This window comes from Corynebacterium sp. ACRQP, assembly GCF_022345915.1.
Classification (GTDB): domain Bacteria; phylum Actinomycetota; class Actinomycetes; order Mycobacteriales; family Mycobacteriaceae; genus Corynebacterium; species Corynebacterium lehmanniae.
The window spans coordinates 1-41901 of the sequence record NZ_JAKRMZ010000025.1; the positions used below are offsets into that span (position 1 = coordinate 1).

The 41901-nt window shown below is 67.0% G+C and carries 40 protein-coding genes and 1 pseudogene; 12 read left to right on the plus strand and 29 right to left on the minus strand.

Going from position 1 to position 41901, the window contains the following annotated elements; translation table 11 throughout:
- Nucleotides 1-290: 290 nt before the first annotated feature.
- A complete protein-coding gene (locus MHY23_RS09835) occupies nucleotides 291-1064 on the minus strand; it encodes a DedA family protein (RefSeq protein ID WP_239307398.1) in 774 nt (257 codons plus the stop codon).
- A gap of 98 nt (nucleotides 1065-1162) precedes the next feature.
- On the opposite strand from MHY23_RS09835, the gene MHY23_RS09840 reads away from it, so the two are divergent.
- Entirely contained in the window at nucleotides 1163-1309 is a 147-nt protein-coding gene (locus tag MHY23_RS09840; RefSeq protein ID WP_181889714.1) for a hypothetical protein, read from the plus strand.
- Here the strand turns inward: MHY23_RS09840 and MHY23_RS09845 are convergent.
- The 10 genes from MHY23_RS09845 to MHY23_RS09890 form a co-directional block, all read right to left on the minus strand.
- Nucleotides 1306-2730: a protoporphyrinogen oxidase gene (locus MHY23_RS09845; RefSeq protein WP_239307399.1), complete on the minus strand. Its 1425-nt coding sequence runs from the start codon at nucleotides 2728-2730 to the stop codon at nucleotides 1306-1308. The genes MHY23_RS09840 and MHY23_RS09845 overlap by 4 nt on opposite strands.
- Nucleotides 2730-3779, minus strand: coding sequence for a uroporphyrinogen decarboxylase (hemE, locus tag MHY23_RS09850; protein WP_239307400.1), 1050 nt, complete (start codon nucleotides 3777-3779; stop codon nucleotides 2730-2732). The genes MHY23_RS09845 and hemE overlap by 1 nt, the downstream gene beginning before the upstream one ends.
- Nucleotides 3780-3790: 11 nt before the next feature.
- Nucleotides 3791-6397: a cation-translocating P-type ATPase gene (locus MHY23_RS09855; RefSeq protein ID WP_239307401.1), complete on the minus strand. Its 2607-nt coding sequence runs from the start codon at nucleotides 6395-6397 to the stop codon at nucleotides 3791-3793.
- On the minus strand, nucleotides 6394-6915 hold the full coding sequence (locus MHY23_RS09860) for a hypothetical protein (protein WP_239307402.1): 522 nt from the start codon (nucleotides 6913-6915) through the stop codon (nucleotides 6394-6396). Before MHY23_RS09860 ends, MHY23_RS09855 begins: the two co-directional genes overlap by 4 nt.
- A gap of 3 nt (nucleotides 6916-6918) precedes the next feature.
- Nucleotides 6919-7524, minus strand: coding sequence for a hypothetical protein (locus MHY23_RS09865; protein WP_239307403.1), 606 nt, complete (start codon nucleotides 7522-7524; stop codon nucleotides 6919-6921).
- A gap of 10 nt (nucleotides 7525-7534) precedes the next feature.
- Nucleotides 7535-8536: a porphobilinogen synthase gene (gene hemB, locus MHY23_RS09870; RefSeq protein ID WP_370645846.1), complete on the minus strand. Its 1002-nt coding sequence runs from the start codon at nucleotides 8534-8536 to the stop codon at nucleotides 7535-7537.
- 48 nt (nucleotides 8537-8584) lie between these two features.
- Nucleotides 8585-10312 (minus strand): uroporphyrinogen-III synthase, encoded by a 1728-nt coding sequence (locus MHY23_RS09875; RefSeq protein WP_239307405.1) that lies wholly within the window; start codon nucleotides 10310-10312, stop codon nucleotides 8585-8587.
- A 352-nt stretch (nucleotides 10313-10664) separates the two neighbouring features.
- Nucleotides 10665-11546, minus strand: coding sequence for a hydroxymethylbilane synthase (hemC, locus tag MHY23_RS09880; protein WP_239307406.1), 882 nt, complete (start codon nucleotides 11544-11546; stop codon nucleotides 10665-10667).
- Complete coding sequence (locus MHY23_RS09885) at nucleotides 11547-12872, minus strand: glutamyl-tRNA reductase (protein ID WP_269952141.1); 1326 nt, start codon at nucleotides 12870-12872, stop codon at nucleotides 11547-11549.
- A 45-nt stretch (nucleotides 12873-12917) separates the two neighbouring features.
- Nucleotides 12918-13154 (minus strand): glutaredoxin family protein, encoded by a 237-nt coding sequence (locus MHY23_RS09890; RefSeq protein ID WP_239307429.1) that lies wholly within the window; start codon nucleotides 13152-13154, stop codon nucleotides 12918-12920.
- Nucleotides 13155-13238: 84 nt separating this feature from the next.
- On the opposite strand from MHY23_RS09890, the gene MHY23_RS09895 reads away from it, so the two are divergent.
- Complete coding sequence (locus tag MHY23_RS09895) at nucleotides 13239-14246, plus strand: HAD family phosphatase (protein ID WP_239307407.1); 1008 nt, start codon at nucleotides 13239-13241, stop codon at nucleotides 14244-14246.
- Nucleotides 14247-14489: 243 nt separating this feature from the next.
- Here MHY23_RS09895 and MHY23_RS09900 read toward each other — a convergent pair whose 3' ends face one another.
- The 5 genes and pseudogenes from MHY23_RS09900 to MHY23_RS09920 form a co-directional block, all read right to left on the minus strand.
- Nucleotides 14490-14591 carry a 30S ribosomal protein bS22 gene (locus MHY23_RS09900; RefSeq protein ID WP_003855542.1) on the minus strand — a complete coding sequence of 34 codons (102 nt, stop codon included), beginning with the start codon at nucleotides 14589-14591 and terminating at the stop codon, nucleotides 14490-14492.
- Between the two features lie 210 nt (nucleotides 14592-14801).
- Complete coding sequence (locus tag MHY23_RS09905; RefSeq protein ID WP_034997092.1) at nucleotides 14802-14993, minus strand: helix-turn-helix domain-containing protein; 192 nt, start codon at nucleotides 14991-14993, stop codon at nucleotides 14802-14804.
- 177 nt (nucleotides 14994-15170) lie between these two features.
- A pseudogene (proC, locus tag MHY23_RS09910) lies at nucleotides 15171-15992 on the minus strand (pyrroline-5-carboxylate reductase); the annotation flags it as partial.
- A 17-nt stretch (nucleotides 15993-16009) separates the two neighbouring features.
- The gene (locus tag MHY23_RS09915; RefSeq protein ID WP_239307409.1) at nucleotides 16010-17002 is read right to left on the minus strand and encodes a hypothetical protein; all 993 of its coding nucleotides are present in this window, start codon (nucleotides 17000-17002) and stop codon (nucleotides 16010-16012) included.
- A complete protein-coding gene (locus MHY23_RS09920) occupies nucleotides 17002-17967 on the minus strand; it encodes a Ppx/GppA phosphatase family protein (protein WP_239307410.1) in 966 nt (321 codons plus the stop codon). Before MHY23_RS09920 ends, MHY23_RS09915 begins: the two co-directional genes overlap by 1 nt.
- Nucleotides 17968-18000: 33 nt before the next feature.
- Between MHY23_RS09920 and MHY23_RS09925 the strand changes: the two genes are divergently transcribed.
- Nucleotides 18001-18915, plus strand: coding sequence for a hypothetical protein (locus MHY23_RS09925; protein ID WP_239307411.1), 915 nt, complete (start codon nucleotides 18001-18003; stop codon nucleotides 18913-18915).
- 6 nt (nucleotides 18916-18921) lie between these two features.
- Here the strand turns inward: MHY23_RS09925 and MHY23_RS09930 are convergent, their stop codons facing one another.
- The 3 genes from MHY23_RS09930 to MHY23_RS09940 are packed head-to-tail and all read right to left on the minus strand — an operon-like array spanning nucleotide 18922 to nucleotide 21544.
- Nucleotides 18922-19611: a response regulator transcription factor gene (locus MHY23_RS09930; protein ID WP_181889699.1), complete on the minus strand. Its 690-nt coding sequence runs from the start codon at nucleotides 19609-19611 to the stop codon at nucleotides 18922-18924.
- Between the two features lies 1 nt (nucleotide 19612).
- A complete protein-coding gene (locus MHY23_RS09935) occupies nucleotides 19613-20782 on the minus strand; it encodes an ATP-binding protein (RefSeq protein ID WP_239307412.1) in 1170 nt (389 codons plus the stop codon).
- A gap of 15 nt (nucleotides 20783-20797) precedes the next feature.
- Nucleotides 20798-21544 carry a phosphoglyceromutase gene (locus tag MHY23_RS09940; RefSeq protein WP_239307413.1) on the minus strand — a complete coding sequence of 249 codons (747 nt, stop codon included), beginning with the start codon at nucleotides 21542-21544 and terminating at the stop codon, nucleotides 20798-20800.
- A gap of 66 nt (nucleotides 21545-21610) precedes the next feature.
- On the opposite strand from MHY23_RS09940, the gene MHY23_RS09945 reads away from it, so the two are divergent.
- Genes MHY23_RS09945 through MHY23_RS09955 form a run of 3 tightly spaced genes read left to right on the plus strand, consistent with a single transcriptional unit; the run spans nucleotide 21611 to nucleotide 25056 of the window.
- A complete protein-coding gene (locus MHY23_RS09945; protein ID WP_239307414.1) occupies nucleotides 21611-22735 on the plus strand; it encodes a S1 family peptidase in 1125 nt (374 codons plus the stop codon).
- A 52-nt stretch (nucleotides 22736-22787) separates the two neighbouring features.
- Nucleotides 22788-23900, plus strand: a complete 1113-nt coding sequence (locus MHY23_RS09950; protein WP_239307415.1) for a S1 family peptidase — start codon at nucleotides 22788-22790, stop codon at nucleotides 23898-23900.
- A gap of 58 nt (nucleotides 23901-23958) precedes the next feature.
- A complete protein-coding gene (locus MHY23_RS09955) occupies nucleotides 23959-25056 on the plus strand; it encodes a S1 family peptidase (protein ID WP_239307416.1) in 1098 nt (365 codons plus the stop codon).
- Here the strand turns inward: MHY23_RS09955 and mshA are convergent, their stop codons facing one another.
- Both mshA and MHY23_RS09965 read right to left on the minus strand, forming a co-directional pair.
- A complete protein-coding gene (mshA, locus tag MHY23_RS09960; protein WP_239307417.1) occupies nucleotides 25057-26319 on the minus strand; it encodes a D-inositol-3-phosphate glycosyltransferase in 1263 nt (420 codons plus the stop codon). It lies immediately after the preceding gene.
- Between the two features lie 145 nt (nucleotides 26320-26464).
- Nucleotides 26465-27451: a MinD/ParA family protein gene (locus MHY23_RS09965; protein WP_239307418.1), complete on the minus strand. Its 987-nt coding sequence runs from the start codon at nucleotides 27449-27451 to the stop codon at nucleotides 26465-26467.
- 143 nt (nucleotides 27452-27594) lie between these two features.
- Between MHY23_RS09965 and MHY23_RS09970 the strand changes: the two genes are divergently transcribed.
- A complete protein-coding gene (locus tag MHY23_RS09970) occupies nucleotides 27595-29289 on the plus strand; it encodes a long-chain-fatty-acid--CoA ligase (RefSeq protein ID WP_239307419.1) in 1695 nt (564 codons plus the stop codon).
- Nucleotides 29290-29322: 33 nt separating this feature from the next.
- The gene (locus MHY23_RS09975) at nucleotides 29323-31059 is read left to right on the plus strand and encodes a long-chain-fatty-acid--CoA ligase (RefSeq protein ID WP_239307420.1); all 1737 of its coding nucleotides are present in this window, start codon (nucleotides 29323-29325) and stop codon (nucleotides 31057-31059) included.
- Nucleotides 31060-31122: 63 nt separating this feature from the next.
- Here the strand turns inward: MHY23_RS09975 and MHY23_RS09980 are convergent, their stop codons facing one another.
- The gene (locus MHY23_RS09980) at nucleotides 31123-32124 is read right to left on the minus strand and encodes a UDP-N-acetylmuramate dehydrogenase (RefSeq protein ID WP_370645847.1); all 1002 of its coding nucleotides are present in this window, start codon (nucleotides 32122-32124) and stop codon (nucleotides 31123-31125) included.
- A 24-nt stretch (nucleotides 32125-32148) separates the two neighbouring features.
- Between MHY23_RS09980 and MHY23_RS09985 the strand changes: the two genes are divergently transcribed.
- The 3 genes from MHY23_RS09985 to MHY23_RS09995 are packed head-to-tail and all read left to right on the plus strand — an operon-like array spanning nucleotide 32149 to nucleotide 34251.
- Nucleotides 32149-32640: a DUF2505 domain-containing protein gene (locus MHY23_RS09985; protein ID WP_239307422.1), complete on the plus strand. Its 492-nt coding sequence runs from the start codon at nucleotides 32149-32151 to the stop codon at nucleotides 32638-32640.
- Nucleotides 32640-33449 carry a class I SAM-dependent methyltransferase gene (locus tag MHY23_RS09990; RefSeq protein WP_239307430.1) on the plus strand — a complete coding sequence of 270 codons (810 nt, stop codon included), beginning with the start codon at nucleotides 32640-32642 and terminating at the stop codon, nucleotides 33447-33449. Before MHY23_RS09985 ends, MHY23_RS09990 begins: the two co-directional genes overlap by 1 nt.
- Before the next feature lie 10 nt (nucleotides 33450-33459).
- Nucleotides 33460-34251, plus strand: a complete 792-nt coding sequence (locus MHY23_RS09995) for a DUF2993 domain-containing protein (protein ID WP_239307423.1) — start codon at nucleotides 33460-33462, stop codon at nucleotides 34249-34251.
- An 18-nt stretch (nucleotides 34252-34269) separates the two neighbouring features.
- Here MHY23_RS09995 and MHY23_RS10000 read toward each other — a convergent pair whose 3' ends face one another.
- The 7 genes from MHY23_RS10000 to MHY23_RS10030 all read right to left on the minus strand — a co-directional run bounded on the left by MHY23_RS10000 (nucleotide 34270) and on the right by MHY23_RS10030 (nucleotide 40598).
- Nucleotides 34270-34545 (minus strand): DUF2516 family protein, encoded by a 276-nt coding sequence (locus MHY23_RS10000; RefSeq protein ID WP_181890039.1) that lies wholly within the window; start codon nucleotides 34543-34545, stop codon nucleotides 34270-34272.
- Nucleotides 34546-34589: 44 nt separating this feature from the next.
- Nucleotides 34590-35132: a CGLAU_01105 family protein gene (locus MHY23_RS10005; protein ID WP_239307424.1), complete on the minus strand. Its 543-nt coding sequence runs from the start codon at nucleotides 35130-35132 to the stop codon at nucleotides 34590-34592.
- Nucleotides 35133-35146: 14 nt separating this feature from the next.
- Nucleotides 35147-36430 (minus strand): DUF445 domain-containing protein, encoded by a 1284-nt coding sequence (locus MHY23_RS10010; protein ID WP_239307425.1) that lies wholly within the window; start codon nucleotides 36428-36430, stop codon nucleotides 35147-35149.
- Nucleotides 36431-36519: 89 nt separating this feature from the next.
- Nucleotides 36520-36888 (minus strand): hypothetical protein, encoded by a 369-nt coding sequence (locus tag MHY23_RS10015; RefSeq protein WP_181889686.1) that lies wholly within the window; start codon nucleotides 36886-36888, stop codon nucleotides 36520-36522.
- 87 nt (nucleotides 36889-36975) lie between these two features.
- Entirely contained in the window at nucleotides 36976-37725 is a 750-nt protein-coding gene (locus MHY23_RS10020) for a succinate dehydrogenase/fumarate reductase iron-sulfur subunit (protein WP_181889685.1), read from the minus strand.
- Complete coding sequence (locus tag MHY23_RS10025; RefSeq protein WP_239307426.1) at nucleotides 37725-39803, minus strand: fumarate reductase/succinate dehydrogenase flavoprotein subunit; 2079 nt, start codon at nucleotides 39801-39803, stop codon at nucleotides 37725-37727. Before MHY23_RS10025 ends, MHY23_RS10020 begins: the two co-directional genes overlap by 1 nt.
- Nucleotides 39804-39824: 21 nt before the next feature.
- Nucleotides 39825-40598 (minus strand): succinate dehydrogenase cytochrome b subunit, encoded by a 774-nt coding sequence (locus MHY23_RS10030; protein WP_181889683.1) that lies wholly within the window; start codon nucleotides 40596-40598, stop codon nucleotides 39825-39827.
- A gap of 265 nt (nucleotides 40599-40863) precedes the next feature.
- On the opposite strand from MHY23_RS10030, the gene MHY23_RS10035 reads away from it, so the two are divergent.
- The gene (locus MHY23_RS10035; RefSeq protein WP_239307427.1) at nucleotides 40864-41328 is read left to right on the plus strand and encodes an SRPBCC family protein; all 465 of its coding nucleotides are present in this window, start codon (nucleotides 40864-40866) and stop codon (nucleotides 41326-41328) included.
- Nucleotides 41329-41901: the final 573 nt, after the last annotated feature.

Consider the following 41901-nt stretch of genomic DNA (forward strand, 5'->3'; position numbering starts at 1 on the left):
AGCTGGCACAGGCCTCCCGGCAGAAGTCAGCATCATCCGCACCACCACCCAAACCGCCCCAACCCCACAACCCATCACGATCTAACACCTAAACCCGTTCACAACCACTTGACACAAAGCGGGAATCTGTCAGGCCCCCTAAACCCCCAGGTCGCCGCAGACGCCCGGCGGAATCTGTCAGGCCCCCTTCGGTCCAGCGACGCGAAAGTCGAGTCCGGGAGGTCGAGTCCGGGCCTAAAACAGGGCGAACTCGACCTCCGCCGCTCGACTTTCGGCGCCGCCCGGCCGCCCTACCGACCGGCCTCGATCTCGTTGCCCACGACCTCGGCGGCCGGCTTCTTCTTCCCCTGGTTGCGGAAGATGCCGTAGAACACCACCACCAGCAGCGCGATGGCGATCCAGTTGGCCACCTTGGCGTACTGTTCCAGCACCATCACGACCGGCTCACCGATCCACCAGCCCAGACCGAGGTAGAGGAAGGACCACAGCGTCTTGGAGATGAAGTCCAGGACCATGAACTTCCACAACGGCATCCCGGTCATACCCATGAGTACGAACACCACGAACGCGATCGGCAGCGGGATGGGCACGTAGGCGAGGAAGATGCCCAGCCAGCCCAGCTTGATGGCCCACTTCTCCACGCGCTCGATGTTTTTCGCGGCGCGCGGCGAGTTCGCGGCCTGCACGTCGAGGATCCCGCGGCCCCAGAGTTTGCCGGCCCACCAGTAGATCCAGTCGAACTTGATGTTCACGATCGAGCCGATGAGCAGGAACAGCAGCCAGTGCGGCGCCTCCCCCACCGCGGCGAGCGCACCTGTGGACGCGGCGCCGACGCGCGAGCCGGTCAGCGCCAGCATGATCGGCGGGTCCAGGCCTAAAAGCCACGCCCGCAGCGGGATCATGGCCAGGCCGAAGATGCCGACGAAGCCGAACCAGCCCAGGCACCAATAGTCGGCTTTGGTGGGTTTGCCGTTCCATGGCAGGCCGTCTTCTTCCCACCATTCCTTCTCGGCAGGCTCAGCAGGCTCGGCAGCCCTCTCGCGTGGATGCGCGTGTTCTTCCATAGGTGATCAACCTAGTGCACATCCGCCCGCACCCCCTACCCAAGCGGAGAATGAGGTGCTAGGTTCTGCGTGCACGCGACTCAGAGAGGAGGCGCAACATGGAAACACCACAAAACGAATCCGACCGAGGCACACGCCCTGTCGATGCCGGCCGGCTCATCTACGAGCTTTCACGGGAATACGGCGGCTTCGACAACTTCGAGCTTCCAGAGCGCACTGGCAGCCGGGACCTCCCGCTGGTTTAGGGCTTTTGCTTATCGACGGCAGCTGCCGCCGCAGCCCTCGCATCAGCGATGACTGCCGGCACGCCCACCCCACCAACCCACGCGCCGGTGAGGGAGATGTGGGAGGACTTTGGTTCGTCGAGAAGCAAACTGCGCACCTTGGTCACTGTGGCGAGGTGGCCTTCGTCGAAGCGGGGCAGGCCGCCGAGCCAGCGTTGGACGTAGATCTCCTCGAGGCCGGCGGCGCGGCCGTCGAAGCCGGTGATGGTTTCGAGGTCGTCGAGGGCCCAGTCCACGAGGTCGTCCTCGGAGGCGGTGATGGCGACGTTGTCGCCGAAGCGGCCGAAGCTGGCGCGCACCAGTGCCCCGCCGCGCGCGGCGAGGTGCGGCCACTTGCGCGAGGAGAACGTGAACGCCTTCGCGTGGACGTCCTCGGCGCCGGTGGACACGAGGACGCCGGAGTTCTGCGGCAGGCCTTCGTCGGTGGCAAAGCGCATGCCCACCACGGCGGAGTTGGCGAGCTTCACGGTTTTGAGCGCCTCGGAAGCCTCGGGGGCGATCTCCTTGAGCAGCAGCGCCGCGGTGGGTGCGGGCACGGCGAGGATGACGTGGTCGTAGGCCTTGTCCTCGCCGCCCTTGAGGCGGTACTTCGAGCCCTCGAGGCTGATCGCGGAGATGAACGCGTCGATGTAGATGTCCGCGCCGGATTTCTCGGCGAGGGTCTCGTAGACCTCCTGGTAGCCGTCGCGGAACGTCTTGAACACCGCGCCCTGGCCGGTGGGCATCTCGCGGCGGAAGCGCTCCAGGTTGGCCACGGCGGTGGACAGGTGGACCGGCCCGTCGGCGGCAAGGCGGTCGAATTCCTCCGCCAGCTGCGGGATGGTCGCGCGCACGCCGAGGTCGTCGGCGGTGCAGGAGTACACCCCGCCGAGCAGGGAGGAGACGATGTTGTCCACCACCTCGTCGCCGTAGCGCTCGCGCACAAGCTTGCCGACGTTGACGTCGCCGCCGACTTCCCAGTCGAAGCCCTCGCGGTCAGCCTCGGTGTCGATGCGCTGCGCGGTGTCCTCGCTGACCAGGTGCTTGACAGTCTCGGAGGTGGACGGGATGCCCATCACCCCACCGGTGGGCAGCGCGCGCGCCTCGCCGTCGACCCACACCAACGAGCGCAGGCCAGACGGCTCTACCAGGGAGTCGGCCAGGCCGAGCTCGGCAAAGAAATCCACGGCGTCCTGGCGGCGCGCCATGAACGCCTCGGCGCCCATGTCGGTGGGGCCGGCCTCGAAGGCGACGGTGTGGAGCTTGCCGCCGAGGCGGTCGGTGGCCTCGTAGACGTCGACCTTGAGGTCGTCTTCTTCCCCTGCGCGGGCGGAGCCCGTGCTGCGAAGCTCGTATGCGGCGGTCAGCCCCGCAAGACCTGCGCCGATGATGGCAATGTTCATTAGCTCTCCTCGTGGATGATCGCTACGGCTTCGGTGATCGCGTCCGCGTCGGTGGTGGGCAATACGCCGTGGCCGAGGTTGAAGATGTGCCCGGTGGCGTCGCCAGCTGCAATGGCACGCGCGGCCTCGGCCTTGATGCGCGCGACCTCGCCGCGCACCACGTTGGTGCCGGCGAACAGCATGGCCGGGTCCAGGTTGCCTTGCAGCACGCGCGGGGAGGCGAACCGCGTCGCGGCCGTGTCCAGCGGCACGCGCCAGTCCACACCCATGACTTCGCTACCGGCCTCGGACATCGCGCCGAGCAGTTCGCCGGTGGTCACGCCGAAGTGGATGCGCGGGATCTCGCCTGCCGCGGATTCGAGGATTTCCACCGAGTACGGCAGCACGAATTCGCGGTAGTCGGCTTCGGTGAGGAAACCCGCCCAGGAGTCGAACAGCTGCATCGCGTCGATGCCAGCCTCGACCTGCGTGCGCAGAAAGGCGACGATGGTGGGCACCAAGCGGCGCATCAGCGCGTGCCAGGTCTCCGGCTCGGCGTGCATCATCGCCTTGGTCTTCTCATGGTTCTTGCTCGGACCGCCCTCGACGAGGTAGCTGGCCAGGGTAAACGGCGCGCCGACAAACCCGATCAGGGCTTGGGTGTCGCTCAGTTCGTCGAGGATGATGCGGATGCCATCGGCCACGGCGGCGACTTCGTCGTCAAGCACAGGCAGCTTCTCGACGTCACTCCGCCCCCTCACCGCCTCCCCCATCACCGGCCCGCGGCCGGGCACGATCTCCACGTCCACGCCTGCCGCTTTGAGCGGGACCACGATGTCGGAGAACAGGATCGCGGCGTCGACGTCGTGGCGGCGCACCGGCTGCAGCGTGATCTCCGCGAGCAGCTCCGGCATGAAGCACGAGTCCAGCATGGGGATGCCTTCGCGCACTTCGCGATACTCGGGCAGGGAGCGGCCGGCCTGGCGCATGAACCACACCGGGGTGCGCGAGGGGGTGCGGCCGTGGGCCGCCTCGAGCAGTGGTGCGTTGGGGAGGTCGCGTCTGGTCATGGCACTCAAGCCTACCGGCGCAGGCCGTGAACCCGGAACCGGCTGGCGCGGCGGGAGCTGTACTCCACAAGCAGGGAACTTCCCAGCATGAGCAGGGTCGCGCCCACTGGCGGCAGCACGCCCGCGGCCGCGAGGATAATGGCGACGGCGTTGTAGATTCCGGCGAACCACAGATTCCTGTCAGCGATGCGGTTGACGCGGCGGGCGTGCTCGATGGCCTGGGGCACGGCCATGACGTCGTTGCGCACGAGCACGACGTCGCTGACGTTGTTCCAATTCGGCACCTTGGTGCCGTAGAGGTCCTCGCCGGCGTAGAGGATGCCGGAGTCCGCCACGCGCAGCACCGGCAGCACGCTGGAATCGCACACCATGGCCACGATGCCGCCCTGGGTGTGCAGGGCGCGCACCGCGGCGGGTTTCTCATTGGAGCGGATCCCGGCGAGCACCTGCGAGATGCCCAAAAAGTCCGCAAAGCGGCGCGCCACCGGGTAGGTGTCGCGCGAGAGCATCACGGTTTCCACGCCCATGGATTCCAGGGTGTCCACCGCCTCAATGGCGTCTTCCTTGGCGGGGTCGAACAGGGTGATCACGCCGCGGTCCTTGCCGTCCCAGCGCACCACCACCGGGGTGCCGCCGGTGGTGGCGGCCACCGACAGCTTGCCCTTGAGCTGGGAGAGGTTGGTCGGGCGCCACAGGGAGGCGTCGTACGTTTGCGTGCGGGCGTTATCGCCGCTGCCCCAGGTGGCGGTGACGCGGCCGCCGAACTCGCCGTCCGGGGTGATCGTGTCGTCGCTGACTTCGATCCAGTCCGGCAGGCGCGGGTCCCCGGTGCGGGCGTCGCGCACTTCGCGGGCCGCCTTCACAATGGCGCGGGAGGCCGGGTGGTCCGAGTCCGCGGACAGCACGCCGGCGATGCGCAGCACCAGCTCGCTGCTTTCGCCGGCCGCGGCGGTGACGGTTTCCACGTGCATCTCCGGCAGCACGAGCGTGCCCACGCGGTTGAACACCACCGTGTCCACCTTGGACAGCACCCGCAGCGCGTTGCCGTCGCGCATGAGCACGCCGTTGCGCACGGCAGCCTCGATGCCCTGGCGGATGGCCAGCGCCGGCGAAATGGCCAAACTGAACGGGGCGACCACGATCAGGATCGCCAAGGCTGTCGACGCCGCGGTGTTGACGTTGCCCGTAAACAGCAGCCACAGGCCGAAGTCCAGCACGGCAATCGCGTACGCGGCCGGGATGAGCATGCTGGCAGACCGGGTGGAGACCATCGTCGCGGCGTTTTGGTGGCGCGACGCCTCCTCCAGCCAACGTTGCACAGCGGTCAACAGCGTGGTGTGGCCGACGCGGACGGCGCGGACCTTGATGTCGCCTTCGCGCACCACGGACCCGGCGACCACGCGCTTGCCTACCTTTATCTGCGGACTGTCGTGGGTGTTCACCAGCTCCCAGCCGATTTCGCCGGAGCCACCGACGACCTCTCCGTCGACGGGGATGACCTGCCCGGCGCGCACACGGACGTCGTCGCCACGCATGATCTCTGTGGCCGGGAGCCGCTCGCAGCCGCCGCCCTTCTTGCGGTGGGTGACCTCGTAAAGGGACTCCGCGCCGGGGCGGCGCGCCTCCAGCTCGTCCAGCAGGTTTGTGCGCACGCGCATCGAGAAGAAGCGGCCGAGCAGCAGCAACGTGGTCACGGTGCAGGCGACCTCGAGGTAGAGCTCCGGGCCGCGGCCGATCTCCAGCGGCGCCCAGGCGCCGCTGGACTCGTAGCCGATGTGGCCCGCCTCAGTGAACAGCAGCACGGCGAATGACCACAGGTAGGCCGCCAAGATAGCGATGGAACTCGCGCCGTCCAGTGCCGAAAGGCCGCGGCGCACGCCGCCGGCCATCGCGCGGTGGAACGGGGAGGCGCACCACAGCGCCACCGGGGTGGTCAGGGCGAACGCTACCCACTGCCAGCCGGGGAACCCGAGGGCGGGCACGTAGGTGAGCAGCAGCACCGGGATGGTCAGCACCACCGCCAGCCACAGCCTTCCCGGGGTAACCAAGTCGCGGGCGGTAAACAGCACGTCGCCGCTGCGGCGCCCCGTACGGGGCTTGTTCTGCACGAATCCTTGGGCGCGGGCGAGCAGGTGTGCCGCTTCTTCCTTGCGGTGGTGCTTGGCGCGGCGCGGCATCGGGTGCTCCGACCAGTACCGGCCGTGCGCGCGGCGTTGCAGCGTGGAGTCCGTGATCACTGCGGTAACGCCGAATTGTTCGATGATCTTGATCAGGTGGTGCGGCGGCATGGTCGCCGGTGCGGTCACCCACGCCATGCGGGTGGGGTACACCAGGCGGGCGGAGACGCCTTCCATAGATTCCAGGGCGTCCTCGATCTCCGTCAGCTGCGGGCCGTCTTCCACTCCCCGCAGTTCGAAGGCGTAGGAGGCGTTGGGGCGCACGAGCTCGCCGTCCAGGTCGCGCCGTGCCGTGGCTGGGTCGATGCCAGCTTGGCGGGCGGCGTCGCGGGCCGCCTCGATGTAGTTGTCGAGCTCCCCGCCGCTCAGCTGCTCCAACTTGGCGCCTTCGCGCCCGGTGGTGCTGAGCTTTTCCAGGTCCCCGCCCTCGTATTTGCTCATTCCACGCCTTCCCAGACGTCGCCGCTGCGCTTATCTACAAACGCGTTGGCGGCCGGGCGGAACATGAAGAACAGGGCGAAGACCAGCACGCCGACCACCACGAACGCGGCCCAGCCGGCCACGCCGACGAAGAAGCTGGCCAGCTGCAAAAACACCGCCAGGCCGATGAACCCGGCCAACCAACGCCGCGCCACCTTCGAGCCTTTTGGCAGGTAGGCGCAGCACGAGGTAATGAGTGCGCCGAGGATGATGCTGCCCCAGGTGTAGACCCGCAGGTTGCGCGCGAATCTATCAATGAGCTCCTCGTCGGCCCCCTCAATCATCCACGTATCCGGCAGCCGGTCCGGCACCCCGTTGGCCAAGGTCAAAAACGCGATGACGAACATCAGCACCGCCGCGATCAGGCACAGGTAGTAGCCGATTTTCAGCGGCTTCGGCCACGCCGGGCCGACCTCACCGGTGAAGCGCCGGTTCCTGTCATTCGGGTCCGACACCATGGTCGGGAACATCCCTGCCACCGCTTAGCTCTCCTTCTTCTCCGGTGCTCTCGCCGCAACAGCACTACCACCGGACTTGTCCTTAGGCGGCTTGGTCCACGCCACGGAATCCTTGTCAACTGAATAGATGATGCCCAGGATGCCCGCAACACCAAGAATGATCTGGATGACGCCGTCTATGCCGAACATCGCGGTCGGCACCGCGGTGGAGGCCGGCACCATCATGAACAGCGTGACCATGCGCAGGGCGAAGAAGACGGAGAAGATCTGCAGCAGCCTGCGGGCGTTTTCCGCCCATTTCGCCTGTTTTTGTACCGCGCGCAGCGCGAAGACGAACAGCAGGATCACGCCGAGCTGCAGCAGCGCCATGATGAAGATCGAGCCGTACACGCTGGCGTTCATCAGCGCCTCGGAGACCTCGCCGTCGCCGTTTTTGGCGCGCTCCTTGGCCACCTCGCGCAGCGCGGACGGGTCGATCACGCTCGCCGCGACGGCGAAGATCTGGTGCAGCAGTTCCCCGCCGATCATCACGGTCCAGGCCGCGAGCATGTAGCGCACAGCTTCAGGCATGGAGCCCTTGTGCTTCTCGACGGCCTCCGGTCCCACCCTGCTCGGTGATCCCGGATTCATTGGGGGCAAGCTAACCATTGAGCCTCTTTGCTGCCTCGATGGCGTAGTAGGTGAAAATTTGGTCTGCCCCGGCGCGCTTGATGGACATCAGTGCTTCCATCATCGTCTCCTCGTAGTCGATCCAGCCGTTCTGACCGGCCGCGTTGAGCATGGCGTACTCGCCGGAGACTTGGTAGGCGGCCACCGGCACCGGGGACATCTCCGCGATCTTGGCCAGCACGTCCAGGTACGGCAGCGCGGGCTTGACCATGACAAAGTCTGCGCCTTCGGCGATGTCCAGCTCCGTTTCCAAAAGCGACTCGCGCACGTTCGCCGGGTCTTGCTGGTAGGTGCGGCGGTCGCCCTTCAGCGAGGAGCCGACCGCGTCGCGGAACGGCCCGAAGAATTTGGAGGCGTACTTCGCGGAGTAGGCCATGATGGCAACGTCGGCAAAGCCTTCGTCGTCAAGCGCCCTGCGAATCTTCTCAATCTGGCCGTCCATCATGCCGGACGGGCTGACAATGTGCGCGCCCGCGCGCGCCTGGGCCACCGCCATGTCGCAGTAGATCTCCACGGTGGGGTCGTTGTCCACCACTTCCCTGCCGTGCGCGTCGGTGGTGAGCACGCCGCAGTGGCCGTGGTCCGTGAACTCGTCCAGGCAGGTGTCCGCCATGATGATCAGCTCGTCGCCGAACTCCTTGCGCAGCAGCGCAATCGCGCGGTTGAGCACGCCGTCTTCAGCGACGGCGACGGAACCGGTGGCGTCCTTGTCCTCCTCGCGCGGCACGCCGAACAGGTCCACGCACTTCACACCGACCGCGAGCGCCTCGCGGCAGATTTCCACCAGCGACTCCGGGGTGTGCTGGTACACGCCCGGCATGGACGGAATCTCCCGCGGGGCGTCGATGCCGTCCGCGATGAACAGCGGGAGGATGAAGTCGGCCGGGTGCAGGCGCGTCTCCGTGACAAACTCACGGATAGCGGGGGTTTGCCGCAAGCGGCGGGGGCGTCGAATCAAGTCGTAATCAGCCATGCGCCACATCTTAGAACGCGCACCCGACACGACCCAGCTGGCGCGTTGCTAGCCAGCCGCGGCCGCGGTGTCCTCGCCGGCGCTCTTCGCAGCTTTCCGACGCTTCTTGCGCGGCGGCGGCAACTGCCCCGACGCGCGCAGCCCTGCCACGTGGTCGGCCAAGGCGTCGACGAGGTTGGGGATGTCGGCGACCTCCGGGACGACGTCGACACGCAAGCCTTGCTCCCGCGCTTCCGCCGCGGTGACCGGGCCGATGCAGGCGATGATCGTGCGCGAGTGCGGCTTGCCCGCAATACCCACGAGGTTCTTCACCGTCGACGGGGACGTGAAGCACACGGCGTCGAAGCCGCCGGTCTTGATCATGTCGCGCGTTTCCGGCGGCGGCGGGGCGGCTCGCACGGTGCGGTAGGCGACCACGTCGTCGACCTCCCACCCCTTCTCCTGCAGGCCGTCCACCAGCACGTCGGAGCCGAGGTCCGCGCGGGGCAGCAGCACGCGCGAAACCGGGTCGATGTCCTCGACGTACTCCGGGAACGCCTCCGCCAGACCGGCCGCGTTCTGCTTCGTGCGGTGCGGCACAAGCTCCGGCTGCATGCCGCGGGCGATCAGCGCGTTGGCGGTCTTCTGCCCCACCGCGCCCAGGTGCACGCCGGCGAACGAGCGGGCGTCCAGGCCCAGCTCCTCAAACTTCGACCACACGGCATCGACGGCATTGACCGAGGTGAACAGGATCCACTGGTAGCGGCCCTCCACGATGCCCTTGATCGCGCGGTCCATCTGCGCCGGGTTGCGCGGCGGCTCCAGCGAGATCGTGGGCACGGACTGCGGGATCGCGCCGTGCTGCGACAGGCGGGCGTTCATCACCCCTGCCTGCGACTTCGCGCGCGGCACAAGCACGCGCCAGCCGTACAGCGGCCGGTTTTCCCACCACGAGTACTTCGAGCGGTCGTCCGCCGCGGTGCCGAGGGTGACCACCAGCGGGCCCTCCAGCTCTGCGTCGAGCTTGCCCACGGTACCCAGCGTCGCGTCGAACGTGCGCTGCAGGCGGGTGGTGCCGCGCGTGGTCACCGTCACCGGGGTGGACGCCTGGAAGCCTCGCTGCGTGAGCTGCTCCACCATCTCCGCGAGGTGCTCCTGGTTCGCCTGGAACACCAGCGGCTGCGGAGCGGATGCGAGCTGGTCCCAGTCCACGCCGCCGTTGTTGAGGTCGGCTTCCGTGTACGTCGATCCCAGCGCGATTCCGGCGAACGACGGCACCGTCGACGGCAGCGACATCCCCGGCACCACCTGGAACTCCATGCCCTCGGCGGCCACCGCGGAGATCTCCTCCATCACTGAGTCGCGCGTCAGCGGGTTGCCGCATACCAGGCGGATGACGTCGCCGTCGCCGGCTTCGCCGCGCTCCACCGCTTCCGCGGCGTCGTTAAGCGCGAGCTTCAGCTTCTCGACGATCACTCCGCCGTCCAGCCCAACCTCCTGCAACTCCGCAGCAGTCGGGTCCTCTGGGCGGGGCGGCTTGCGCCGCGCGCCAGCCTCTTTCGCCTCCGCGCACATTTTCTCGTAGCGCTCGTTGGCCGCGTCCATCTTGGCTTTCGGCACTGGCAGCGCCGCCGCGACGACACTTCGGACCCCCGCTGACACCTCAGGGTCCACGAGGGCGATAGAATTGGATTCCATTACTTCGCGAGCGCGAACCGTGAGCAATTCAGGGTTACCCGGTCCAGCACCAACGAAGATCACCTTCCCCGGCTGGGGGGTGTGAGTGGGCTCTGTCATGGAGAAATCTCTTCTAGGCACAAATAAACCGCCCCCGCGCGGCTGGGTTCGCGGTGTTGATCGGCCTCACAACGGCCCACCGACCCGATTGCGCGGAGGGTATTGAACGTATGGTATCTCCACCATAAAATGCTTCAGCCCGAGAACAAAACCAGCGCTGTATTCCGCTCCGTCCGCACCGCCCGGAGCCTCAACCCCCGGATCGTCTAGCAGCGCAGTAACTCTGCTAGACGATCTCGCCGCTGCCGAGAAGCATTTCCAATATCACCTGGGGAAATGCCTCGCGCGCAGGCGGATCGTCTAGCAGCACGAGCGAGACTGCTAGACGATCCGCAAAGCTGCCGCTCCAGCGCTACTCCATCAGGTCGGCGGCGCCGCGCTCCAGCAGCACCTCGGCGACCTTGCGGCCCAGCTCGGCCGGGTCTGCCCCCTGGGCTTCCTCCACCAGCTGGCGGGAGCCGTCCAGGGCGAACACGCCGGCACGCAGGGTCACGCCCGAGCCGTCGAACACCGCCGAGGCGGCGACCGGCGCGGTGCAACCCGCCTCCAAACGGGCCAGCACGGCGCGCTCGGCGGTGGATTCGGCGGTGGCGGAGGCGTCGATAAGTGTGTCGATCGCCTCGCGCGCCACGGCGTCATCGGAGCGGCACTCCACGGCCAGCGCACCCTGGGCGGGAGCCGGCATGAGCACCTCGGGTGCGAAGACCTCGGTGGCGCGGTCGCCGTAGCCGCCGCGCACGAGGCCTGCGTAGGCCAGGATGATCGCGTCCAACTCGCCGTTTTCGACGTAGCTCATGCGGCGCTCGATGTTGCCGCGCAGCGGGCGGATGTCCAGGTCGGGGCGCACGGCCTTGAGCTGGGAGACGCGGCGTGGCGCGGAGGTGCCCACGCGCGCGCCTTCGGGCAGCTCGGCCAGGGTCAGGCCGTCGCGGGCGATGAGTGCTTCGCGGCTGTCCTCGCGCACGGGGATGATCATGTGGGCGCGCGGCTCGTCGGCAGTGGGCAGGTCCTTGAACGAGTGGACGGCGATGTCGACCTCGCCGTGAAACAGCGCGTCGCGCAGCGCGGAGGTGAACACGCCCACGCCGATGCGCTCCACAGGCGCCTGGGACAGGTCGCCCTGGGTGGTCACGATCTGCAGTTCGGCGGGGTGGCCGTGCTCGCCCAGCGCGTCGCGGACGTGCCCGGTCTGGGTGGTGGCCAGGTGGGATCCGCGTGTACCAATCTTGAACATCTACTTCTCCTTGCCGTGCAGTTCCTCGGGCAGCGGCAGCTTCTGCGCGTCCACCGCCACGGAGGGGCTTTCCAGCCCGAACAATTCGGTGACCGCCTCTTCCACGCTCACCGTTTCCGCCGTCGCCGCCAGCTCCTTGATCTTCACTGTCGGCTGGTGCAAAAGCTTATCGACGACACGCTTGACCATGCGGCTGACCTGATCAAAGTCGTCCTCGGACATCTCCGGCAGACGGGTGCGCAGGCGCTGCAGCTCCTGGCCGGAAATCTCCGCGGCGTTGCGGCGCAACCGCGTCACCGCCGGGGCGACCTCGCGCACGCGCTGCTCCGAGCCGAACGTGTCCACCTCTTCGGCCACGATCTCCTCGGCGCGGCGCAGCGCCCGGGAGTCCTCGTTGTCGCTGCAGCGCATCTTCTCGTGCAGGGACTCTATGTTGACCAGGTGCACGCCGTCGATGTCTGCCACGGCGTCGTCGATGTCGCGCGGCAGCGACAGGTCCGCCAGCACCAGCGGGCCGGGGACGTCGGCCGGGGTGATGGTGAACTCGTCGGAGGCGGTGGCGGAGACCACCAGGTCCACGCGGTCCAACACCGAGGCGCGGTCGGCGAAGTCCACCACCTCGGCGGGCACGCCGGCCTCGCGGGAGTGCTCGGCGAGGCGCTCCGCGCGGTCGCGGGTGCGGTTCGCCAGCACCAGCTTGTCAATGCCCTGCTTGCCCAGATGCGTTGCGGCCAGCGAGCTCATCGCGCCGGCACCTAAGACGAGGGCGGTTTTGCCCCGGAGGTCGTCGACAAGCATCAGCTCCATCGCCTCCTCGAGCGCGACGGTGACCATGGACGCGCCCGAATCGTCGATGCCGGTTTCGGTGTGCACGCGCTTGCCGGTGTGCAGCGCCGCCTGGGCCAGCGAGTGCAGGTTCGGGCCGACGGTGCCGCGCTCCACGGCGTCGACGTAAGCCGAACGCACCTGGCCGATGATCTGCTGCTCGCCCACCACCATCGAGTCCAGGCCGGACGCGACGGTGAAGATGTGCTCGGCGGCCGCGTCCGAGTAGCGCACGTACAGGTAGCGGCGCAGTTCAGCCGCGTCGACCCCGGAGACGTCCACAAGCACCCGCAGCACGTCCTCCACGCCGGCGTGGAACGCGTTGGTGACGGTGTAGACCTCCAGGCGGTTGCACGTGGAGATAATCATCGCCTCAGACAGCGACGGCTGCGCGATGAGGGCGCCCGCCGTGCCGTTTTGGACCTCCGCGTCCATGCTGAGCCGCTCCAGCAGGGCCACAGGCGCCGACCTGTGCGACATCCCCACAAGCAGAACACTCACGCAAAACCCTCCAGTCAGTTGAAAATCACACTAGAGAATAGTCCTTTAGTTGGACAGCTCCGCGTCGAGGTCGTCGTTGTCCACTTCCCAGCAGGCGAACTCCTCGCCGTCGATGACCACAACGGGCACGCGGTCGCCGTACTCCGCAGCGAGTTCCGGGTCCCGGTCGACGTCCACAAGCGCGAGCTGAACGCCGTGCTTCGCAACCACAGGGGCGATCTGGCCCGCCACCCGCTCGCACGAACCGCACGTGGACCGGACCATCAGCTCCACCTTTTTCATCGCCGCTCCTCCTGTGAGTGCCATTGCCAGGGCGTTGTACGATTGCACACGCTAACACCCCCACCCGAAAGGGCCCGTAGTTCCATGTCTGATCAGCGCGAAATCCTCGCGCAGTGGTCCCAGTCCCAGGGCAACCTGCGCCGCTTCCTTGAGGATCGCGTCATACCCCCGCTCGACGACGACGCGCAGCGCACCGCCGGCCGCGCCGCCGCAGCCGCCGCGGTGGAAGAGACCTTCGGCATCAACATCGACGACTTCGCGCTCGGCGTGGACTCCGTCGGCGGCGCCTTCGAAACCGCCGGCCGCCAGAAGATCACCCCGCCCGACCCGGAGATCCCCCAGGACACCGAAGCCGCCGCGTTTTTCGACGTGGACAACACGCTGATCCAGGGCTCCTCGCTGATCCTTTTGGCCCAGGGGCTGTTTAAGAAGCGGTTCATCACCCTTTCCGAGCTCGCCCCTGCACTACGCAAGCAGATCCGCTACCGCGTCTCCGGCTCCGAAAACGCCGACGACATCGCCGAGGGCCGCGAGCAGGCCCTGGCCGTTGTGAAGGGCAAGAGCGTGGCGGAGCTCAAGCAGGCGTGCCGGGAGATCGTGGACAACCGGATGCTGGAGAAGTCCTACGCCGACACCATCGAGCTGGCCGCCATGCACCTCGCCGCCGGGCAGCAGGTGTGGCTGGTATCCGCCACCCCGGTGCAGATCGGCCAAGCACTCGCCGAAACGCTCGGCTTCACCGGCGCGCTGGGCACCGTGGCGGAGGAAAAAGACGGCAAGTTCACCGGCCGCCTCGTCGGCGACATCCTCCACGGCCCCGGCAAGAAGCACGCCGTGGCGGCGCTGGCCGCGCTGCAGCAGCTGGACCTGTCCAAGTGCACCGCCTACTCCGACAGCATCAACGACCTGCCCATGCTGGAAATGGTCGGCTCGCCGGTGGCGATCAACCCGGACCGGGCACTGCGCAAGCACGCCAAGGCCCAGGGCTGGGCGGTGCGCGACTACCGCTCCGTGCGCCGGGTGGTGCGCGCCGGCGTGGTCCCGGCCGTGTTGGCGGGCGCGGGCCTGTGGTGGTGGCGCCGGCGGCGGTAGGCGCGGCCGTGGCGCCGGGCCAGGGCGCTGGGTGCTAGATGCTTACCCGAGGATGCTTACCGGCGCTAGATGCTTACCCGAGGATGCTTACTTCTCGAGTGACGCGGCGGTCGCGGCCGGAGGTTCGTCGAGAAGTAAGCGTTTAGAAGTAAGCATCCTCGGACGGTAAGCATTTAGAAGTAAGCATCCTGGCCCGCAGACACGAAAAACCCGCCCTCGAAAGGGCGGGTGAACGCTCGCGGCTTACTTGCCGAGCTTACGACGCTGCACGCGGGTGCGGCGGAGCATCTTGCGGTGCTTCTTCTTGGACATGCGCTTGCGGCGCTTCTTAATCACTGAACCCATTGGGCTACCTCTTTCCTATTCAAAGTGCGTACGTACGCGGCCGGAGCAACCGCTTCCGCGGCTCGTGGGAGGTGCACACTCCCACAGGAAGTGGCCGACCTGATCGTTCAAAGCATACCGGCAGGCCTTTTCAGGGCCAAAAACACCCGCCGCACCGGAAAACCGGTGCGGCGGGTGTGTTCTCGAGGTCCTGTAAATGAGACCCTTGGACTATCCCACGTCGTAGACGGAGGACTCCAGGTACTCGCTCACTGCCGTCTCGTTCACGCGGAAGGAGCGGCCCACGCGGACGGCGGGCAGCTCGCCGGAGTGAACGAGGCGGTAGACGGTCATCTTGGATACGCGCATGATCTCCGCGACCTCGGCAACCGTCAGGAACTTTCCTTTATCTTCGTTAACCACTAATTCATACCTCTCGGCACGCAAACGCGCTGCAGGCTTCCCCTCCCGCAGGACGAACACGCACGTGCTTGAACCACCCTAACGTGAAACCAGCGTCGAGTGCGACTTAAGTGGAAGAAAATTTTCAAAGTGCAGGCAGTGAACCCACAGAAACGGTTGTGAAAGTTGGGATTTGGGCTACTTGCCCAGCTCGTCCGAGCGCTCCGCGCAGATCTCGGTGGCGCGGTAGAACGCGCCGCGCAGGCCGGACTCCTCCAGCTCGCGGATTGCGCGCACCGTGGTGCCGGCCGGCGAGGAGACGTTCGCCCGCAGCTGCACGGGGCTGTCTTCGCCCTCGAGCATCGCGCCGGCGCCCGCGGCGGTCGCGCACGCCAGCTGCTCCGCCAGGTCGCGCGGCAGGCCGAGCGACACGCCCGCGTCCACGAGCGCCTCGGTCACCAGGAAGAAGTACGCCGGCCCGGACCCGGAGATCGCGGTCACGGCGTCCATCTGAGATTCGGCAACCTCCACGACCTGCCCCGCGGCGGACAGCAGCTCCACCACGGCGTCGCGCTGCTCGTCGTTGACAAACCGTCCGCACGCAGTGGCGAGCACGCCCTTGCCCACCAGCATCGGCGTATTCGGCATGACACGCACGATCGGGGTGCCGGCGGCGGAGACGGCATCCTCCATCGCGGCGAGGGTCACGCCCGCTGCCATGGAGACCAGCACGGTGGCGGAGCCGGAGTCGGTCAGCTCCTCGCCGACCTCCGCGATGACGTCCAGGATCTGCGCGGGTTTGACGCACAGCAGCGCCACGTCCGCGTCGCGGACGGCCTCGCGGTTGTCGGAGGTGGTGCGCACCCCGTAGCGCTCCGCGAGCTCACCGCTTCTCGACGAGGACCGGTTCGTCGCCGTAATAGACCCCGGCTCCACCCCATTGGCAACGAGGCCCGAGATGAAAGCCTCGCCGATATTGCCTGCACCAATGACGGCGATGCGTTCCATGTCGCTCCTTTGAAAAGTCGTTGCGCGTTTTACAGCAGTGCCGGGCCGAAGGCCACCACCGCGGCAGCCAGGCCAGCGATGATCATGGTGACCTTGTCGCGGCCGCCCGCCATCGCGCCGACGGCGGCGACCACCGCGGCCACCGCGGCGACGCCGACCAGTACCGCCACAATCGCCATCGTGTTGGCCCACAGCCACTTGAACGCCAAAAAGCCCAGCACACCCAGCAGTACGCCGAAGAACACCAGCAGGACCAGCAGGATCGGGTTGACCGACGCCTCCTCGACCTCGTAGTCGGTGTCGTATTCGGCCTCAGGGGCGTCGAGGGAGTCCTCGCGCGCCTGCGGCTCCGGCGCGTCGACGGTGCGGATCTCGCCCGTGTCGTCCGACTGCGCGAGCTCTTGCTTTACGACGGGCTCCGCCTTGCCCTCGGGCTTAGCTTCGTCCTCGGGCTCAGCTTCGACCTTGCGCAACACCGTCGTGTCGTCGCTGGCCGGCTGGACCTTCGTGGTGGTGGAAGCCGCGGGCACCGGGACGGGCTTCTCCACAGGCTTGGACACCGGCTTTGACACAGGTGCAGCGGCCGGCTTTTCCACCGGCTTGGGAGCCTGCTCAGCCGGCTTGGCTGCCGGACGCAGTTTCACGGACTCCGCCTGCGCGGGCTTGTCAGCCGGCTTCGGCGCCACCTTCGGCTCAGGCTTCGACACCGGCTTCGGAGCGACCTTCGACACCGGCTTCGGCTCGGTCTTCGACGCCGGCTTCTGCGCGGCCGGCGTCGGCTCAGGTTTCGGCGCCTGGGTGGGGGTCTTTTTGGGGGTATCCGAAGGTGCGTCGATAGGCACGCTGGAGTGCTTCACCTCCGCCGGCTTGGCCTCGACCTTCTTAAACGAGTCGGTCAGCTCGGCGACGGAAACGCCACCGTCCTCGAGGCTGCGGCGGCGACGCGGGCGGCGCGCGCCGGACGGGTTTTCCTTTTCGGCGCGCGCGAGGAGCTCGGCAACTGTGAGCTGTTTGTCGGCCATTAGTTGTCGTCTCCTTTTTTGGCTTGAATCTCAGCGTCCAAAGACCCCTTGTCGATGCGCTTGAGAATCACACCCTCACGCAAGGCCCACGGGCAGATCTCTAACTTATCAACATTCAACGCACGCATCGCAGCTTCCGCCACCAGCGCACCTGCGACAATCTGGTGGGAACGGTCCGAGTTGATGCCCTCGAGCTCCGCGCGGTCCGCCGCCGTCATGCGGGAAATGAACGCGATGAGCTGGCGCAGACCCGGCGCGGTAAGCGTGCGCTGCACAAACGGGCCGGCGGACGACGGCGCAGCACCCGTGAGGCGGGCCAGGGAACGGAACGTCTTGGACGTGCCCACGGCCAGACCGGTCTCCCCCATCGCCTTGAACTGCTCGGCAGGACCGGCGAGTTCCGCGTCGATGTAGTCGCGCAGCATGTTGATCTTCTTGCGCTCCGGCGGGTCGGTGTCGAACCACTCGTGGGTCAAGCGCCCCGCGCCCAGGTCCAGGGACACCGCCAGGTCCGGCATCTCCTCGGTGCCCGTGGAGATCTCCAGGGAGCCGCCGCCGATGTCGAAGTTGGTGATGCGGCCCGCGGACCAGCCGTGCCAGCGGCGCGCCGCCAAAAACGTCAGCCGCGCTTCCTCCTCGCCGGAAAGGATGTTCAGCTTCACGCCGGTCTTCTTCTCCACGCGCTTGAGCACGTCCGCGGAGTTGGTGGCCGAGCGCACCGCGGAGGTGGCGAACGCCACGAGCTCCTCGCACTTGAGGTTGTCCGCGAGGTCGGAGGCCTCCTGGACAGCGTCGACGAGCTTGTCCACGCCCTTGTCCTCGATATTGCCCTTTTTGTCCAGCAGCTCAACGAGACGCAGCGGCTGCTTCCAATCGCTCATCGGCGTCGGCCGGCTACCGCTGTACGCGTCGACCGCCACGAGATGGATCGTGTTGCTGCCGACATCTAATACACCTAATCGCACCACCCCAGGGTAACGGGTCTACCGTGTCCAGGTGTGAATCAACCAGCCCCGAAACCCGTTTTTCTCGGCTTCCCGGCGGACTCGCCAGCCGGCCGCTCCATCCTGGCGGGGCGCGAAACCCGCCCCGATTTCCCGCGCGAATGGTTCGAGTTCGTCCACCCGGACGACCCGAACCACATCTTCTCCATCGACCTGACCTGGGCGGAGGCCACCTGGTCCTGCCACTTCGGCACCCCTGAGTGCCACGGCATCGACGAATCCAACCCGGCCGTGGGCTGCTGCATCCACGGCGCCTACATCGCGGACGAGGAAGACCGCGACACCGTCTACAACGCGGTGAAGGACATGCCGGCGAAGTACTGGCAGCTGCGGCCCGCAGAGACGGACGCCTACTTCGCGGCCAACGACCCGACGTGGCTCGAGCCGTGGCTGGAATGGGACGAGGAAGACGACGCGCTCGACACCGAACCCGACCCCGACGACGAAGAGGCCGGGCCCCACATCAAGACCAAAGTCGTCGACGGCGCCTGCATCTTCGCCAACCGCCCCGGCCACCCCACCGGCGCCGGCTGCGCGTTCCACCAGTTCGCCATGGCGGAGGGACGCAACATCGTGGGCACCAAGCCGGAAGTGTGCTGGCAGGTGCCGTTTTCCCGCGAGGACGCGTGGGAGGAGCGCTCAGACGGCCAGGAGATTCTGCGCACCACCATCGGCGAGTACCACCGCCGTCAGTGGGGCGGCGGCGGAGAGGACTTCGACTGGTGGTGCACCTCCGCGCCCGCCTGCCACAACGGCGGCACGCCGATTTGGCAGTCGATGAAAGACGAGCTCATCGCGCTGATCGGCGAAAAGCCGTACCGTGTCGTCGCCAAGCATTGCGAAAAGCGCGCCCAGCTCAGCGACGACCTCCGGGCCACCCACCCCGCAACCCAAGCCGCGCGCGAGTAGCCGCGCTTACGCTTCGAATTTGTAGCCCAGGCCGCGCACAGTGACGAGCTGGGTGGGTCGCGACGGCTGCGCCTCGATCTTCGTGCGCAGGCGCTTGACGTGCACGTCCAGGGTCTTGGTGTCGCCGACGTAATCGGCGCCCCAGATACGGTCGATCAGCTGGCCGCGCGTGAGCACCCGGCCCGCGTTGCGCAGCAGGTACTCCAGCAGGTCGAACTCTTTGAGCGGCATGGGCACCGGCTGGCCGTCCACAAGCACCGTGTGGCGCTCCACGTCCATGGTCACGCGGCCGCCCTGCAGCAGCTGCTCGTCGTCTTCCTCGACCACCTCGGTCTCCGGGCCGCGGCGCAGCACCGCGCGGATGCGGGCGACCAGCTCGCGGGTGGAGTACGGCTTAGTCACGTAATCGTCCGCGCCCAGCTCCAGGCCCACAACCTTGTCGATCTCGCTGTCGCGGGCGGTGACCATGATGATCGGCACCGAAGACTCGGCGCGCAGCTTCTTGCACACCTCCGTGCCGCTCATCCCCGGCAGCATCAGGTCCAGCAGCACCAGGTCGATGTCCTGGGAGGCGAACAGGTCCAGCCCCGCCTGCCCGTCTGCGGCCACAACCGCCTCGAAGCCTTCCTTGCGCAACAGGTAGGCCAAAGGGTCGGACAGCGATTCCTCGTCTTCAACGATGAGAATGGTCGTCACTTCACTCTTCCTTTTCTGCTCTGCCGGCGGCCTCGGGGTCATACAGGGGCAGCTCAATGGTGAACGTGGAGCCCGTCCCAGGCCTCGACCACAACGTAATGCTACCGCCATGGTTCGCCACCACGTGCTTCACGATGGCCAAACCCAGCCCCGTGCCGCCCGTGGAACGCGAGCGCGCCTTATCCACCCTGTAGAACCGCTCGAACACGCGCTTCTGGTCCTCCGGCGCGATGCCGATGCCGCGGTCCGTGACCCGGATCAGCACCACATTGTCGCGCACCAGCTTCTGCGTCACGCTCACCGGCTGCCCGCTCGGCGAATAGTTGATCGCGTTGGTGATCAGGTTGGACACCGCCACGGTGAGCATCGCCCGATCCCCCATCACCCGCAGCCCCAAACGCTGGCCGCGGGTGAGCTCGATGCCGTGGTTTTCAGCGGTGACCAGGTTGCGGGCAACCGCGTCGTCCACGATGTCGTCCACACGCACCGGCGCCATGTCCGGCAGCGCCTCGGCGCCCTGAAGCTTGGACAGGGAGATCAGATCCGTGATCATCTCCCCCATGCGGTGGGCCTCCTTGTGTAGCTTGGTGCCGAAGTAGTCCACCATCTCCGGGTCCGTCGGGTCCTGCAGCAGTGCCTCGGCAAGAAGCGCAATGCCGCCGACCGGGGTTTTCAGCTCGTGGGAGACGTTTGCTACGAAGTCGCGGCGCGCGTTTTCCATGCGCACGTTTTCAGACTCGTCCGAGCCGTACACGATGGCGTAGGAGTTGTCCGTCAGCATCAGCGGCGCAATCAGCGCGCGCACATTGCGGATGCGGCTGCCCGTGGTGCGCTGCGGCAAATCCAGGTCCAGCACCTGCTCTTCCTGCTGCTCAAGGACCTCTTCGGCCACCTCGAGCACACGCGGGTTGACGCTGCCGTCGTGCACGATGGACATGTCGTGGGCGCGCGCGTTGGACAGCATCACCTTGCCGGCGCGGTTGATGACGGCAATGCCGGTCGGCGAGCCCTGCGTAACCAGGTGCAGCACCTGGCTCACTGCGGCTGCGGTGTCGTCCTGCCCGCCGTCATCCGCCCGGTTGCGGGCACGCCAGCGAAGCGCCCGCTGGCCGAGCAGCACAGCGGGCACGGTCAGCGCGGCGCCGATGAAAAAAGCGAGAATCGGCGTCACGGTGTGATTCGAGGCTTACTTCTGCCCCTGGTTCGCCACAGCAGCGGCGCCAGCCTCAGCGGCCTCCGGGTCCAGGTAGGTGCCGCCCGAGTTGAGCACCTTGCCGTTTTCATCGATCTCGTACACCAGCGGCATGCCAGTGGGGATGTTCAGCCCGGCGATCTCCTCGTCGGAGATGTTGTCCAGGTACTTCACCAGCGCGCGCAGCGAGTTGCCGTGCGCTGCGATCATGACGTTCTTACCTGCCATGGCGTGCGGCGCGATGACGTCGATGTAGTACGGCAGGAAGCGCTCCACCACGTCCTTGAGGCACTCGGTGCGCGGCACCTCAGGCAGGAAGGCGTAGCGCGGGTCGTTGGTCTGCGCGTACTCGTTGTCCGTGTCAATCTCCGGCGGCGGGGTGTCGTAGGAGCGGCGCCACTGCATGAACTGCTCCTCGCCAAACTCCTCGCGAATCTCCGCCTTGTTCAGGCCCTGGAGCTTGCCGTAGTGGCGCTCGTTGAGGCGCCAGCTGCGCTCCACCGGGATCCAGTGGCGGTCAGCCGCGTTCAGCGAGATGTTCGCAGTGCGGATCGCGCGGCGCAGCAGCGAAGTGAACAGGATGTCCGGCAGGACACCCTTTTCTTCCATGAGCTTGCCGGCGTTGACGGCTTCGGCCTCGCCCTGTTCGGTCAGGTCCACATCGACCCAGCCGGTGAACTGGTTCGACTTGTTCCACTCGCTCTGCCCGTGGCGAACGAGAATCAGCTTTCCGTTACCCATGCCTTCAAGCATGCCACGGATGGGCGAAACTGTCGGGGGTTTGTCGGGGGTTTAGAGTCTGAAGGCATGTTTTCACCCCGCTCCGCTTCCGCCCTCGCCGCCAGCCTCGCCGCCGCCTGCGTCGCCCTCGCCTCCCCCGCCGCGCCCACCGCCGCCGCGGCAGCCCCCGCGCTCGCCGCTCCCGGCGCGCCGATCGCCATGCTCGACGAAGGCTCCGATTCCTTCGTCCACACCGCGCGGTGCAGCCAGGGCCCGGTTGGTACCGTGCGCACCCCGGACGGTGAGACGAAGCAGGTGATGGTCACTGCGGCGCACTGCATGGAGTCCAAGAGCAAGACTGTCCGCCCGGTCGTGTTCGCGCCGCTGCGCGAAGGCGGGAAGGTGGCCTACCCGCGGGTGGGGGACGTCGATAGGCAACGCACCCCGTTTGAGCTGGGCAACGGCGAGTTGATGGACTTCTACCGCATCATCGACGAGCCTGACTGGGTCACGGTGCGTCTCGCGCCCGGCGTGGAGGCGTCAGGCGCGTCGTCGTCGGTGGATCAGAAGGGCCGCGGCCCGTCCGCGCCGGCGGCGATCACGGGGGTGAAGGACTACCGCAACCTGCGCGGCGACGAGCTGATCAGCTTCGACAACGCCGGCCAACCCATCTGCAAGGACGGGATGCGCACCGGCCGCTCGTGCGGCGTGCAGATGTTCCGCACCCAGAACTTCGTGTGGCACTTCGGCGTGGGTTACGAGTCGGGCGATTCCGGCGGCATCAACTACGACCCGCGCACCGGCGAGGCTGTGGGGCTGAGCATCATCGGCTTCGGACCGTTCGGCAACTCGCAGCAGGTGGATCGCGCACTTGAGGACGCCTACGGCATCCCCGACGGCCATGTCAACGAAGCGTTCACCCCGGCGGCCCCTGCCCCGCGCGCCGACTTCGCGCCGTTGTACGAGGAGGTCGGGCAGTTCTCCCCCGACAAGGCACCGCAGCTTGTCGACGGCCCCCAGCCACGCGAGCTGCTCGACCGCGCCGTGATGGGCGCCCAGGCGGACGCGGCGCGTTTCAGCGCGGAAGCCGCGCAGCTGCCGCAGGCCGAAAATCCGGTCGCGGCGGCGCAGGACCTCGCCGGTCGCGCGAACGCTGCGGTGCAGCAGCACGCGGGCGATGTGCGCGGCGCCGTCGACGCATTCCTGCGCTAGATCACACCGCTGACCACCTGAAACGCCGGCGCGGTGGACTTACACTGGAGGTATGAAAACCCCTGCGTCCCTCGCCGCCGCAGCGCTGTTGTTGTGCCTGGCGGCGCCACTAACCACATTCACGGCACAGGCCGCGGAGCCCGCGCTCGCCGCACCCGGCGCCCCCTTCCGCGTCCCCGCCGTCAACCCGCCCGCGCAGGTGGCCACGCCGTGGGGTGAGCGGCTCAACGCGCCCCCGGAGCTCTACACCGTCACCTGCTCGCAGGGCCCGACCGGCACCGTCGCCACCCCGACGGGCCCGCAACGCGTGATGCTCACCGCCTCGCACTGCGTGAACCGGATCCCCGGCATGCCGGAGCCGTCCACCGAGGTCACCGTGCCGGTCGGCGACGGCTACACCCGCATCGGCACCCGCGGCCCGAACAGCGGCCCCACCACCGACACCCAGTCGCTCGCCGATCTGCCCGCAGCGCTCACGGAACCCGACTGGGCGTTCGTGCGTATCGACGACTCCGCCACCGCCACAAACCTCTCCCACTCCCGCGACGCCGCCGGCGGTTCTGCGGGTGCCCCTGTGCAGCTCACCGGCATCCGCGACTACCGCACGCTTCGCCCCGGCGAGTACTCGGTGGACAACTTCGGCCAACCGATCTGCAAAGACGGCGCCACCACCGGACGGTCCTGCGGAAGGCAGATCGCCCGCGGCCGCGACACCGTCTACAGCGTCGGCGTCGCGGCGGAAATGGGCGATTCGGGCGGGGTGAACTTCGACCCGCGTGACGGCGCCGTCATCGGCACCTCCCATGGCGTGATCGGGCCGCTGTTCGTCTCCCAGGCCGCGGACCGCGCGCTCGAGGACGCCTACGGCATCCCCGACGGCCAGGTCAACCAGGCGTTCCAGATCGCAGGCACCGCCCCGCGCGCGGAGTTCACCACCAGTGGCGCGGAACGCGAACGCATCGACCGGGCCACGCGCGAGCTCAACCCCGGGTACGTCCCGCCGAACCCGAAGACGGAGCTGCGCCGCGCCGTAAACGAGGCGGGCCAAGCCGCCCACGAAACCGCGCGCCGGGCGCTGCGTGGCGGGGTGGACGCTGGTGAGGTTCAGCGGCTCGTCGAAAAGCATGGCAACGATATCGCCCTATGGGCCGGGTTTGCACGTTAAGGTAATTCTCATGCGATTCAGCCTTCGAACACCAGCAACAGCACTTGCAGCAGCCAGCATGCTCGCACTTCAGGCCCTCCCCGCGCCGGCGGAAGCCGCGCCCGCGCTCGTCGCACCCGGCGCGCCGATGCGAGGGTTCCCCCAGGACCCGCCGAAAACAATCGACCTGCCCAACGGCCAGAAACTGACCATGCCGCGCGACGGCTGGGCCGGCACCTGCTCCCAAGGCCCCAACGGCACCCTGCACCTGCCTGGCGAGGAACCGCAGCGTGTGATGCTCACTGTCTCCCATTGCGTGAACACCATGCCCGGCTTCCCGGAGGTGAAAAACGAGTTCTACGCCCCCGTGGGCACCGAGTACAAGCGCTTCGGCGAGCGCGTGGCGTCCAACCACGTCACCCCGGAAGCCATGAACCTGAGCGACCCGATGCAGTCCATCCGCACTGCCGACTGGGGCGTGGTGCGCATCGACGACGGCGTGACCGAAACCGGCCTGTCCCACTCCCGCGACTTCAACGGCGGCGTGCAGGGCGAACCGGTGAAGATCACGCATGTGCGCGACTTCCGCACGCTCGCTCCGGGCGAGGTCTCGGTCGACAACTTCGGCCAGCCCATCTGCAAGGACGGCGCCACCACGGGCCGCACCTGCGCCAAGCAGATCGGCCGCACAAGAAACGGCATCTACAGCTGGGGGCTGAACTACGTGCAGGGCGACTCCGGCGGCGTGAACTTCGACCCCCGCGACGGCGCCGCCATCGGCGTGTCCTCCATGACGCTCGGTCCCCTCGGCAAGGCTCAGCCGGTGGACCGCATTATCGAGGACGCCTACGGCATCCCCGACGGCCACGTCAACGAAGTGTTCACCCCCACCGACTCCACCGCGCCGCGCGAGAACTTCACCACCTCCGGGGATGAGGAAGAGCGCGTCGCGGCCGAGATCGAGCGCCTCAACCCCGACTTCAAGCAGCCGGTGCCTCGCGACGAGCTCCGCAAGGCCGTCGACAACGCCCAACAGGAAGCCGCTGGCCTGGCGCAGAAGGCCTCGCAGGGCCAGTTCGACCCGGCGGAGATCAACCGCGCCATCGGATACCACTCCGACCGCATCGGCTACTGGGGCGGGGCGTCCCTCGGCGAGGAGATCGGCAAGCGCCTCTAGCTACATCCCGCCGGCGTCTCGGGTGGCCTCGCCCGGGACGTAGCCGGACAGAGTGTCGGTGTAGACCTCTATCAGTTTGTCCGCCGAGGCGGCCCAGCTGAACGCTTTTGCGTGGCTGACGGCCTGTTCGCCCATGTGGATGCGCGTGGGATCGTCGATAAGCAATTGCTCCAGTGCTTGCGCCCACGCCTCCGTGCCGTGGCCGTTGACGAGCAGGCCCGTCTGACCGTCCGCGACCGCGAGCGGGAGGCCGCCGACGCGCGCCGCGACGACAGGAGTGCCCGCGGCCTGCGCCTCCACCGCCACGAGCCCGAAACTTTCGTTGTAGCTGGGCACGGCCACAATGTCCGCGGCCTGGTAAATGCTAACCAGCTCCTCCGGCGGGCGCGGCCCGAGGAAGCGGGTGCAGCCGCCAATGCCTTCCGACGCCGCAAGCTCGCGGTAGCGCTCCACCGACGAGCCCGCGCCACTCGCGCCGCCGCAGATGATCACGCGCAGCGGGCCGTCGACCCGGCCGCGGCGCACAACCTCCCCCATCGCCTGGATCAGCACCTGCGGGCCCTTGAAATCCTGCAACCGGCCCACAAACGCCACCACCTTCGCGTGCAGCGGAATACCCAGGTGGCGCCGCGCAAGCTCCGTGTTCCGGTTCGTGCCGGGGGTGAACAGCTCCGTGTCTGCGCCCGGGCTGACCACGGAAATTTTCGCCGGGTCCACGTCGTAGAAGCGCGCGAGCTCGCTGGTCTCGTCCTCGGTGTTGACCACTAAGACCTCGGCGTTGTCCACTAGCTGCTGCTCGCAGATGCGGCGCGCCTCAGACTCGGAAGCGTCGGTGGCGTAGGCGTTTTTCACCGCCGCCCAGGTGTGCCCGGTGTGCACCAGCGGGATGCCCGCGAGGTCCGCCAAGAGCCACCCAACCTGGCCGGAGAGCCAGTAGTGGGAATGGATCAGGTCGTAGTTTTCGTCGTTCGCGCGGGCGAACTGCACCACCCCACCGGAAAATGCGGCGAGCTGGGTGGGCAGGTCGTGCTTCTCCAGCCCCTCGTAGGGCCCGGCCACCACGTTGATAACCCGGTAGCCGGGCTCCACCTCCACCACCTCGCCCTGGCTGGGGCGGGTGGCGCGGGTGAACACGTCCACCGTGGTGCCCTTGCGGGCCAGCTGGGTGGCGGTGTTGTGGACGTAGACGTTCATGCCGCCGGCGTCGCCGGTCCCCGGCTGCTCGAGCGGGGAGGTGTGCATTGAGATCATGGCGACGCGCATGCGGGCAAGATTAGCGCACACGGGTTTCACCTAGGTTCCTGACAGATCACGGCGGCCGTTTGCACCGACCTGGGCCGGAAGGGCCCGGCTGACAGATTCGGCCGCGAAGTGTCGGGGCGGGGCCGCGACGCCCGAACCGCACCCGTCAGAGCGCCGCGTGCCGGTGCCAGGAGCCGAAGTCCGCTGCGACCGTCGCCGCGAGATGCTGGTAGGCCTTCAACGTGGCGGGTGCGACGCGCTCCAGGTCCACGACGGCGCCCTCAGCGAGGTGGCGGTCGTACGGGATGGTGTGCACGGCGCGGGCGCGGGAGGCGAAGTGGTCGGCGACCTTGGCCATGTCGATGGTCGGCTTGCCCGGCGCGGACGCGGAGACGACCACCACGGCGTTGGCGGCGAGCTGGTCGTAGCCGTGCAGGTTCAGCCAGTCCAGGGTGGCGGAGGCGGACTGGGCCCCGTCGAGCGCCGGCGAGGTCACCAGCACCAGCGCGTTGGCCAGATCGAGCACGCCGGCCATGGCGGAGTGCATCAGGCCTGTGCCGCAGTCGGTGAGGATGACGTTGTAGTGGTGCTGCAGGATGTCGATGGCGCGGCGGTAGTCGTCCTCAGAGAACGCCTCGCTGACGGCCGGGTCGCGCTCGGAGCCGATGACTTCCAGGCGCGAGGATGCCTGGTTGGTGTAGGCGCGCACCTGGGGGTAGCGCTCCGTGCCCGGCGCCTGCAGCAGGTCGCGGATGGTCGCCGGCGGCGCGGTGGCAGCGCGCTGGGCCAGGGTGCCCAGGTCCGGGTTGGCGTCGATGGCGATGACGCGGTCGCCGCGGGTCTGCGCGAACACGCCGCCGAGCGCGACCGTGGTGGTGGTTTTGCCCACGCCGCCTTTCAGGCTCATCACGGCGATGCGGTAGTCGCCGCGCAGGGGTGCCCGGATGGCGTCGAAAAGCTGCTGCTGCTCCAGCTCCCGCCGGGAGCCTCCCGGGTTGATGCGGCCGCGCGTGGCGGAGTGGATGAGTTTGCGCCAGCCCTGCTTGGGCGGCGCCTTCACCGGGTCCACCAGGTTGGACTGGTCCAGCACTGCGGGCGGTGTGAGCTCAAACCCGGCATCGGTGTCGATGGACGGCTCGAAATAGGTAGTCATGGTTTCCCCCAATTCCCCCTCGAATGGTTTCGCGCCACAGCCTAGAGCAAACCCGCCCACCCTGCAGCGCAACAAACTTACCGCAACGTAGGTTACACTTGTCGCCAACTTGTTTTGCCCAACTAACAACAAGGAGGATTTCCGTGGGAGCCTTTGACACCAAAGCCTGGATCGACCACTACGCCGAGTGGACCGACCCCAACCCCGACATCGGGACGGACACCCTGGTCAGCTGGTTCAACCAGGCGGTGGCCATGCAGCCGAAGAGCACCGCCACCTGGTTCATGGGCAAAACGCTTACCTACAGCCAGCTCAACGAGCAGGTCGCCCGCGCCGCCGCAGCACTAACGCAACTCGGCGTGCGCCGCGGAGACCGCGTGGCCGTCGCGCTGCCGAATTGCCCGCAGCACGTCATCGCCGTCACCGCCATCCTGCGCCTCGGTGCGACCGTGGTGGAGCACAACCCGCTCTACACCGCGGCAGAACTGCAGCCGCAATTCGAAGACCACGGGGCGCGGGTAGCGATTGTCTTTGACAGGGTGGCGGAGACGTTTTCGTCGTTAAGCAGAAGCACCCAGCTTGAGACCGTGGTGGCAGTGAACATGCTCGAGGAAACCCCGCTGCACCTGCGCGCGGCGCTCGCGCTGCCCATTCCGCCGGTGACCAAGCTGCGCGCCGAGCTGACCAAACCCGCCCCCGGCGCGATGCCGTGGCGCGAGTTCATGCGCCAGCGCTCCCGCTCCGTGCACTTCCCGCAGATCACTCAGGACGCCACCGCGTTCATCCTTTACACCTCCGGCACCTCGGGCAGGCCCAAGGGCGCGCCGCTGACGCACGGCAACATCATCGCGGTGCTCAAGGCCGGCATGGAGTGGATGGAGGATTGGGGCGCGGTGCGCGAGAAGGTCCTCGGCGTGCTGCCAATGTTCCACATCTACGGCCTCGCGCTGAACTACGCGCTGCCGCTGAGCATCGGCGCGGAAATGGTGCTTGTGCCGGCGCCGAAACCGAAGCTCTACCAGGCCGCGATCACCAAAACGCGCCCCACAGTGCTGCCGGGCGTGCCCACCCTCTACGACAAGATTGTCGAGTGGGCGGTGGAAACCAACGCGGACCTGTCGTCCATCCACACCTCCGTCTCCGGCGCGTCCACCCTGCCCGTGGAAACCATCGAGCGCTGGGAAAACGCCACCGGCGGGCGCCTGATCGAGGGCTACGGGCTGACCGAAACCGCCCCGATCCTGGCCGGCAACCCCCTCGACGGCACGCGGCGGCCCGGCTACATCGGCCTGCCGTTTCCCAACACCGAGATCCGCATCGCCGACCCCGACGACCCGTCGCGCACCATGCCCGACGGCGAACCCGGCGAGCTGCTCGCGCGCGGGCCCCAGGTCTTTTCCGGCTACCTCAACAGCCCCGAAGCCAACGAGCGCGCGTTCCACGACGGCTGGTTCCGCACCGGCGACATGGCGGTGATGGAGCCGGACGGCTGGATCAAACTGGTCGCGCGCATCAAGGAAATGATCATCACCGGCGGCTTCAACGTCTACCCCGACGAGGTCGAAGGCGTGATGCGCAACCACCCGGACATCGAGGACATCGCAGTCGTGGGCCGCCCGCGCCCGGACGGCTCCGAGGATGTCGTCGCCTGCATCACGCTTATCGACGGCTCCGCCCTCGACCCCGACGGCCTCAAGGCCTACGCCCGGCAGCGCTTGACCCGCTACAAGGTCCCGCGCGACTTCTACCACTTTGACCAGCTCAACAGGGACCAGACCGGCAAGATCAGGCGGAGGGAAGTGCGCGACACGCTACTGCAGTTGCTTACGCAACCGTAGGTTACGGGCGGCAAAGCGCGTAGGGTGGTGCGCATGGCTCTCACCCCATCCAACGTCAACGACGTCAAACCCTGGCTGCAGTACTACCCCGAGTGGACCGCGCACTCGCTGGAATACGGCGAGAAAACCCTCGGCGAGCTGTACAAAGACAACCTTGCAAAGAACGTCTCCCGGATCGCCACCCGCTTCTTCGGCCGCACCCAAACCTTCGGCGAGCTCGACCGCGAGGTGCGCCGCGCCGCCGCCGGCCTGAAAGCGTTCGGCGTGCGCCCCGGCGACCGCGTGGCCATCATGCTGCCCAACTGCCCCCAGCACGTCGCCGCCTTCTTCGCCGTGCAGATGATCGGCGGCGTGGTGGTCGAGCACAACCCGCTCTACACCGCGCACGAGCTTCGCCCCCAGTTCATCGACCACGGCGCCCGCGTCGCCATCGCCTGGGACAAAGCCGCCGACACGCTGGAGAAGCTGCGCGCGGACACCCCGCTGGAAACCGTGGTCAGCGTGAACATGACCAAGGCCATGCCGCGCGCTCAGCAGCTCGCCCTGCGCATCCCGCTGCCCAAGATCCTGGAGGCCCGTGGAGCGCTCACCGCCACCAGCAAGAACACCTCCCTGCACACGGTGCCCTGGGAGTCGCTGACCAGCTCTGCCATCGGCGGATTAGGCGCCGACCTGAAAACGCCCGAGGAGGTCACCGCGGACTCCACCGCCGTGATCCTCTACACCTCCGGCACCACCGGCACCCCGAAGGGCGCGGCGCTGTCGCACCGCAACCTCATTGCCAACCCGCTGCAGGGCCAGGCCTGGGTCAAGGAGCTGCAAGAAGGCAACCAGCGCATGCTGGCCACCCTGCCGTTCTTCCACGCCTACGGCCTGACATTCTCCCTGACGCTGACCATGCTGGTCGGCTCCGAGCTCGTGCTCCTGCCGGCACCGAAGACGGACCTGATCATGAAGGCCATCCGCATCACCCCGCCCACCTTCATCCCGGGCGTGCCTACCGTCTTCGAGCGCATCGTGAAAACGGCGAAGAAGAAAAACGTGGACCTCTCCGACGTCAAGATCGGCTTCTCCGGCGCGTCGTCGCTGCCCTCTGAGGTCATCGAGGACTGGGAGCGCGCCACCGGCGGCCGCCTCGTCGAAGGCTACGGGCTCACCGAAACCTCCCCCATCATCGTGGGCAACCCCGAATCCGGCGACCGCCGCCCCGGCTACATCGGCATCCCCTTCCCCGACACCCAGATCCGCATTGTCAACCCCGACAACCCGGACGAGGACATGCCGTTCGGCGAAGCCGGCGAGATCCTGGCCAAAGGCCCCCAGGTCTTCTCCGGCTACTTCAACAACCCCGAAGCCACCGAAAAGGTCTTCCACGACGGCTGGTTCCGCACCGGCGACATGGGGATCATGGAGGAAGACGGCTTTATCAAGCTGGTCTCCCGCATCAAGGAGCTCATCATCACCGGCGGCTTCAACGTCTACCCGGCCGAGGTCGAGGAGGTCATCCGCACCCACCCGGACGTCGCCGATGTCGCGGTCGTGGGCCGCCCGCGCGAGGACGGCTCCGAGGATGTCGTCGCCTGCATCGTGCTTAACGACGGCTCCGCCCTCGACCCCGACGGTCTCAAAGCCTTCGCCCGCGAGCGCCTGACCCGCTACAAGGTCCCGCGCACCTTCTACCACTTCGACGAACTGGCGAAGGACCAGATGGGCAAGATCCGCCGCCGCGAGGTGCGCGACGACCTGCTGTCCAAGCTCGCCGAGCGCTAGCGCTTCAGCGGCGCGGCCGCGGCGGAGGCGGGGCTGGAGCACGGAGCGGGCTGGGCCCGACGCCTAGAGGCCGACCCAGACGGGCTCGGGGTGCAGCTCCACCCCGAACGCGTCGCGGACCTGCGCCTGCACGCGGCGGGCGAGGTCGACGATGTCGGCCGCGCGGGCGTTACCGCGGTTGGTCAGGGCGAGGGTGTGCTTGGTGGACAGGCGCGCCGGGGCGTCCTCTCCGGGGAAGCCGCGGTGGCAGCCGGCGCGCTCGATGAGCCAGGCCGCCGAGAGCTTCTCTTTGCCGTCGCCGGCGGCGAAGCGGGGCATGGTGTCCTCCCCCACCTGGGTGGCGATCTCGTCGGCAAGCGCGGACGGCACCACGGGGTTGGTGAAGAACGAGCCGGCGGACCAGGTGTCGTGGTCGGCGGCGTCGAGCACCATGCCTTTCGCCCGGCGCGTCTCCAACACGGACTCGCGGGCCTCAGCCAAGGAAACGCGCGCCCCGCCCAGGTGGCGCAGGGGGATGGACTCGTCGGTCTTTTCCAGCTGCAGCTCAATCTCCAGCACCACGGCGCGCGAGGTGAACTTCAGGTTGGAGTACCGGTACGCCAAATCCAGCGACGACGCAGGCACCCACTCGTCCACGCCCGTCTCGCGGTCCCAAAGCCGCACGCGGGTGAGCACGTCGGCGATCTCCGCGCCGTAGGCGCCCACGTTCTGCACCGGGGTCGCGCCGGCGGAGCCGGGGATGCCGGACAGGGCCTCGATACCGCCGAGTCCGTGCTCCACCGCGTAGGCGACAACTGCATCCCATTCGGTGCCGGCTTGGGCGCGCAACCGGAGGTCGTCGATAAGCGAGATGCCCTCGTTGCGCACAAGCACCGCCGCGAGATCGAGATCACCGTCCGCGACGACCAGGTTGGAACCGCCGCCGACGACCAGCAGCGGGGTGCCGTCGCGGTCGAGCTTGGCCACGGTTTCGGCGAGCTCGTCGGCACTATGGCACTCGTAGGCCGCGGCCGGGGTACCGCCGACGCGCAGCGTGGTCAGGGAGGCGAATGATGGGGCAATCACGTCCACAACGGTAGTCTGTGAGCCATGACTGCACGTAGTGAGATCACTGTGACCATCAACCAGCCGATCGAGAAGGTCGCGCAGGCCTACAGCGCCCGCGAATACTGGGAGTTCATCGCCGAGAAGCTCTCCCCGGAGCCGGGCGAGCTCAACGAATTCGCGGACAATACCGCCACCCTGTTTGAGATCCTGCCGAAGTCCATTCTCCCGGAGGCCGCGCAGGCCATGGTCTCCCAGGACCTGAAGCTCAAGCGCGTGGTTACCGTCGGCGAGCTGGACGGCGACACCGCCAAGCACACCATGACCGGCGACGTGAAGGGCACCCCCGTGGACCTGGGCGCCGAGTACACCGCCACCCGCGACGGCGAGGCAACCAAGCTCGACTATGAGCTCGAGGCGAAGGTGAACATCCCGTTCATGGGTGCCGCGCTGGAGCCGAAGGTGGCCGACGCGCTCGAGGAGATCGTGGAAAACGAGGCGAAGCTGACCGAGCAGTGGATTAGCGAGAACCTCTAATTCCCCACTACCACAACCTGCGCGCCACCCCGGGTGCCGCCGGCAAGCCCTACGGGGTGATCACCCGCGGCACCACCGGGGTGAATCGTTTGCGCAGGTCAGACCGCTGGACCCGCTTTAACCCGCGGGTCCAGTCCCTTTTGCGCTCCGCCGCCGCGCCGCTGGCGGTGGACGTGGGCTACGGCGCATCCCACACCACCACCGTGGAGTGGGCCGGGTGGCTGCGCCAGATCCGCCCCGACATCGAGGTCGTGGGGCTGGAGATCAACCCGGAGCGCGTCCTGCCGCCTCGCGACGGCGTCCGCTTCGAACTCGGCGGCTTCGAGCTCGCCGGCTACCGCCCCCACCTGGTGCGCGCCTTCAATGTGCTGCGGCAGTACGACGTGGACCAGGTCCCGGACGTGTGGCGCACGGTGTGCGCGGTGCTTGCCCCCGGCGGCCTCTTCATCGAAGGCACCTGCGACGAGCTGGGGCGGCGTTGCGCATGGCTGCTTCTCGACGCCTCCGGTCCCCGCACGCTGACCTTGTCCTGGGACCCCTTCCACACGTCGAAACCCTCGGACGTGGCGGAGCGGCTGCCCAAGGCGCTGATCCACCGCAACGTGCCAGGCGAGCCCATACACCAGTTCCTGGCCGACGCCGACGCGGCCTGGGAGCGCGCTAGCGGCTGGGCCCCGCACGGCCCGCGCGTGCGGTGGCGCCACTCCCTCGAAGACCTGGCCCGGGACTGGCCGGTGCACCCCCAACGGCGCCGCTTGGCCGACAATTTTGTCACTGTGGATTGGCTGGCAGTCGCTCCTGCTTCGTAAACTGGCCCGCATGAAAACTGCGTGGAAAGTTGTCCTGTCGATCATCGTGGCGGTGCTGCTGCTGTTCATCGTGGCGGAGGCAGGCATCCGGGCGTTCGTCGCCCACCAGGTCACCTCCCAGGCCCCGGAGGGCACGTCGGTGTCCTTCGGCGCCAGCCCCGTGACCATCGGCCTGCTCGGCGGGAAGTTCCCCCACATGACGGTGGACCAGCAGTCCGACCTGCAGATCAACGGCGACCAGATCACCGGCAACCCGGCGTCCGTGGTGGACATGGACAACGTGCGCCTCAACAACGGCGAGCCCGTGGCCGAGTCCGTGCGCCTAACCACGGAGCTGCCCAACGACTTCGTGCGCGCCATGCTGAACCAGCAGATCCAGGATCAGATCGGCGACAACTTCCTCGCCAACGTGATCACGGTTTCCGACGTGGTGTCCAACGAGGAGGCCGGCACGTTTTCCATCGTGTTCACCTCAGGTGCCGCGGGGATTGAGCTGCAGCCGGAGATGCAGGACGGCCAGCTGACGTTCAAGGCCCGCAGCACCGAGCTGTTCGGCTTCGCCTTGCCTGACGACGTCGCCGACGCCATCAGCTCCGCCATGTCCCAGGGCGTCGCACAAGAGGCCACCGGCGGGATGAGCGTGGAAGACTTCACGGTCATCCCCGGTGGCCTCCGGGTTACGGTTTCAGGCGAGAACGTCAACTTCAAGGAGCTGCAGGACATGCAGCAGTCCCAGCAGCTGCCGGGCCAGCCGGAGCAGGCACCCCAGCAGCCCGAGCAGCCCGAGTCCCAGCCGGCGTAGCCGCCGCTGCGGCGCGCCTCACCAGCCGTAGTCGCCGTTTACAATGCGCTGGATCTGCGGGCGTACGTCGAAGAAGTAGATGCCGATGGCCACTGCGCCGAACCACGCGATGAACGGGAAGCGCAGCAGGCACGCCAACGCCGCCAGCACCAGGATGCCCACCCAGGCGCCCTTGGACTGACGGTTCGCCGCCTCGAAGGCGTCAGCGCGCGTGGTGGCCGCCATGACAGCCCCGACGATGCCGGCGATGCCCACCACCACCATCAGCACCATCCCGACGCGGGACGGCAGCATCATGATCTGGTGAATTTGGCTGACAGCGGCGGTATCCATGGCGTTTACTTCAGGTCCTCGACGTTGACGGTGGTGTCGTTCTTGGTGTTGTCCACAACTTCGCCGTCGATGATATCGCCGCCGGTCTTCTCGCCAGCGAACTGGTCCTGGACGCGCTGCACCAGGCCCTCGAAGCGGGCGCGCAGGTCGTCCACGGTGCCCTCAATGCCCTCGGTCTGGGTGCTGTCGAGGCGCTCGTTGAACGCGGCGCGCGCATCGTCGATAGTGCTGCGCAGCTTCGCCTTCACGTCGTCGGTGAACTGCAGGTCGCGCTCGCGCAGGCTGTTGAAGAGCTTCTCCGCCTCGTCCGTGAAGTTGGTGGCGGCGCCGCGCACCTCGCCCTCGGTGTTCGCGTTGCTCAGGTTCTGGCGCGCGTCCTCCGTGGCGGTCTTAAAGCGGTCCGACAGCTCGCCGGTGGCCCTCGTCAGCGCCGCACCGATAGCGGAGCCAGCGGACAGCAGCGCGTCGCCGGCCTCGCGGAGGTTGTTGCGCACCTCGTCGCCTGTGTTGTTTTCGGTGTTGTTGTTGAGGTTGGTGTTCTCGGTCATCATTCGCTCCTTCGCTAGTAGAAGATCAGTTGCGAACCAGTGTAAATAGCTAGCCCGGCCAGTGCACCGACGATTGTGCCGTTGAGGCGGATGAACTGCAGGTCTTTGCCCACCATGAGCTCAATTTTCTCCGCCGCTTCCTCGCCGTCCCAGCGCTCGATGGTCTCCGCAATGATGCCCACGATCTGGTCGGCGCCGTTGTCCGCGGCGAAGTGCGTGGCCTTCTCCAGGGCCCGCTCTGCGTCGGCGCGCACCGCAGGGTCGTCGACAAGCTTTCGCCCCCACTCGCGCGCCGAAGCAGCAGCTTTACGACGAAGCCCGCTTCGCCCATCCGACGCCTGCGCCACAATCGACGCCGAGATTTGCTCCCAGATGCTGCCCGCCGCGGACGTGACCGCGCCGGAGCCCATGATGTCGGCTTTGAGCGCCTCCACCCGCGAGATCATCTCCCCGTCGAACTGGAGGTCCTGGGCGAACTTGTTGATCTGGCGGCGGATCGCACGGCGCGCCTCGTGGTGCGGGTTGGTGTCCACGTCCTCCATGAACGCGACCATCTCGTCGTAGACGCGCTGGCCCACCAGCTCCTTGGCGAACCGCGGGGCCCAGCGCGGCATCCGCTCGTCGATCATGGTGACCACGGTCTCTTCCATGCCGTCGACCTTGCGGCGACCCCAGGCGACAATGTCGTCCACCACCGGGTCCACCTTGCCATCCGCGATCAGCCCCTCCAAGGTGCGGCCCAGCGGCGGGCCCCAAATCGGCTCGGCCAAACGGTCGATGAGCTGGGTGTTGATGAACGCCTCCGCCTCCTTCGGATCGATGCCCTCGACCATGCGGACGGTGAACTTGCCGGCCTCCTCGCTGACACGCTCCGCGTTCTCCGGCTTGGCAAGCCAGCGCCCCACCCGCTCCGGGATGCCGGCAGCCATGACCTTGTCGGTAATCGTGCGGGCGTTGAGGAAGTTCTCGGACACAAAGTCGCTGAGCACCCCGGCGACCTGGTCCTTCTTCCGCGGGATGATCGCGGTGTGCGGGATGGGGATGCCCATCGGGTACGTAAACAGCGCGGTGACGGCGAACCAGTCCGCCAAACCGCCGACCATGCCCGCCTCCGCGGCGGCGCGGACGTAGCCGATCCAGGCCGCGCCGTTGCCCTGGGACTGCGCCCACGAGCACGACAGGAACACCACCGCCATCAGGCCCAGAAGACTGGTCACCGCGATCTTGTGCTTGCGCAGCACGCGGCGGCGCTCGTCCTCGTTTGTGGGGGTGGGCATCATGGAAAGCTGCTCGCTCATGCCCATGATTAAAGCAGGCGTGCCGACACGGGCACGAAAAATGCCCCCTCCGCAGGTGGAGAGGGCATTTTGCGGGAAGCGCTACGCGGCTAGTTCACGCGGCCGGTGCGCTTGCGGTAGGCCTTGTAGTCCTTGCGGCCCACGACGATCAGGATGGCGCCGAGGATGGCGGTGACCACTGCCTCGACGATGCCGAGGATCAGCAGGCGCTGGGCCAGGTCGTGGGTCTGGGAGCCGAAACCGTAGACCATCGCGCCGGCACCCCACACGGCCAGACCGATGCCGAAGAGGGTGGACAGGATCAGGCCCATTGCAACCCAGGTGGAGTTCCGGGTCAGGGAAGAGTGCGGAGCACTCAGCGACACCGGGTCGTAGCCGTCGATGTAGGTGTCATCGATGCGGCCGACGTACTCCGGGTAGGACTCGTTGCGGATATCTGCAACTGCGGTGGAACCCATTGTTCTTGTTTCCTTCTTCAGCTTCGGTGTGACTTCAGCGTGAGCTGCTGCGATGGTTCGAGTATACGACAGGACGCGTGGTCGTCCCTAGTCGTCGCCGCCCTTGAAGGCGGCGCGGGCGCGCTCGGCGTTGATTGCGCCGACCGCATCCAGCGGGATACCAGCCGGGCACACGTCGGCGCACTCGCCGTACAGCGAGCAGTGGCCGAAGTTGGTCTCCAGCTCGTCGACCATCTTGCGGGCGCGGCGGGAACGCTCCTGCTTACCCAGCGGCAGCAGCTTCAGGTGCTTCAGCTTCGCGCCGGTGAACAGGTGCGCAGCGCCGTTCGGGCACGCAGCCACGCACGCGCCGCAGCCGATGCAGGCCGCGTAGTCGAGCGCGGTCTCCGCGTCGTGGTGGTTGACCAGCAGGGTGTCAGCGTCCGGTGCAGTGCCGGCGTTGACGGAGACGTAGCCGCCCTGCTCCATCACGCGGTCCAGCGCGGAGCGGTCCACGGCGAGGTCCTTGATCACCGGGAACGCGCCGGAGCGGAACGGCTCGATCTTCAGGGTGTCGCCGTCCTTGTAGTTGAACAGGCGCTGCAGGCAGGCAGTGGTGTTCTGGCCTGCGCCGTGCGGGCGACCGTTGACCAGCAGGCCGCAGGTGCCGCAGATGCCCTCGCGGCAGTCGGAGGCGAAGACGAACGGCTCCTTGCCCTGCTCGACGTAGGTCTCGTTCACGTGGTCGAGCAGCTCCAGGATGGACATCTGCTCCACAGCGTCATCGACCTGAACGGTCTCGAAGCTGCCCTCGGTGTCAGGACCAGCCTGGCGCCAGATTTCAAGTGTCAGTTTCATTACTTGTAGTTCCTTGCCATCAGCGGGATCGAATCAAAGTGCAGGGGTTCTGCGTGGCGGATGAACTGGCCTTCTCCGGCCGGCTCCCAGGCCGACACGAAGCACCAGTTATCGTCGTCACGCTCTGCCTCGCCGTCATCGGTGAGGTGGTCCATACGGTAGTGCGCACCGCAGGACTCGTCGCGGTCCAGCGCGTCGATGCACATGAGCTCGCCGAGGTTGATGTAGTCGACGAGGCGCAGTGCAGCCTCCAGCGTCTGGTTCATGTCGTTCGGGGAACCCGGGATTGAGATGTTGGTCCAGAAGTCCTCGCGCAGGGCGCGGATCTTGCGGATGCCCTCCTCCAGGCCCTCCACCGTGCGGGATACGCCACAGTGCTCGTAGAGGATGTCGCCGAGCTGCTCGTGGAAGTGCTCCGGGCCGTGCGGCTCCGGGCCGCGGATGGACATGATGCGCTCGATGCGCTCGGTGACGTCAGCCACCACGTCCTGGGCTTCGCGGGAATCCTCGGCCAGCTTCTCCTCGCCGAGGTGGTCGGCCAGGTAGTTCGGCACCGTGAACGGCAGGGTAAACCAGCCGTCCACAGAAGCGGACAGCAGCGAGTTCGCGCCCAGGCGGTTCGCGCCGTGGTAGGTCCAGGAGCACTCGCCGGCGGCGAACAGGCCGTCGATGGAGGTCATCTCGTTGAAGTCCGTCCACAGGCCGCCCATGGTGAAGTGGACGGTCGGGGCGATACGCATCGGGGACTTGTACGGGTCCTCGCCGGTGGAGTCCTCGTACATCTCGAACAGGTTGGAGTAGCGCTCGCGGATGGTGTCCTCGCCGAGGCGCTCGATGGCGTCGGAGAAGTCCAGGTACGCGGAGTTGTGCAGCGGGCCCACGCCGAAACCGGCGTTGAGCTGCTGGGAGATCGCGCGCGAAGCCACGTCGCGAGGCACGAGGTTGCCGAAGGCCGGGTAGCGGCGCTCCAGGAAGTAGTCGCGCTCCTCCTCCGGGATGGTGTTCGGGTCGCGGTCGTCGCCCTTTTCCTTCGGGGTCCAGATACGGCCGTCGTTGCGCAGGGACTCCGACATCAGCGTCGTCTTCGCCTGCCACTTCGCGTTGACCGGCAGGCCGGTCGGGTGGAACTGCACGAAGCACGGGGACGCGAGGTACGCGCCGCGCTCGTACGCGCGCATCATGGCGGACGAGTTGGAGTTCTTCGCCAGCGTGGTCTTGTGGTACACGTTGCCGTAACCGCCGGTGGCGAGGATGACAGCGTGGCCGGTGAACGGCGCAATCTCACCGTTGATCAGGTTGCGGGTGACAATGCCCGCGCAGTGCTTCTTGCCGTCCTTCTCGGTGATGATCAGGTCCATCAGGTCGTGGTGGGTGAAGATCTCCACGTTGCCCAGGTGGATCTGACGCTGCAGCGACGACGCGGTGGACAGCTGCAGCTGCTGGCCTGTTTGGCCGCGGGTGTAGTAGGTGCGGGAGACCTGCACGCCGCCGAAGGAGCGGGTGGCCAGGGTGCCGCCGTACTCGCGGGCGAACGGAGCGCCGATGGCGTTCATGTGGTCGATCACGCGGACAGACTCGACGGCCAGGCGCCAGCAGTCGGACTCGCGGCAGCGGTAGTCGCCGCCCTTGACGGTGTCCTTGGTGTGGCGGTAGGCGCCGTCGTTGTCCACCTTCTTGCCGCGGGCGGAGTTCACGCCGCCCTGGGCCGCAATGGAGTGCGCACGGCGCGGGGCGTCGTGGTAGGTAAAGGCCTTGACGTTGTAGCCGAGCTCGCCCAGTGCCGCGGCCGCGGCGCCGCCGGAGAGGCCGGTGCCGACCACCAGGACGGTGAACTTGCGGCGGTTCAGCGGCGAGACCAGGTTCATGTGGTCCTTCTGGTGCTGCCACATGTCCTTCATGCGAACCTCGTCGCGGTTCGGCTCGTTGGACTCGAGGACGTTGCCCGGGGTCACGCCTGCAGCTGCAGACTCGGGCTGGCGGAAGCCGCCGGTGCTCTGCTGGCCCTGTGCCTCAGCGGAGGTCTGCTCCCCGCCGTTGGAACCCTGGGCCCCGGAAAGACCGGAAATAGAGGTAGTCATAGTTGTTCTCCTAAAAAGCCGTTACCTGGAAAAATCCGGGACCCAGCCGAACGCGATGGCGAGCGGCATGACAACGTTGCCTGCGACAACGATGAACGGGAGGATGTACGCGAGGATGACCATCAGGCCCTCGCCGCGCTTGCCCAGCCAACCGAGGTCGGACACCGCAAGGTAGATACCGTGCGTCAGGTGCAGCAGCAGCGCCAGGTTGGCAACCACGTACACCAGCGTGACCCACCAGCGGCCCGGGGCAAAGGTGGCGAGCAGGTTGTTGCGCACCGCACCCTGGACGAACTCGTCGGAGGCGACAGCCTGGCCGAGAGTCAGGTCCAGCAGGTGGAAGATGATGAACAGCAGCAGGATGATGCCGGTCCAGATCATCGACTTCGTGGCGGTGGACTGCCACCCGCCCATCAGGTTGGTGCGCTTGAAGCGGCCGCGGGACGCGTTGGAGCGGGCGCGCAGGGTGAATGCGCCCCACACGTGCAGCACCAGGCAGGCCAGCAGGATGATGCGGAGAATCCACAGGAAGCCCTCGCGTGGGAACAGCGGCTCGCCGATCGTGCGCAGGAACTCGCCGTAATCGTCGATCGGCGCGGAGCCGTCGGCGTTCAGCGGCATGAAGATCTTCAGGTTGCCCACCATGTGGCCGAGGACGAACAGGCCGAAGATCAGGCCAGTGATCGCCATGGTCAGCTTGACGGCCCACGTGGGGTAGGACGGCCGCTCGCGCAGCGGCTTCTCAGTAATTTTTCCGTGACGAATGGCTTCACGGTCTGCGTTTTGTACAGTCATGGCACCTCCAGTGTCGCTAATACTCTAAGAGATAGCCCCCGCTCATACACACCGGATTGCCAGGTTGCCCGAGACACCCCCTAGCCTCAACCCCCACTTGAGCCCTTCATCCAGCGCACCACATTGAATGTGACCTTCGTCACCGCATTGCCGATCCACCTTAGACCCCACATTCTCCACCCCGTTCAGTGTCAATCTTTGGTTGGTTAGCCCCACCTAACCTCAACGCCAACTCCGTTCGCCGAAAATCTGTACCCTGGCTGCCATGGCTATCGACAAGAACACTGAAAACAAAGCAACCCGCCAGATCGACGCTCCCGCAGCCGAGATTTTCGACATCCTCTCCAACCCCGAGCGCCACGCCGAGACGGACAACTCCGGCATGGTCGTCTCCGCCGACCAGGGCGAGCGCCTGAAGAACGTCGGCGACACCTTCACCATGAACATGACCAAGGAGGACGGCGACTACCAGACCGTCAACGAGGTCTTCGCCATCCAGGACGACCGCATCATCGGCTGGAAGAACGTGGAAAACACCACCGCAGAGGTGAAGGTCGGCGCGAAGTGGCTCTACGAGCTCGAGCCGATCGACGCGGACAACACCAACGTCACCCTCACCTACCAGCGCGATGAGCTGGAGGAGAACCTCCTCGCGATGACCGAGAAGTTCGACGACGACTTCCTGGCCAAGTCCCTCGACTCCCTCGCCGAGGCAGTGGCAGGCGCATAAGCCTTCGCTTCTCGACGTCACCAAAGGCGGCCCGCCGGACCCAGCGCCCGGCCGGCCGCCTTTCCCATGCCCGCCGCTTCGCCAACCGTCCCCGCACCGACCCCGTCCCCACACCAGCCCCGCCCGCTCTCCTGATCTGCTAGTTCCCCAAATTTGCGAACTAGCAGATCAACTGTCCAACTTTTCGTTTCCGCAGGTGATATCGGCAACGACTTTCACTACGGGCAAGATCTGCTAGTTGCCCGAAGGAGGGCGGGGCGGGGAACTAGCAGATCTGCCGCTGAAGCAGCCCAGCCGTGCCACCCTCGCCGCCGGGGCTGGTCCCACTCCGGCCCTGCGCTGATCGTCTAGCGGTGTCGAAGCGCTGCTAGACGGTCACGCTGGTAATGAACATCAACTTCATTACGAACTGGGGAAATACAATCGGGGATTGCTGATCGTCTAGCAGGGTCGTGTTATGTCTATGGACATTTTGGACGCGGAGTCTGGTCACTTATTGGACATGGAGTCTGGTGACTTATTGGACACGGAGTCCAATGGCTTTTTGGACACCCTCCTAGTGGTGGTCTTATT

Excerpts from the sequence above, each read along its gene's own strand:
- MHY23_RS09835 (WP_239307398.1), bottom strand. The coding sequence starts at position 1,064 with ATGGAAGAACACGCGCATCCACGCGAGAGGGCTGCCGAGCCTGCTGAG.
- MHY23_RS09840 (WP_181889714.1), top strand. The coding sequence starts at position 1,163 with ATGGAAACACCACAAAACGAATCCGACCGAGGCACACGCCCTGTCGAT.
- MHY23_RS09845 (WP_239307399.1), bottom strand. The coding sequence starts at position 2,730 with ATGAACATTGCCATCATCGGCGCAGGTCTTGCGGGGCTGACCGCCGCA.
- hemE (WP_239307400.1), bottom strand. The coding sequence starts at position 3,779 with ATGACCAGACGCGACCTCCCCAACGCACCACTGCTCGAGGCGGCCCAC.
- MHY23_RS09855 (WP_239307401.1), bottom strand. The coding sequence starts at position 6,397 with ATGAGCAAATACGAGGGCGGGGACCTGGAAAAGCTCAGCACCACCGGG.
- MHY23_RS09865 (WP_239307403.1), bottom strand. The coding sequence starts at position 7,524 with ATGAATCCGGGATCACCGAGCAGGGTGGGACCGGAGGCCGTCGAGAAG.
- hemB (WP_370645846.1), bottom strand. The coding sequence starts at position 8,536 with ATGGCTGATTACGACTTGATTCGACGCCCCCGCCGCTTGCGGCAAACC.
- MHY23_RS09875 (WP_239307405.1), bottom strand. The coding sequence starts at position 10,312 with ATGACAGAGCCCACTCACACCCCCCAGCCGGGGAAGGTGATCTTCGTT.
- hemC (WP_239307406.1), bottom strand. The coding sequence starts at position 11,546 with ATGTTCAAGATTGGTACACGCGGATCCCACCTGGCCACCACCCAGACC.
- MHY23_RS09890 (WP_239307429.1), bottom strand. The coding sequence starts at position 13,154 with ATGAAAAAGGTGGAGCTGATGGTCCGGTCCACGTGCGGTTCGTGCGAG.
- MHY23_RS09895 (WP_239307407.1), top strand. The coding sequence starts at position 13,239 with ATGTCTGATCAGCGCGAAATCCTCGCGCAGTGGTCCCAGTCCCAGGGC.
- MHY23_RS09900 (WP_003855542.1), bottom strand. The coding sequence starts at position 14,591 with ATGGGTTCAGTGATTAAGAAGCGCCGCAAGCGCATGTCCAAGAAGAAG.
- MHY23_RS09915 (WP_239307409.1), bottom strand. The coding sequence starts at position 17,002 with ATGGCCGACAAACAGCTCACAGTTGCCGAGCTCCTCGCGCGCGCCGAA.
- MHY23_RS09940 (WP_239307413.1), bottom strand. The coding sequence starts at position 21,544 with ATGGGTAACGGAAAGCTGATTCTCGTTCGCCACGGGCAGAGCGAGTGG.
- MHY23_RS09945 (WP_239307414.1), top strand. The coding sequence starts at position 21,611 with ATGTTTTCACCCCGCTCCGCTTCCGCCCTCGCCGCCAGCCTCGCCGCC.
- MHY23_RS09950 (WP_239307415.1), top strand. The coding sequence starts at position 22,788 with ATGAAAACCCCTGCGTCCCTCGCCGCCGCAGCGCTGTTGTTGTGCCTG.
- MHY23_RS09955 (WP_239307416.1), top strand. The coding sequence starts at position 23,959 with ATGCTCGCACTTCAGGCCCTCCCCGCGCCGGCGGAAGCCGCGCCCGCG.
- mshA (WP_239307417.1), bottom strand. The coding sequence starts at position 26,319 with ATGCGCGTCGCCATGATCTCAATGCACACCTCCCCGCTCGAGCAGCCG.
- MHY23_RS09965 (WP_239307418.1), bottom strand. The coding sequence starts at position 27,451 with ATGACTACCTATTTCGAGCCGTCCATCGACACCGATGCCGGGTTTGAG.
- MHY23_RS09975 (WP_239307420.1), top strand. The coding sequence starts at position 29,323 with ATGGCTCTCACCCCATCCAACGTCAACGACGTCAAACCCTGGCTGCAG.
- MHY23_RS09985 (WP_239307422.1), top strand. The coding sequence starts at position 32,149 with ATGACTGCACGTAGTGAGATCACTGTGACCATCAACCAGCCGATCGAG.
- MHY23_RS09995 (WP_239307423.1), top strand. The coding sequence starts at position 33,460 with ATGAAAACTGCGTGGAAAGTTGTCCTGTCGATCATCGTGGCGGTGCTG.
- MHY23_RS10000 (WP_181890039.1), bottom strand. The coding sequence starts at position 34,545 with ATGCTGCCGTCCCGCGTCGGGATGGTGCTGATGGTGGTGGTGGGCATC.
- MHY23_RS10005 (WP_239307424.1), bottom strand. The coding sequence starts at position 35,132 with ATGACCGAGAACACCAACCTCAACAACAACACCGAAAACAACACAGGC.
- MHY23_RS10010 (WP_239307425.1), bottom strand. The coding sequence starts at position 36,430 with ATGAGCGAGCAGCTTTCCATGATGCCCACCCCCACAAACGAGGACGAG.
- MHY23_RS10015 (WP_181889686.1), bottom strand. The coding sequence starts at position 36,888 with ATGGGTTCCACCGCAGTTGCAGATATCCGCAACGAGTCCTACCCGGAG.
- MHY23_RS10020 (WP_181889685.1), bottom strand. The coding sequence starts at position 37,725 with ATGAAACTGACACTTGAAATCTGGCGCCAGGCTGGTCCTGACACCGAG.
- MHY23_RS10025 (WP_239307426.1), bottom strand. The coding sequence starts at position 39,803 with ATGACTACCTCTATTTCCGGTCTTTCCGGGGCCCAGGGTTCCAACGGC.
- MHY23_RS10030 (WP_181889683.1), bottom strand. The coding sequence starts at position 40,598 with ATGACTGTACAAAACGCAGACCGTGAAGCCATTCGTCACGGAAAAATT.
- MHY23_RS10035 (WP_239307427.1), top strand. The coding sequence starts at position 40,864 with ATGGCTATCGACAAGAACACTGAAAACAAAGCAACCCGCCAGATCGAC.